The sequence below is a fragment of the Shigella sp. FC1661 genome (assembly GCF_001712525.1).
Taxonomy (GTDB): Bacteria; Pseudomonadota; Gammaproteobacteria; order Enterobacterales; family Enterobacteriaceae; genus Escherichia; species Escherichia coli.
In genome coordinates, this window is the sequence record NZ_MDGW01000442.1 from 1 (window position 1) to 52,223 (window position 52,223).

Sequence of the window (52,223 nt, forward strand, 5' to 3'; positions counted from 1 at the left end):
ATCCCCTGGGCGAAATGCGCCTGGTAAGCAGAGTTTTTGAAATGTAAGGCCTTTGAATAAGACAAAAGGCTGCCTCATCGCTAACTTTGCAACAGTGCCCCATTATTTACCTTCCTTACTTCTGATACCGTGCTGCACCACGGTATGGCGACCGCAATTCACATTCAGGTGATCCCGAACTGCGGCCATGACCGCTGAATGCAATCTGTAATCCACACTCTGCCCAAGTGTTTCTGTCGCTTGTTCTTTTGCCATCCACGAAATATCAAAGCTATCAGGTATCGACATCAACTCCTGAACCAGATCGACCGATGGCTTGTAAATGCGGCCACCGTCTTGGATGTACACTGCATCCTTTACCCCACGATCCTGAGACTTGAGGATGGTCGGGCAACTGGTGCTTTCTCTCGTCAAGAACGCAGGCATCCTGCGAGAAGTTGACTCTCTGGCCTGAATTGACTTCAACGCTGTGACGTCTGCACAATCCCCGAGGTGCTTCTCGATCACCGGCCACAATCGTCCACCAGCTCTCTGCTCAGGTTTCGGTGGAACGAACCCAGGGAAGACCGACGCCACCATGTAATAGCGTTCTCGCCCCTGGTACGCGCCGAAATCCAGACCGTTCAAGACCATCTCAGTGAGGAAGTACCCCATCCGCCGCAGTGTCGTTCCCATCATCGCCCCGGCTCCGGATGCTTTGAAGTTCGGGACGTTTTCCACCAGCACGACGGCAGGGTTCACGACCTCGATCTGTTTTAGTGCCGGGTAAACCATGTCGAGCATGGTGGAGAGATCTTCAAGAGAACGCTCTTTGTCCCTTGGACTTTTGGCGTTTGAGTGGTCATCACACCCCAACGAGTAATGGGCCAAACCAATTGGTGGGCACTCCGCCAGCAAGGCTCCAAGGCGATCCAGCTCCAGGTGATGAATGTCTTCATTCAGCAGGATACGCGGGGAGCTGTTCACCAGCGTATTGAGCGCATGTACTTCACTCAGGTTCCGCCCGGATGCTCTGTCTCTGGCTTCAACTGGACGATGTTCCAAAACAATCTCAGCCTTCCAGCCAAGCGATTCCATAACATGAATGTCTACCCCGCCAGTCAATGCCACAAAGGCACGGAAAGGGCTGGTTTTTCTGAACCGATCAGCAATGGCAAAGGCTCTGTTTGCGACGGGAGTGAAGACTACTCGACCTTTTCGCATTTCGACGTGGAAACGCTCTGTATAGCGAGGGAAGCACTTATCTATGAGCCCTTGTCCAGAAAACTCAATAACGGTTTCCAGCGGGTTGTTGGAGCGACTCTTTGGTTGATACCGGCGCTGATAAACCTGGTGTGTCTGTAGTTCATCGGTCGCTGGGATCACCGAAAAACCGCCCATCCCCTCCCCTGGCTCAACGGCGATGCCCATACCTGGCTTGAACCCCATAACATCCAAAAAGTTGGACGAAACCCTAACCTTGCGTTTATCGCCTACTCGATTGAACGCAAGTTGTTTGGTTACTACGGAGGGGGAGACGATCGGTAACATTGGTCAACCTCTTTTCTTCTTGTTTTGCTCGCGCTTCACCATTGCTCCAGCAGCTTTCAGAAGTCTCTGGTTCTCCGCCAGCTCCTCTTGGAGTTCCTGAGTATCCTCTTCTGTCTGAGCCTTTTTCAGCTCGGCCTCGCAATATTGGACCTCTTCCTGCAAGCTGACTTTCGCAAACTTGAGAGCGGCCAGTCGCGTCGTATAAACGCCAAAAGGCAATTCGCCACCTTCCCGGAACTGCTTCAAGCACCAGCTCGGTATAGATGGCAACCAACCAAAGTCCCCATTCTTCCGTGACCTTTTCCCCCACGTAATCCCATCTAACTTTTGGGCAAGATTGACATAGCGTTGATCGCTGGTTGAGTTGCGTCGTTTCTGAATAGAGCGAACTATCCACTCTGTAACCTCGACCTTTGCTTTATCATCATCAGAGATGTAATAAAGGGCTGCGTACAACACAGCGCCTTTACGAATGACTGATGGTGGGTATGCCTGGGCTTTCATCTATCCCCCTATCGCTTTTTCTGTCCGACAAGACGGAGATGATCGGCGGCCAAGTCATACTGCTCGTTTTTGTCGCGGCGGCGGAATCTGTCAAAAAACTTCCCTCGTGGCAGGGTTTCTTCCATAGCGATCAGGCGGTTCAGCCACACTTCTTGAGGTAGCATCCCTGCTGGAGTCGGCCCGAGCTTACGTCCTTCCTTGACGTGCTCCATTGTTTGCGTGGCAGTAAAAATCGCACCACCAAACTTTCTCCACTTGAATTGCAGGGGCATATCTGGAGACTCATCCAGCATCAATTTCTTATTGGTTTGTTCTGTCACGACAATTACTCCACCATCCATTCTTCACTAAGCAGGAACGCCCAGCGCTCTTCTGCTTTTTCTGGGTTGTCTTTGGCCTGTTTGATCATGATCTCGGCGGCGTTAAAGCCTACCTCTCCACTGAACCGGCCCCATGAATGGCTATGCCACTCGCGCATCACACTTCGGCCAAGCGATGCAAGTTCTGGACTTACACCCTCATGGAGGGCATAGAGCTCCCAAGCATCCCACCCGTATCGTAATAGGTTGTGCCCTGGGGCGTTAAAGGCCTGAGCAGCCTTGAACCGCTCTCCAGGCTCCTTCCCTCTAACATCCACACCCTGGAGCACCAACCCCATTACCACTTCAATGACAGGCTCGCGTTGCTTCTTTGCCAGCTCGATGGCAGCCACCAGCATTGCTTTGGCGTCAACAAATTTCCCATGCCCTTGGCACATACCGCAGGTTTCTTTGGAAGGGGAAAAGTCATAAACACCGGAACCAGCACAAAGGCGGCATGTCAGGTCAATCATGGGCTCTTCTCTCCTCATACTCTTCGATGCGCTCTTTCAGACGCTGAACCACTGGTGCGAGCTCAGGGATAGCTTCCGCTTCCTCAAGCGTGTATCGCTTGTCTTCCTGGTAATCGACTATTTGAGGAGGCCTTGGCTGTTTAGGGAACTCAGCAAAGTCATTCAGCGACATCGAGGTAGGAAGTCCTCCTTCAATCTCACCTTTTTCGTTGAGTGACTGAGTGACGATAAGCTGTGTTCCGCCCACCTCGGTATCAAAGCGGTCATCAAAGCGCTCACCGATAGTCCAGCCGCCACGGCCAAGAACACAGGTCGTACTCATACGTAGGCGATTGAATGCTTTAGCGTCATCCCAGTTCAAAGGATTTTCATCCATGAGGAAAAAAGGCGCTTCGTCCCGAACGAACACCTTGGACTTGGCGTTATCGAAGATCGGCCCAAACACCCCCTGCTGGAGGTATGGTTCGACTTTCTCTGCAAGATCCTGGTGCCCTTGAGAACGCAGCGCCTCATAGAGCTGGGTGATTGTTTGTTTGCCGGTGTCCGGAAGGCAGGACAATACTGTCTGCTTTTCCTCGTCACTCAGGCTTACCATTCTGGACAAAAAGCTGACTACCAGCTCGTTGTGCCCATCGACCGTTTCAATGTTGAGCTTGTTCTCGTCCATCTTCTTCCTCAGTAATCGGTTCGATAAATTCAATGGAGTCCATGCTTACATGACTGATAATGGCTTTCAGGCCGCAGCAGTCGCATGGTTCAAAGGTCAGTTCTGATCCCTTGGGAGACTGATGCGTGACCGTTGCCACAGCCCCTAGAGGGATCAACCCCCAGCCGTTTTTTAGTACCCGAGTAGTTCTGACCAGCCGACCTTTGTACTCTCGTTTCAGTTTCGGATGCGGCACTACCGCATATCGCTTACTCATTTCGGTCCCCTTGTACCAAAGGCTCGACAACCAGCTCTTGAGCTTCGTCCCAGTCGGACACCTTTGCATCACCAAACGCAAAGGCAATTCGCATAGCCACTGTCGGCCTGCCTATTTTCATCAAGTAAGCCGCAGCACCGGCACACATCGACTCTTGTCCCGAAGGTGCATAGTTACCCTCTTCATCCCATTCACCACCTGACTTTGAGTGCACGGTCTTGTGGCAATGAAACGTCGTCATGTCGTTTTCAACGATGTCGTTGATGATGCCTTCTAATCGCCCAGGGGCCAGCTCGATAGCGCCCTCCTTCCGGAATGGACAGTTGGCGCAAGGTTTCTTCAAACGGAGATGATTTGCTTGCTTTGGCATACATATCACTTTTACAGCATCATTTTATGATTCTATGATATAGCCATATTCCGTGTAGTCAATATCTCACTAACAATTACTTTCTATCGGACGCTTACGCGCCCATTTTGGGCAGATAGACAAGTTATTTGGGCGTTTGGGCGTTTGGAGTGTGCGAGGTGGACAGCGGGGAGACTTTCACATGTGAAAGTTTTGTTTCTTGGTATCGTTTTATTGTCTCTTGATATTATTTTATGATGCTGTAATAATCATAAATAAGGGCCGCATCGCTCTTCGACCTTCGTTGCAGCCCTTACAACACAATCAAGCAATTAAGGAGCTTTGTTATGCTGCAAGGCAATACTAACACGAATAAGCGCATCCCGCTCGCGGCGTTCATGAAATGGCCGCTGGCGAAACGTCAGGACTTCATCGACCGGGAAATGTCCGGTTGCCCCGACTTTATCAAGACGTCTTTGCTTCGGCATTAAGGCGATCAGGCAGGAAAGCAAAGAACCTCGCTTCGGCGGGGTTCTTCGTTTCTACCTCTTGAATGTTTCGTCAGAACAAACTGGAGCGCTTATGTCACCAGAAACACAGCAACTTACATCCAAGGCTTTATCTCTCATCGAGCAGTCCCGATACAGAATGGGCACATCTCGGTTTGTTGAGGCCTTTATTGACCAGTGGGCATACTTGCAGACTGGCCTATACCCAGCCAAGGAGGAGATCCCGGAAGAACTTCAGCCGGTCGCCTTCGAGCTCTCTCACGTCCTGTCTGCCGCCATTAAGCGCGACCCCACCAGCGATGTTTTGGGTTACGTCCTAAGCATGTCTGGCTTCCACAAGAAGGGCACCAATTACTTCCCCACTCCTCCAGAGATTGGCCGCTTGATGTCACTCATTGTTGGCTCACAGTCTTCGGCAGACTTTTATGAGCCCTGCTGTGGTTCTGGCATCAACGCCATTCACTGGATGGAAAACCTGATCGAGAACCACGGTCCCGAAGCATTGAGAGAAGCCTCAATCTACCTGGAAGACATCGATCCGTTGATGGTGAAGTGCTGCATGATCCAGCTATTCCATTATTTCGAGTCCCGCAATACCACTCCCAAAACGCTGAGTATCGTCGGCATAGACACCCTTAGCAGACGAACCAAGAACATCGCCTACTACGCCGAAAAACCTCCAGCAACCGCCGCTACCGTGGCAGCATAAAAAAACCCGCCGATTGGCGGGTTTTGCATTCAATGCGCTGCTCTATGGCACCTTACAGTTTTCCGTACCGGTTCAAGAACGAAGACCTGTCTAAGATCCCCCAGTCTGTCAGCATGTAGTAGCCGGTGGCACCTCGTTCGCCGGTAGACTCCCTGACGAACAAGATATTCATTCCGAACTCATCACGCAGGGCAGACAACTGTCTCTTGATCGTTGATTCAGGAATATTTGTTGCCTTGTGAAGGTCTTGGAGACTTGGCTTCTCCGTTTTAGACAGGGCATTCACCAAAGCAAATTTTCTTTTCATGTCCTGTGAGATCTTCATATTCACCTGTTCTTGACAGGCCCAACCTCTTTGGCTGGGCCTCCTTTATTAGCCTTCGACACTCAGGAGTTCAATGTCTGACACAGGCACATGAACATGCTTTTCCTTGCCTTCGCCATCGAGCGTTTTAACCCAGACAGTAGACGGAACCAGAGCAACACGGTCGGTCATGATGACTCCACGTTTGGTCTCGCCATCCAGGTTAACGTTGACAGCAAAAATCAAACTGTCAGCCCGGACGTTCTTCCATTCCTTGTCCTTCGGCAGAGGAGGAAGAGCATCACCGCCTTCTTCATCTTTGTCCTTGCCGCTGTTATCTGGCTGCTTGACAGGATCTTTGTGCTCACCCTCTTCATCACGCAAAGGGTCTTCGTCATCATCGTCCTGACCATTGGAATTTTTACCCCCTTCCAGTTCCTCCTGGGCAAGGTTCAGGTCGTCATTCCCGGTTTGTTCCGACGTACCATCCCCACCCGAGTTGAGGGATTGCTCGTCGGTGTTGCCAGCGCCAAGCTCATCATTCTGGTGGGAGCCAGTCAGTGGGCCTTTTTCCATTTCGTCTTTGATACGTTTGGCATCATTCAGCAGCTCACGGCTTTGTTTACGAGTAATCCCGTCAGACATAGCCACCGCGCAGACGGCGCGACATCTTTCTTCATTCAGATCGAACAAGAGACGAAGGTTATTCAAGGTCTCTGTATCAGAACATACTTCATTATCGTATAACTCACGCACACAGTCAGGTAGCTTGAGCAACGACAGATGCGTAGATACGAAAGTGATATTCTTACCGAGCCGATCAGCAATATCCTTTTGCTTCCAACCTTCTTCAATAAACAGGTTTAACGCCTCGGCAATCTCTACCGGAGTCAAGTCATCCCGCTGGATGTTTTCGATCAGCTCACCAGCAGTCTCGTCCAAATTGTTCTGGACCTTATCATTCACCACCAGGTCAATGGTCTCGATACCAGCGTGTTTACACGCTCTCCAACGCCGCTCCCCTTTTTGGATGACGAACTTGCCTTCTTCATTCTTCGGGAACACGATGATCGGAGATTGCTGCCCTTCGGTCAGCAAGGTTGCCGCCAGCTCTTCAATGTTACGGAAGCGCTTACGAACCTGGACCTTGGATACAACGTCGTCAACAGGTACGGTAAGAACCTCTTTGCCTTTCTTGCCTTTGGCGGCTTTAGCAAGTTCGGACAGGCCTTTTAAATTGTTCAATGCCATCGCTTAGCCCACCTTCTCTAATAGTTCTTCCAACACCGCCTCAACCTCTTTGGCCGCGACATGTCCATAGCGAAGCTCCCAGACAGGGATGCCATCAGTCGTCGCCGTATCGAGCGGAGGCCGGTGCATAATTTTGTTCTCAAACAGCAGATCCGGAACTGTGTTCTCCAGCGACTTGAGGGCTTTGTCGTGATTGACAGAGCGGTCCATGTCGTTGATCACGATGCCCAGGATCTCCAAATTTTGGTTGTATGCCTCGCGCACACCAATAATCGTGTTCAGGAGACCTTCTACGCCGTCCACAGCGAAGCCAGAGAGCTTTACCGGACATGCCACATGGGTAGACATCACCAACGCTGCCACCAGCTTTCTGCCGAGGCTAGGCGGACAATCAATCAGCACGTAGTCGTAGTTCTCAAACAGCTCAGCCAAATGGCGAGCCGGATTCATGGCTTGGTCAAGAGGCACAGCCTCCATCTCAAACAGATCCGGGTCATTCTTCGGCGTATGAATGAGGTCTGCACCGCAAGGGCAGTGCATGACCTCAATGCCGTCCAGCTCGTAAGCGAACAGCTCTGCGGTTTTGGTTCCAGTGAGGATGGGCTCGTAGTCACCATCCTCAAGCTCTCGTCTGGGGGCCAGTCGAGAGGACGTGTTCCCCTGACCATCCATATCCAAGACCAGCACTTTCTTTTTCTTCTGTAACGCCAGATAAAAGGCCTGCTGGATACAGAGGGTACTCTTACCCACTCCGCCTTTCTGGTTGGCGAAGCTGATTACTTTTGCCATACCCACCTCTATTTTGGTTTCTCGCAGGTGATCAAGACCACCCCCAAACTTTCACATGTGAAAGATTGTAGCGATCATAAAATGATACTGCAATATCTAATTATGGTTCTGTTAAAACAAACTTTAAACAAAAAAACGGCCATGAAGGCCGCTTATTGACAAGGTTTGTGCTGTCAGCGCAATTGATTTGCTGCTCCAAGCCCATTCGCCAATAACTGCATCGCATCGTTGAACAGCGCGGAGCCCCGTTCCGGTGTGAGCAATTCCGGCATATCTTCTCGCGGCCAAGTACCGGCTACTTGAATGAGCAAACTGGCAGCCCAGTGAATCTGCTTTTCTTCACTTTCATCGGCCAGAGTGCATACGACGGGGAAACCGTACTTACGCCCCCAGCGACTCACCTCTTTGAACGATACCAGCTCAGGCTTTTGCAAATCCCGGCTGTAGGCCTCAGCTATCATGTGGTTCAGTTCTTGAGTGTCCATTTATCCCCCTTAACAGTTTTTTCAAATTCTTCCTCAAACATCGTTTTTAATGTGTTTCGTATCTCTTCATCCTGGATGTCATTGACATCAAAGCTGGTAGCGACAGCCTCACTTCCAATGCCACAGAGAACATAACCCCGGCCATCAGGACCAGTTTTAAGAGGCACAACGGGAAGTGGTGTATTGGGACACACTCCAGCAATGCCCGGAGAAATAATTGGCCCCCCGCGAGGAATAACCCAATTACCGATAAACCCCCAATCAATTTGCGTCGAGATGGCATCAGGCTGGTATTGCTCACCCCAAAAGTTGATTGCTGCCTGCTGATGTTGTTTACCGGCATAGTAGATATATCCGGCCACAAGAAGCACGGAGAGGACAAAAATAATTGCCAATTGGCGCAAGACTCTTGCGATAATACTTAAATTCATGGGCATTGTTCTCTTAATTCAACGCTCCCCCGCCCACTGCTGCTATGGCCGGGTTCATCCAAAATCCATCAAAGCCGGTGAACATTTCCGCCTGGGTGCGAATGTACTCAAGAATGATGTCACAGGCGATCCAGCGCCGGTTATTCCTTTCTGCGGCCAACCCGCTCTTATTCGACCCACTGAACGGATCAACAACAAGGTCGCCCTCTTCCGTCAGAAAGCGGATAGCCATTTCAGGTATGTCTGTTGGGAACATTGCCGGGTGCGGTGGCAACCCCAGTTCTCTAGCGATTCTCCGAAGCTCCAGAGTATCCGCACAACGGTGGCCGCGCTGGATAACGTTTTTCGGTATCCGTCCTTCCGTGACGTTAGAGAATGCGTTCCCTCTCAGTCGATATGCCCCGTCACCATAACTGACCACTCTGTTATCACCGCCTTGGGCCATCAGCTTCTGATGTTTCTCTGTATGAGGGATCAGGACCCTTCTGTTGTCAGAACGCACCCTGTCAGGGTCGTTGGTGAACCAATAAACAGGCTCCCACCCGGCACACAACTGGTAACGGTTCACACAAGCCCAGTGGGTCGGACTTGGTGGTTTTGACAGGTTGATCCACGGCCATCTATCCATGAGAGAGAGCCCAAGCCGATCATGGAGCGCCAGCACCATTCGCTCAACGTAGAGAGATCTGGAGGGGCTCTTGGCCTCGAATATGTCATTGCTGACATTCAGGACAACGCTTCCTCCTGGCACCAGGTTCTTGACTATCGGTTCGAGTGCCTGAGTAATGAAATCCACCCATTTGGCTTCATCAACGTTTCCATAGCCACGCTGTATACGGAGCGGGAACGGCGGAGATGTCACACACAGATGCACCGGCTCATCGAGGTCAGAGAAAAAGCTCTTGTTGTTTGACCACACCGCCAGCCCAAGATTTGTTGAATAAGCGACCAGTCGAACGCCACCTAGCGCTTCATGCAGGCCCTTCTTGGTTTTGCTTGAGAGCTCCCAGACACCCCGCTCGCCGTCCACCTTCTGGAGAAGGTTCATCGACTTGAGGGTTTGCTGATACCAGCGTATCTGTCTTTTCAGCTTGCTCCGCTTGACCTTTGCCTTGCCAATTTCACTTTGTTCATTCAGAGCGCTTTTCGGGATTCCAGCGAGCTCTGCCACCGAATCGTAGAGCTCCTCATTCGATAACGGCTTATCGGCCTTGGCATACGCCTCTTGGACATGAAAGAGTTCTAGCTGGCTACTCATCATGCCCCTCCGTACCCTGGAATATGTCATTGAGCACAGAGGTCGCCTCGGCGCTCTTTACATCATGCTCGGTGTAGAAAGGCCACCAGGTTAATCCGCCACCTTCAAACCATGAGCAGCGGAACTGGATTGTCTGATCAGGAAGGACTTTGAACTCGACATGCTGGGGTTTGTCATAACGGCACATTGCACCAAGGTCTAGGCCAAACTTTTCTTTAACCAATGTGGATGACATCGACCCCTGGCTCAAACCTTGGCTGTTAACCCAATAGACCCGGTTGACAGCACCAGCAATACCGAAGAATAGGAAAGCCAGTATTGCCCCGGCCTTCAACCATACAAAAACACTTCTCACAATTATCCTTCCTGCTTTACAAATGGGTCTCTGCCATCGAGAGGCTTTGAAAAAATAGCCCCCGGCTCAGACATCGCCGCCTCGACCTCGTACTTGTTAAAAGTCTCCGTCCACCAGCTATTCATCTGGTAAATCGTGATATTCAGAATTGAAGCAGCCTTGCTCTTACTTGTGGCCGCAACGACAGTTCTGAACTGCCCCTCGGCCCCATAAGTGATCCCGCCATAAACCTTCAACTTCGCCACTATCGTTTTCTCCACCCAAATATGTCTCTCACGTCCCGCACACAGAAGAACCAACTTACCCTTGGCAGGAACGCATCGACTAACACACCTAAGGCGATAACAAACAATGGCGCCATCAGGATGAAGCCCAAACGTGCAACGGTCCCATATATACCTGCACAGATGAGCAAGGCTGCGATGACAGAGCAAACTAGCTGATGCTGACGCCTCAGTCTGGCTAGTTCAGACGATTTCTTGTCACTGTTCATCATCGAGCTCCGCGAGCTGAACACTGACACTGGCTGCCGCTGGAGGGGAAAACTGTACTGTCAGTCCGGATTCAAGCCTGATAGAGGAAACCACCAGCGTATCTGGTCCGGATGACGCCGGTACGACCGCAACAATGGTTCCCCCTTCCAGCAACTGGATGGCATCCTCAACAGTACAGCGCCCCATTACTGATTACCCGCCAAATCCAGCTCTTGCTGGTCTTCATTGGACTCGTCAGTTTTGGGCTCCAGCTCCGCCAGCTTGGCTTTCAGCTCCTGAAACGCATCAACATCTTCCCGGCTCAGGGTAAGGGTGAACGTTTCACCGTCATCGTTCGGCTTGATGTTGTCCAGACGACTGGTAATAGAGCTCACGCCTCGGTGCATGGCTTCAACCACCTTTTTGCCCAGGCGGGGACCTTTCTCGACAGACTTTTTGGTCAGTTTTTTCGGGGCCTTCTTGCCGTCATTGCCACTGGCCTGTTCTTCCTGCGCCTTTTTCAGGATCTCAACAGCGTTGGTGCCGTGCTCGTTGTAGAGCTCCTGAGCGTAGGTGGCAGCCACAGAGCCTTCCTGAATCATCCGTTTCAGTTCCAGAGGCATCTCCAAAAGGGCACGGGCGATACGAACGTGCTCAGCCGAGCGGCCAACACGTTGGGCAATCATCTGGTCGCTCCACCCCCAGTTTGCAAGCCGAGCGTAGATCACGGCTCGCTCAAGTGGAGAAAGAGGGAGCCCATCGTTGCTGGTGGCGATCAGAAGGCTCTGTTCGGCTTCATCGCCCTTGTGCTCTACGACCTGCACGAACTGGATGTCGGCACCTTCCTCTATAGCAAGCAGGATGGCGCGGCGACGGCGATGACCTTCACGGACATACACCTTTCCGTCGATAACTTTGACGATGATCGGCGGAACATAGTCGCCACGCTTGTAAGCATCGGCCAGCACTCGAATACCAGCTTTGATGTCCGGGCGCTCGTAGTAGTCCTCGCAGAAAGCGCCACGGGTGTTAAACCCTTCTTCCTCCAGCAGAAGCTGAGGAGAGATAGTGAATCCATCCCCTTTTTTCAGTTCTTCGGGGGCGGTTACGCCTTTGAGAGCGCGGAGTGAGTTGATAACAGCCATTCGTTGGTTCTCCTTGTGACTTGCTCACTTTATAGCATCACTTTTTGATACTGTAAACAGGGCGGCATAAAAAACCCGGCGCTTTACAGTACCGGGTTCTCTCTTCCTTCTCACCACTAACTTGCTTTGACTTTGAGCAACCTCAGCGCCAGCATGGCCCATTGCAGATATGCTTCCAGTCGTTGCTGGTACTCTTTCCCTGGTGGGCGTTGACCTTCCTTGTGGGCTATCGTCCTCTCGATACCGGCGAGGCTCTTTCTCAGCTCCAGGTTCCTGCGTATTCCCACCATTCTCTGTCTTGCTGATTCAGGAGACAGACTCCCAAGTCCAAAGAGGGGCAGTTGTCTGTAGTCCTGTGTTCCCAAGTTAATTTGGTTCCACGCCATTGCTGCTTGCCACGGTCGTTTCTGGATTTGTTGGATCGCCTTCCCACAACCCAGGCAGACCATATTCCAGCGCACAGGAGGACCTATAACCTTCTGCATTTGCGCCCGGCCATGACAACTATCGCAGGCTGCCACAGGAACGCTGAGCGGGTCGTGGTGCCCATAGGCTACTGTTTCAGTCTGGCTGTAGTGTTCATCTGATTTGAGCTCCGCCAAGAGCTTCTCACGCTTCTCTTTTGCGTATTCGAGGGTTAAGCCTTTTCTGATTTGTTCCATGTTCAGTCCAGAATGATTTTTCTCTTGTCTCGCTTGGGAGTGCCTTGTTCTTTCTGGTCCGATGTAGAGCTGATGACTTCTGGCTCTTTGGCCTCGCCCCTTTGTAGTTCGTCAATACTCCCCAGCTCTGTTCCACCGTGTCTTATCTCACCTTGATCTCTATGCTCTCTGGTTGAACGACGGATCTCTTCCGAAACTCCACGCAAAAACCCAATCACATTGGCCCGGAATGTACGTCTCTTCTCCTCTATCTCAAGCAAGTAACTCAAGTAGAAGTAAAACGGTATCGAGACGAACAATGACAAAGGGAACCAGCCTTTTTCGCTGGCAGAAACAAAGAGTCTCGGCTCAAACATTTTCATGGCGAGGGTCGCCATTAGCACAGAGATAACTACTGGAGTCACCGCCATCAAAAATCGGGAATGAAGGTACGCCATCCAGACCCCAGCGACTAAAGCTGTTAGCGAGAGGAACATAGCAACAACCAACGGGCTCGCATCAATGGCGATTAGCCCTATCTGGACGATAATGACGAAGCAAAGAAGCAATATTCTGTATAAAAATGACCGCATTCCAACCCACCTCAATCCAAGATAATCTTGCGCTTATCTTTCTGAATTTCGATAGGCTGCTCCGGTTCACTCAGAACACCCTCTGACGCTTTCAGAACTTGAATACTTGGAAAGCCCTTCCCTGCTCCTGCTTTTCTTGGTCTCTGCTCTGTTACCTCAATCGCTATTTCATCCCCCTCCCGGAACTGCGGGTAACAACCAGCGCGGTTGGCATAGCGATTCAACGACATTTTGAGCAGCCGGTATTTCTTTGGGCAGGTTATTTGTACTGACGCATCAGAGCTGCAAGCTGCGTCAAGCCGCCGGAAAAATTCCTCCGGTATCCCCTTTACAAGGAGCTCGCTCAACTCATCCATAGGCCTTGAGCCGGTTGGCATCGGATATGGCAACCTCCGGTATTCTCTGTAGATGTACCGCTTGATGACGATATGAAAGACGAATGCGGCAAAGCCCCACAAAGGGCCATTAAGGAGCCCCGCAACGATAAGTAGCACCGACGGGAAGGGAACCCCTACGAAACTCGGCAGGATTTTAATCTTTACCATCGGCGTTGACCGACGCACACTCTCACTCATTTGCTGACCCTTTACGTGCAACCTTGTACTGCACTTTCAGATCGTAACCATCCACTTCCTGATGAAGGACTTTCACGGGGACACCTTCAACGGTCCCCAGGTACACGCTCAGCTCAACTTCCGGAACATCGTCCCTGAGACCCAGTACATTGCGCCACCCAGTCGATGTCTTCTGGCAGTGAGCGCCCACCCTGTCATGCCGGTAGTAAATGTCTTTGTTATCTCCTTGGCAGATGAAGAATCCACTAACCTGCCCCGTCCTTAACACCCACTTGCGGTTGTGGAAGGTAGCTTCTTTCTCCACCTCAGTGGACTTGTCTATAGCCACCTGGCTTACCACCAGCTCTTGTGCGGACAAATCAGACACAAGGCCTATTACCAACGCGGATAACAGCGCGGCCATAGCCGCCCGTGTCATCATACTGCCGCCTCGTGAGTGGCATCGGCAAAGAATTTGCCTTGTTTGTAGATCTCGTCCTTCTCGAACGAGATAGCATCCGCACGACTGCTGAATGGTCCATAGCTTTTACCGTCGATCAGCACCTTCCACTGGCAACGCCAAACACGAGTCCATGCCGCAATCTTTGACTCGTCTGAACAAAGTCCGCGAATAACATAGAACGCAATCATTAGAATGCCGCTCGTCGGCACGATGCGCGAAACCCTTGTTTTACTGTATTCCTGCACTTCAAGGCCTTTGAAGGAAACCTCATCGGCAAACCCGCAGACCTCACCATTTTTGATTACGATGCGCTTTTTGCTCATAACCTACCCCACTAATCCAAAATAATTTTGCGCTTGCCTGGCTGTACTTCGATTGGCTCTTCCTTTTGCACCTTTGGTGCCGGAGCTGATGAGCTGACAACCACCGGTTCTCTTTCTGGGTTTTGTTGCTGGCGCTCACGGAGTTCATCCACTGAGGGAGGCTCATTGCTTGGTCGTTCAGCCCTTTCAGCACGTCGGGCTTCTCTTAACAACTCATCAATTTCGGAGTCGCTCCGGTTGTTCATAAAAGCTCTATAGGCAAAGAAAATCAGCACCGGCACTATTGCCACCAAGAAGAAAGGAAATGAGCTTCCGCTATCTTCCACTGGCTTGGTACTGGCCGCGCCTGTATCGAACATGGTACGAATAACCGTTGGCGCGGTCATGATCATAATTGCAGGCATTATCCCCATCACAATTCCTGATGGGCTCTGCCTCATAATTCCACTAGCAACCCCAAACACCAGCATCAACCCCGCTATGACTTTGACGAAAGAGCTATCCATTAGACCGATCATGGAGTCACTTACCTCCTCGAACGGACTTTGAAACGCACTGGTATTGCGGTCGGTGTCTTGTGCAGCACCAATCTGCTTGGGAGGTTCACTCTTTGGTGCAGTCTCTATGGATAGCGCTGGTGGTTGGCTGGCAACCTTCTGCATTTCACCATCTTGCTTAACCACCCCCAGGTCCTGAGTTTTGACGTGCGTTTGTGCTGGTGGTGCTAACTGGTATTTGACTGCCAGGTTGTTCCCGTGGACTTCAATGGTTTGCAGGGAGATGGGTTTACCTTCCAACTTGGTCAGAGCTTCTTGGAGCGGTAGCTCCTGAGCATCAGTCATACCGCCCATAAAGCCATTGAGCCCGTCATCATGGACGCGACAACGCAGCCTTCCCGAATAGCTACGGTATTCACCTGGGCAAACAAAATAGCCGCCCTGAGGGCCATCCAGTTTGCGCCATTTATTGCTTTTGAAGGCCTCCACTTTGGTCACAACTGGCTGACCGTCATGGTAATCAATGACCGTTTTGCTCTCCGGGCCAGTGTCCTCTACCTTCTTGCTGCCTGAGTCATCTGAGAGCATTTGCCCCACCATTACGCCAGTCACAAAGTCACTGGCAAAGGCCGCAGGAGCTGCGACCATGAGACCAACCAGCAAAAGAAGGGGGACGCGCCCTGTCCTTCTCATCACCATTCGTTCTGTTCCGTTTCGTGCTGGGTTTGACCAGCATTGAAGTGGTACTCGGGTTTCAGCTCTTTTTCTTCGACTTCGAGCTCTTCCGGGCGAATACGCTGCTCCAGCGCTTCACAGGTCTTACCCTGAAACCCCGTGAAATCGGCAGCAATCTTGCCGCCCTTGATCTTGATGTTTACCTTTTTCACTTTGTCACCTCGTCGTTAAGTTCAACTAATCTGATTGCCTTGGCGCTATTACCAAACAGCTTCCTCAGCTTCCAGTTCCAAAGTGCCATCGTGATGCTGCTTCACCGTCACGCTGAAACCTTCCTCTTTCAACTGCTGCTCGTAGTGGAAGGCAATGTAGCGATCCTGCACCTTGCTGCTTGCCTGCTGCGTCCAGCGGCCATAAGAGCCGTAGTTTTCCTGGTACTGCTCCCAAACACCGTTTTTTTCCTTGTAGCCAATCCGGTGCTCCTTGTTGTTCTGGTCGATCAGAACAATCGGGTATTTCTCGAAGGTGTAGCCAGCGCCCACGCGGTATAGCTTTTCGTTTTCAACAACGACGCCAACTCCCTCCAGAGCCTTCAACAGCAGCTCTTTGTCTTTGTAGGCGACCTGCACCTTGCCTTTTACGATATGGCTCATCTCATCACTCCTGAGTTGTTTCGGGGGTCATGCCGTGTTCCGGCATGACAAAGTTAATCGCTTAGTCCTCGATGGCGAGTTTTCGTCCAGAGCCATTCTGCTCTTGAACATCGAAGTTATTGGCCGGATAGAAGCCTTGATCCCGCAAACTGCGAATCTGGTTGATGTCTTCTCGGCGAGTTTCACTGGTCGGGGTAATGCGAGTGACCGCATCCACCAGCGCTTCATTGTTGAGCTCTTTGTCCTGAGCGTTCGCCAGATACATCGCGTCAATGACGGCCTGTTCAATCTCTGCCCCGGTGTATCCCTCGGTGGTACGCAGTAGCGTAGGCATATCGAACGCGGCGATGTTGGCCTTCTGCTTGGCGAGGTGGATCTCGAAAATCTTCTGGCGCTCAGCCACACTTGGCAGATCAATGAAGAATGCTCGGTCCCAGCGGCCAGCTCGCATCAATTCAGGAGGCAGCGACTGAACCCGGTTGGCCGTCGCCACAATGAAGATCTTCTTCTTGCGCTCTTGAAGCCAGTAGAGGAAAGAGCCCAGCAGGCGCTTGGATACTTCGTGTTCGCCATCGGCATTACCAAAAAACTTCTCCATCTCGTCAATCAACACAACAACGGGTGCGATCTGCTCAATGGTCTGCAATGCACGATTGAACTGGCGCTCGGTTTCACCGAGATACTTACTATAGAAACGGCCCATATCCAGGCGAACCAAGGTAGTGCCAAGTACACCGGCAGCGGCTTTTGCCGTCAGCGATTTACCACCACCAGGTACACCGGCCAGAAGGACACCTTTTACCGGAAGGTCTTTGTCCCAACCGGCTTTACGTATCTGGAGAAACTCCTTGAGGTTTTCGAGCCCACCGACATTCCCAATATCAATGGCCTCAAGCACATCGAGGCCGACATCACGCAAGATGTGAGCTTTTTCTTTTCGGATCTCGCCCAGGTATTCTTCACCCTTGAATTTCAAGTAAGCGGAATAGGTGAAGACGTTCTTCATCTGGGTGTGTGACAAGCCCAGGGCGTGGTTTGCGATGACAGCACGTTCGTTGCTCTCGAAGACTCCACCATCTTTCACGTTATCTTCACAGGTCTGGAGCAGTTTCAGGATTTCCTGATTGCTCATAGCCGGGAGATCGATGTGATAAACGAACTCTTCATTGAAGACGTCTTTGCCAGCGATGATGTAGTTGATCCCCTCATTCTCCAGATAGGTCAGTGATGACTTGAGGGCTGGGAGTGTTTCCGGGTTTGCACGTTGTCGGTCGAAAAAGAAAGTGTCGAACACGACAACACCGTTTTTGGAGGACTTCTTGGACTCGTCCACCATTGCCTTCATCGTGCCTGGATCGGGCAGCTTCTTGAATGGCATCACAATAAAGTGCTTGCCGACTTTCTTTGCAATGTCAGAGAAAACGCTCTCTGCACGGCCCAGCTCAAAAGTGCTAACGTTGATGACTGGAAAGGACAACTTGATTGGAATCTCAAGTTTGTCCATTTGCTGTGTAATATCGCTCATCGCTTATCCTTTAAATAAATTTCGACTTGTTGATCACCTCACATCATAAGTTCATTTTATGATGCTGTAAATATCACCTTCCAACTCTGTAGCTGTTCACGGCGGACTCAACGCGCTTGACTGACACGTCTATACCATTTGTCACCAGCAACTCATGCACTTGGCAACAGGCCTGTTGTTTTAGGCCAAAGAACTCTTCGTTAACACGGGCATACTCTGCTGCCGAATTGGAGGCGGCTCGTCTTAGATCTGGCATCAGAGATTCAACGCGAGACTCTACTTTGTCCAGAGAGGAACTGGCAGACGACAAGCTGAACAGCGAGAAGACGCTCCCAAAGTCGAAACCATCATTCAAACCGGCAAAGTCCATACCCAGATCGATAAACTCAGTTGCCATTGAGTGGTGCAGTGAGCCCACAATGTCACGATGATCCCCCAGCGCATTTGCGAAGGCTTTCACAGCTCTCTTCGCATCGTCTATTTCACTGCTGGCCGAGGAGTTTGACATCGACGACATGACGGAAATGCCCTTGTTGTCAGTCACAAGGTCGAGAACCTCCATTGTTTGTGCTGATGAAATACTGGAAGAGGCCTCACTGATTTCACGTAAGGCTTTTTGCCCCATGTCCACCAGTCGCTTGTTGCTCTCGTGGAGTCGAGATGCGGCGTCAAGCCTATCTTGAGCTTGGGTGATTCGTTCCAGAATCTGGCTACCGTCAATCGCTTGCTTCACGGCCCGAGAAACCAATCCCTCTTTGAGCTGGTCTCTCCCACGGCGCAAATACCGCAAATCGCTGTTATGGCCTTTTAGTGCTGAACGTATAACGGCGATGTCTCGACGAAACTGCCAGAACGTTATAATTTTTTGCCAGATCCCCAACTGAGCACGCTGTTGGCAAAGAGCTTCGTACTCTGCACCTTTCTCTTCAACCTGGCTGAGAGCTGCGGTAATCCTGTCTTGATATTGCCGGTCGTCAGCCAAGTAACTTTGAATTGCTTGTTCCATCCCGTACCCCAAAAACTTTCACATGTGAAAGTTCATTCTTTCTTTGTTCTGCCAGTACAAAGTATTTTGCCTTAGAACGACCTCACACCCCGCCCCTGCTCACGCCCATTTTGGGCAATTACAGATTCAGCATTTACAGGCTTATAATGTGATGCCGTAATAGACAAATAAAAAACGGCATAGCCGTTTTTACCTTACTTTGCTTTGCTCCGGCCCCCGCATAGTGCATTACCAATGCGTGATGAAAAATCCTTCCATTCTGGACTGTTCCGGTAGTCATCCTGTCCAGTTGCTTGTTCCTGGCTGGTCGATGCGAATTGATTGAGAGCATCCGGGCACGAAGAGCAGACCCCGATACCTTCCACTCTATTCACGCGAAGCCAGTGACACGGTTGACCGTTTTCAACACAAGCGTGATCATCGGTGCATCCGCACCCTATACATTTAGCAGTGAGCATAAGCGCCTCCCCAAGTAAATTAACAACATCATAGTATCATTATGTGATACTGTAAATATTAAAAAGAAAGCGGCCATAGCCGCCCTTCCGAAGTAATTTTCCTTTAGTGGTTGTCTTGGCCCTGTTTCCAAGCGACGAATGCCTGCACTAGCGGTACGCCATCATCACTCAAGGCATTCCCTTCTATCCATCCGCCTCGTATGACGACAGACTGCCCTGATTCCAAGCCAAAAGGTTCCCACTCAGAAGCCACCGGGGAACCGTCCACCAGCAGGTCGAGATCTTCAATCCATTTATCCCGGCCATCCAGAGTTTTCCAAACTGAGTCATCGACCCAAAAGGCCTTGATTTGTTCTGGTGTGGCATTGGTCCAATCGTTGTCTTTCCCGTCAGCAAGTGAAAGTACAGAGTCAACCGTTTGCTGCCAGTTCGGCCAATCTTCTTCGACAACAACGCAAGTAAGCGAGCTCTTGCCATTTGCTCTGCGGCCATCATCAACCTTCCGGATCAGCCTTTCCAGTGTCGCCAGCTCCTCATCGCAGAGCACGGCCTGTGCATCGCTTATCTTTGCCACGAAGTAACGTGCTTCAAGCATCGACATAATTATTTTCCTCCCCAGGGCACAAGTTTTGTCGAATATCCAAGCATTAGTGGGTGCTTCGGGTCCCCCGAACCAGTCACGCCAAATGCCAATACCGGCTTCCCAGATGCAACGAGCTGCTCTAAAAGCCTGTCCAAATGAACATGCAAAGACTTAGGCAGCTTAGTTCGGCTCCCCCAGCAGGGCACCAAGACATCAGCATCCCGAATAATCCTTTCCAAGTGGATTTCATTTTCAGGCCCGACAGGATCAACCGCCGTAGCCAGCTCTCGAACGTCGGTCGCCCGAAAAGCAAAAGCATTACCGACTATGAATCGCCTCCCTCCGTTGACCTTGGTAAACCCTATCCACTTTCTGACCGTGTGATCGTCCTCGGTGGCCGTGGCCGTAGAGCCGTTTACACCAAAATAACCGAACACAAGGCCTTCGGGTTGCACATCCCTTTCCAGACGGTATCTGTACATGCCGCACTTGCTGATAATTGCACTCAAAGTGTCACCTCTTTTTGAATGAAAAACGCCCTTTCACAGTTGCATTTTTTAATGCTGTGATAGGATAAAAGTGTAAGTTGAAAAGGAGAGATGACCATGAAACATGTACTGAATATCGCGCTGATGGCTGTTGTTGTTCTTGGCCTGGCTATGCTTGAGGCAACCAACTGGGGTTACGCAGTGCTGGCTATCCCGGCAGTGATTTGGGCCAAGCCGGTGCTCAACCTTCTGCACAAACTGCCGGTTCTGGCTGCTGCTTTTTGGATTCTGGTTGCTGTTTTCGCGTGGCAAGCGGCACTTGTTGGTATCCTGTTCTATGGCGTACTTGCGACCCCTAAAGCGCCAGCAAACACCAATGGCAAAAAAAGCCGAAAAGCCAATCTGATGGGCACTTACAGCTACGACTTTAAAACCGGCGAATGCTTTAGCTAAGACTGGCTCCACGGTTATTTCTCCTCAGCCTTCCTGATGGGCGCTCTCAGCGCTCTCAGGACAGCTTCTTCAAGAGCTGCGGCCCCTGCCCTATCACGTCGCTTTGTTAATGCCCCATATTGCTTCCTGATGGGTAGCATCAGCTCTTCGAGTTCATTGCGCTTCCTATCGTCGGCTTCAAGTTTCTCGCTTCGCGCCAAGGCTTCGGCTTGCTCGCTTTTTGCTTGCCACTCTATCTTGTCGCCTTGCACTTCCCATGCTTTAACGTAATGAGCATCATCCAGACCTTTTGCTCCGTTGTCCGAAAACGAGGCCCCTGAGTAAATGCCACCGACAACCCAGCGCCTTTTGCTTTTTCCCTTTGAGAAATACATCTCACGGCCTAAAACACCATCGCGCAAAGTGGCTACCGAGATAAAGAGCCCAGCGTCCCCTTTCCTAAAGCCGCAGAACACAAACTCAAGCGGTTCGTATAAATCACTCATGCTGATCACTCCGAAGAACAGACAAGACCTTCTCAGCTCGCTCCTGGAGGTCTATGAGTTCGGCAGCATCATTACCGCTCAATGACATGCCCCCGCCATAGAGGCGATACTCAACGCTGTCCATCGCCTGGCGAAGCAATCCTAGAAGAGCATTCACGTTTGCCGGTGTTGATAGGGCGACGGCTTCACCTTTCAGCTCACGTCCATTAAATTCCGACCACTCGGCTATGCCTGTCAGTTCGCAACAATTTGAGCAGGACATACTGGCAACATTCTGGGGATCGTCTGGACAGTGTCCATTGATGACAAAGTTCATCTCGTCACTGCCGCACTTTCCACAAATGATGTGTACTTTTTTGCCCATGCTGCTGCCCTTAGTGGAGAGTCTGCTCTTCCACAACAATCATCCCGTCAACCAAGCTGATTGTGGCGGGACCGCAGTTACCCAGCACCTCAGCTTTGACTCCGTTGTTCAACGCGACATAAAGCCGTCTCGCCCCGTTGGTGACGCGGATGCCTTTCTGGTCGAGTTGTTCAAGCATTTCTTCGTAGGTAATTTTTTCGTCCATCAGTTCTCCTCAGCAAGGATCTCGTCGATGAGGTTCTTTGCTATCAATCTGGCATCCAAAGGGACAGCCAGGCTGTCAATTCTGCCTCTTTCATGGGCAACAATGAGTTGCGCCTTCCAAGCTATCCCGGAAAGAGAAGCATCAGGTTCTTTACCTGAGCTTCTCATACATCTTGCGTTTCGGTACGCCGCCAGCCACTCAGGTCTGGTTGAGTTATAACGCCCAAGGCCAGCTTTTCGTTGGAAGCACATTCATCGCGCACCTTTACAGATTCATTTTATGATACTGTAAACAATAAAAAGACACCTTGCAAGACTTTCACATGTGAAAGTTTTCTGGTTTACATCTGCTCGCTTGGATCAAACCCCAGAGCCTTGCACACGTCATCCAGGTCATCGAGCGTGAAGAATCCCAGCGTCAGCTCCCCGGAGCGCTTCGCGGGGTTATAGCGAATTTTGATGGGCCTACCCGTCGCATCGCTCATCAGGGTTTCCAGACGCTTAATGTCAGCATCCCTATCCACTTCTTTGCCCTTCGCTATCGCCTCATATGTATGAACCGGTGTCCTGGTATGCAGGAGATCCCTCAGGAGCTTTTCTCTCTTGCTGATAGGTAACTTAGCCACGGCTCTCACATGTCCCAGGGTGATCTTGCGTGGATTTCTGAGCCAGAGTGTGAGCTCTTCCTCCGACAGCGTACCGGCGCGTTTCAGGTGTGTAACCGTGTATACCTTCTCAATCCCCAGTTCCTCTCTGATCTGACTGTTTGAGCGCCCCTCTCCGCTTAGGAACGCGACCACATAGGCCTTTTCTGCATCAGTCATGTCTGGATGCTGGTGGTAGTAGTCAATGGCTTCTCTTGCGTCGAGCAGTAGGGGCAGGTTGTTCATTCAGTACACCTTTTAGTCACATGACTATATTGAGGCCTATTCTACCCCCTATTTTAGTCACATGACTACTTACCGGCATTTCGTCCCCCATAGCCGCCGATTTTTCTTGATTATAGGTTTGAATCTATATAGGATTGCACCTATATTAAGTAAGGAGAAACCATGTGGGTCATCGAGACAACTGACACCTTTGATGAGTGGTTCGATGCACTGGATGATACCGATAGAGCCAACGTGCTGGCTTCGATGATGGTGCTGCGAGATAGAGGTCCCATGCTGTCGAGACCATACGCGGATACTGTTAACGGTTCATCCTACAGCAACATGAAAGAGCTGCGGGTCCAAAGCAAAGGAGATCCTATCAGGGCATTCTTTGCGTTCGATCCAAAGCGTAAGGGGATTCTTCTCTGCGCCGGTAACAAGACCGGGGACGAGAAAAGGTTTTATGAAGTAATGATCCCAATTGCAGACCGCGAGTTTGCGGCGCACTTGGATAAATTGAAGAAGGAGTGACGTTATGGCAAGAACTCTTGACCAAATGCTGGCAACAGAAAAGCCTGAGGTTGTTGCCAAAGCACAGAAAGCGGCCACTGAGATGTTACTGAACATCCACTTGGCAGAGCTTCGTGATCGCATGAACCTTACCCAGGGGGAAATTGCTGCATCTCTGGGTGTGAGACAGCCGACAGTCTCCGAGATGGAAAAACCTGGACGAGATCTCAAGCTGTCGTCCATTAAGCGGTACGTTGAGGCCTCCGGTGGCAAGCTACGCCTCGATGTTGAACTTCCGGACGGCACCCACTACGGCTTTGCCGTTTAACTCGATACGCCCCGTTATGGGGCGTATTACTTATCTTGCACTTCCTCCAGCCGTTTGCGGTATATCTCTCCTGCACGTTCCCTGCCATCGTCGGTCAGCCTAAAGGCCAGCTTTAGAGAAGCATTCCGGTACTTGTTCAACAGGCCATTCTCCACCAGCGTGTGGCATGACGTTCGGAAGTTCGTTCCATGAATACCGCTCTGGCGAGCTGAGTTGATCATCTCCAGTATTTTTACACCTGGTACAGGCTCGGCTTTTCCACCGGCCTCAATTGCGTATAGAATGAACAAAACGTCCTTTTGAGTTGACGACAACCTCATTCCGCCCCCTTATTCATGTCTGATATGAATAAGCTCCCACGAAAGGAGCCTTATGTAAACCTTATTCATGTGTCACATGATTAAGATCTAGTTCACGGAGTCTTTCAACCCCTTACCAGCTTTGAACCCAGGAATGTTGGCCGCCGCGATCTGGATGTTCTCTCCAGTCTGGGGATTCCGTCCGGTTCGCGCTGCGCGTTCCTTAACGTGGAAAGTACCAAACCCAGTAAGCGCTACTGTCCCACCCGCTTTAAGCACCTCTTTCACTGAGTTGATCAGCGCATTTACCGCAGCTTCGGCCTTTGCTTTGCTAATATCAGCGTCTTCGGCCACTTTCATAATCAGTTCGCTTTTGTTCATCGTTATTCCTGTTTGTTTTCTTGGTTACTGTTTACACCTGCATACTCTGGGGTGTGGTTAGTGCTTTCTTCGCCACTCCCAAGGGGGAGTTCTCTCCGATTCCGGTAATGCCCAGAGACCTCGCTTATCGGCTTTGGCCTCGGTCTCCAGCTTGAACAGCTCCGGTGTTTTGGCGTACTGCCGGTACACCCACGCACTCCCAGAACGGACCATTTCGGCATTGACCCATTTGCCATCGACATAGAGATTGGCAACCAGGCGGCCATAACGGTCTTTGTCGATTTGCTCCACTTTGATCATTCGACCAAACACCAGATCTGATAAGGCCTGCTTCGCCTTTGAGCCGTATGGCTGCTTTTTCTCTGGAGTATCGATCTCCGCGAGCCTTACTCGGTACTGGATCTTGCCACTCCGGCAGTCTTTTCCGGTATCGCAGCTTTGTTCCGTTAGCACTTTGACCGTATCACCATCAGACACCCCCACAACCTTTGCAGTGAAGGTCTCTGCCCACACATGAGGAGCCAGCACCAGCATTGCTGATAGGAACGCTGAAATCCCCGTCTTTTTTGCAAAACCGAACCTCATAATCACTCCATCTTTTTTGCAGCCGGTAGAGCCTTGGCCCAGCAGAGCATTGTTTTATCCGCCTTGCTGTCTACGATTCGACAGGCATCCCAGTTAAGAGATGACCAGTGAGCAATGGCAGAGGCCAACCAGTACCACGGTGCAGTAAACACCGGCAGGCCCCCTTCCTTCGTTTTAAATACCTGGTATCGCATGTTGATCCTCCTGTTTGGGTGAGGCTTAGGCCTCGTAATAGAAATTTTGTGTGTCCGGATAAGGTTTAAAGCAATGAGCTGTGGCTCGCCCAAGGGAAAGCACCGTAGCATCAGCTTCCGGCTCTTCCTCGGTATCTTTACGAGACTCCCCACCAAGTTGCGTTACCCATTCGGCAGCGAGCCGCACCCCCTCATCAAACGGCACTTTGTTCTTTTGGAGCACATCAAGATAGGAAAGTAGCAAGCAGTGAGGTGTGATGACGGCGGTGTTCCAATCGGTTGCGAGCCGAGTTTCGGCCATGTCAGAAAACCAAAAGTCTACTTGATGCTTTAATCCTATTTCAGCCATCATGCCATGCTTGCCAGCGGCCTTTCTGCCTTCCTCTACTACCTGAACCGGGGCGTCCCAGTAGAGGATTTCACCATCCGCTTCTTGGGTCGCGCACGTTGCACCTTGCGGCCAATGCCTCCGTTCCATAATGAGCTCGCAGAGTGTTTGGTTGCCTACAGGAGCCTTGTAGTCCTCATCGAGATTCACCACGATGGTTTCCGGCTCCCGTTCAACTGGTGGCAGGTATCTGGCGACCAGAGGCATTGTCAAAATCACAGCCCCATCCATGTGAAAGGATGTTGGTGCCTTCACTATTCGGTCCATTACCCAGCACCAAGCATGAAGCAACCGATCCTCTACATTGTCGTCAGCCTCAATCTCTTGAACGAACTGGTTGAAACGAACCTGACTATCCAGAAACAGGCCTGTGCTCTGACACTTATCGCTGATCGTATGAATGAGCTCCGCCTGCTCCAGAAGCATTTCTCGGGTGACTTCTTCTACATCACCAAATGCTTCAAACAACTTTGTCATGTAGTCACGAATTTGCATGTTCTTCCCCCTCGGCATCGAACTGCTTTGCAAGCTCAGGATCACCTGCCCAGCGAAGGGCGTCTCCCATATGCGTGAAAGCGCGTTTATTGTCATCTTGCTTATTCACTCTGACCGGCGTCTTTTGGTCACGAGGCTGTAGTAGCCAGTACCCGGCCTCTTCCTTGATTAGTTCTGCGGCCACCAGCAAGCCGCTCTTCGTTGCAATGATCATCATCAGCTCCCGTGGTTAAGCCAGTAGGCATAGACAGTGATGGCAAGGCCACCCGCGAGCACAATGACTGCGGCGGTACGCTGGACCCACTTCGATGCACCAAACCGCGCCAGGTGTCTCCCCAGGAACTGGAAAGGAGCCGTCTTTCCGATAGCGCGAATCACCCAGGTGATTGCCAACAGAAGGATGGCTGTGGCCGGGTATATACCAACCCCTAAGAGATTTACCTCTCCGACCGCGAGTTGATAGATGAATGCCAACAGCATGGCTACCGCAGTCAATACGGCCACAACCTTGGTCCCGTTCCGCCAGTCCCACGCTCGACGTGCGTCACTGGTAAAACTCACCATCGAGACAAGGAACGGCATAAATGGCAGGTTCATGCTGGTGGGTTTATCCATGAATGCGTCAAGACCCACAAACATGGCCGTCATCACCACATAGAACAACAGGGCGGGGACAAGCATGTCGCGTAAAGACCGAACCTGGTTGGCGTTCGCGTTTTGAGTATTCGTCGTCATTGTGTTTGTCCCTTCAACATTCCCCATAGCTGACGGTGAAGATCAGCGATTACCTTGTACGTCCCCTTCACTGCTGGTTGCTCAAGGGTCTTGAGCATCCACAAAGCAATAAACAGGCTGGAAAGCAGTGCCACCACCAACTGGATGTTGTGGCTGCTCAAATAGACGGCATAGCCGTTTAGGCAGGCACTCAATAGCAGCCAGACCCTGGCCGTCATCAGCCCCCAGCGGTGATAGGTCACGAGCAGGTAGGCTGTTACGACAGAACAGAGTGTCATTGCACCAGAAGTGGCTAGGTAAACGCCCCATGTACTGGCCTCGCCAGCGACGTAAGTGCCACCAATGGAGAAGGACAAGCCAAAGATCCAAATTGCTGCATTCCGGAGTAGGGCATCAACAATGATGTAACTAGCAGCGAGATTGATAATTCCGCGTTTTAGCATTACCCCCTCCCGTTATTCTGATACCTGCCCAGCTCAGCCCTGAGCCTATTAATTTCCTCCGTGGCTTCGGCCAACTGCTCCCGATACTTCTTGAACTGCTGATATGAATGCCAGGACTGTCCCTTCGATACTGACTTCGTGATGGCGGCGACCTCATCCGGCGTCAACCGGGTGAGCTGCTCTTCCGGGTAGATCAGGATGGTGTTGCTGTCCCAATCAAACCCAGCATGAATTGCTTTCACCCCTACGGTAGGGGTTCCACCAATCCCTCCAGGCTGGTGGATGACAAGCCTCAAAGGGGCTGAGGCCTTGTGGGGGTGAAGGCTATCGAGAGCATTTTTTGCTTCTTGTAACTCCATTGGTACACCTCATAGTGAAATCAGGCCCCTGAGGGACCTGACTTTCACATGTGAAAGTTAATTTGCATTCTGCTGTCTGACAGAAACCCTCAAGGCCAGCGCCTTTTGCATGTCGGGCTGCTGGAAACGCACCTTGGTCCGTTCAGGCCAAGTGTCCATCTCATTGCATCGCAGGGTGTCGATAGCCGCATCACGGTAAACCTGATAAAGGTCGGTTCCACCAATGGAGTTAATTGCCATCATGGCGGCAAACATCGAGTTACTGTTCATGACGCTGGTTAGAGTCTCCGGGGTTATGGGTTTGTCGCATGACTTGTTGAGGGCAACCAGCAGGTCATTACCAACCAGAGCACAGGCAGCACATACCTGTTTGGTATCATCCAGGGCTTTCGTGTATTCGTTGCTTGTCTGAGGGACGCTTGAGCAAGCCGACAGGACAAGCAGCCCCGCCAGAAGGCACCCCAATTTAGTTGTAATCTTGATCATCAGTTCTCACTCCACTTTCACATGTGAAAGTTTTTATTGGTTCGCTGAGTCGTCTTGTTGCGACTCAATCATCATTTTTCGCATCACCGCCATGATGGCTTGTGCCGGTTGAGCACCACCGAGTAGCTGACTCTTGCCTGTCTGGTTGTCTACAACAAAGGTTGCTGGAGTACCATTAACGCCGTAACTCTTGGCTTTCTGGATGTCAGCTTGAACTTTATCTTCGTGCTTGCCAGAGCTGAGACACTCACGGAAAGCATCCAGATCAGCACCAACACCCGTGACAACAGAGGCCAAGTCAGAAACACCGGCACCGTTGCCTTTGCTGTGATGGAAAATCTCATTCACGAAGACCCAGAAGCCACGGTTGCCCTTCTGTTCAGCAATACATTCAGCGGCCAACGCTTCCTTGTGAGCTGCCGGGTTATGGAAGTCGAGAGGCATGTGCTTCCACTGCCAATTCACATTGCCTTTACTGGCATCCACAATTTGCTTGGGCGTGTCGTGGAATTGCTTACAGAAGGGGCACTCCATATCAGAGAACTCCACCAGCGTGAATCGGGCACCAAGGTCCCCATAGATGTGTTTGCCGTCTTCGACCTTTTCAGGTGCCGCCTCGAACTGGGCATACTTCTGATCGATGTCGGCTTGTTGTTTCTGCGCGACAAACTTATTGATGCTTTCGGCCACAGCAGCCTCAAACTCTGCCTTGCTTTTGAAGGTGACGCCTTCGGCATCTTTCACCTGGTTGACCGTGGACTTCACGTTGGCGATCTCTTGCGCCAGATCCTTCTCTTTCACGAGCTGGTAGATTCCGAACCCGGTTCCTACGAGCCCCAAAATAATGGCGGCAAAAACCCCGAGACGTAGTGATTTGGTACTTTGTTCTGTCATGTCAAACTGCTCCTATCAGTAAACTTTCACAGCGCTGAGTTCTTGCACGAAGGAACTGGCTTCGAGCTTCGCTCGTTGGGTCAGTCGCCGGATGATGTCTTCGGTTGGTGTGTAGTCCACCAAGTTGCTCTGGTGGATGACGTCTCGCGCCACGGAGTTCAAACTCCCCAGGCCATCAATCAGCCCAATTTCTTTGGCCTGCTCCCCGTTCCAGAGCAATCCAGAAAACACCTCTGGGGCGTCTTTCAGTCGATCACCCCGCCCAGCCTTCACTCGTTCGATGAACTGCTGGTGGGTTTTCGATAGAACGCCCTCCCAGAATTTCTTCATATCAGAGGTAAGAGGGGAGAATGGGTCGAGAAGCGCTTTGTGCTCTCCGGAAGTGATTGCCCGGCGCTCGATGCCGAGCCTGTCCATCAAGCCGGTGAATCCAAACCCTGAGCTAATGACGCCGATAGAACCGACAAGACTGGCGCGGTCAGCATAGATTTCATCCGCAGCAGAGGCGATGTAATAACCGCCAGAGGCACCGATGTCATCAATGATGGCGTAGACCTTTTTCTCCGGATGAAGGGCTCGCTGCGCCTTCACTTCTTCATAAATCCGTCCTGCTTGAACCGGGCTACCGCCAGGGCTGTTTATGCGAAGCACGACAGCTTGTGAATTCGGGTTGTCGAATGCTGCTTGGATGGACGGGATAAGGTGATCAGCATCGGCCAGTGTGCCAGCAGCAATTTCACCACGGATGTTGATATACGCGGTGTGAGGGGCTCCAGCCTTGGCGCTTTGCCACGGCATCCCACCCGGATTAGATGCCAAAATGATGAAGCCGATCATGAGAAGCACGAAACCTGATGCGCGAAGCACACGCAACATGGTCCGCCAGCGCCGGTCTTTCACCTGCTCTTTATGCAGGGTGAACATGTACTTCTCAATGAGCTCTTTCTCCCAGGGGATCTCTTTGTTTTCTGCCATTAGTCTTTCCTTTTGCATGTTTCGATTATCTGTCCCCAGAACTCTTCATCAGCGCTATCAGCCCGGTCTTTGACTTTCTGGTAAACAAGGTTGGTGTTGAGCTGATGCTCACGACAGAACTGGGCAATGTTGCTGTAGGTCCTGTCCAGATAGGTGAAGGGTTTCCCTTTACCTTTTTTCTTGGCGAGGATGAGTTTCCACTCATCATTGGAGAGTTTGTCTGCGGCCTTCCTTGTGTCCGCAATGCGCCTACGCACCGTTACCGGATCAAGTCCATGCGCTCTGGCTATACTGGCAACGCAATTGAACTTCCGACCGTCAATCATGACTGTAGGCAAATCACCAGCGGCAGCCTCCTTGAATCGGAAACCTCTGTACCCTGGCCTGAAGATCCCAGGAGCAAGTTGCTCACGGAACTCGATTGCTTGTTCTGACCTGACAAACTTGCTGTCGATTTTGCCGAGCATGTACTTAGCCCGAGCGATTACCTGGTAAAGCATCTTTTCCAGGAGCATGGCGTCAGCAGCTCGACTCGGAAGACCAATATCGTCTTCTTGCTCGATACCCAACATTTCTGCATGGCTGGAGCCTTCGGCATGTCGGAAACAGCCGTCGTACTCAAAAAGAAAGGAGGCCAAACCTCCTCTCAGCTTTGCTTTGAACCGGGTGTTGGCCGCGTTCTCTGGCGCTGGTGCCAGCTCAGAAACTTCAAGCCCTAAATTTGCGGCCAACTTCCGTAGGTCTTCCTCTCCAATTCGGCATCCAGGCTGCATAACCTGCGCCAGAGCAGATTCATCAGCACATCCGCGTTCTTTCAGCTCAGCCAAGAGGTAGGGAACTCGTACTACCCCCATAAGCTCAAGCTCCCTGAATCGCGTGGACCACCAGCTCACAGAGTTTCCCGTACACAGGAGCAAGGCAGAGTGAAGCCATCACCATGCCAAAGGCTTTCGATGGAGCCTCTTTGGCGAACTTGGTCAACCACGGCATCATGCCGCACAGAGCAGCAACCATAGCGCCAGCCACCCCTAGGGAAGGGAATGCCATCACTTGGGCCAGAATGAAGAAACACTGGGCGTATGCCGCATGGGTCATCGCCTTCTTATCTGCTGCCGTGAACTCCATGGCATCTACGCTTTTGACTTTTTCCATCACATTGTCCTCATGCAACATCAGGTTTCCGAAAATTTTCTATACACTTCGAGGTCGAAGGCCAGCATGGTCTTTGCCGCCTTTTCACTAAGCTGGTGGAGGCTAAGCATCTGAACCTTGTCAGTGCCGGTCACTTGCAGATCCACTGCGAACCACGTCCCACCTTTGGTTACGGCCAGAACTTGCACCGCCCAGGGCTTATCCAGTCGTTCGGGCGGAGTGATCATGTTCGACACTTTGGCGACCGTCGCGGTTGAACCTACCCAGTGCTTGTCGAACGCAATAACGTTCAACGCTTCAAACGCATCCTTCGCAGCTTTAAACCGGCTACGGACAGCATCTTGTTGCTTCCAAGCCATGAACTGGATAAGGGTCATTCCACCAGCCATAAGGGTGAGAAAACTCAAGCCATTCGCAGCAGCTACGACCGTCGCTACCAAGGACCCCAACATGACGAAGCGGTTATGTTTAAGCTGGGCCACTATTCACCTCCTATACCAACCAGCGTACAGGACTTTTCAAAAATGCAACCCCGCCTAGCTGCCCAATTCGGGCAACCCTAATTCAATCCAGAACTTTCACATGTGAAACTTTCCGCCACAGGAACAGGAGGTTTTTACCTGACCAGAACGGATGGATTGATAGCGGTGCCACAACTTGACCACTTCTTTTTCGCTGAGAAGGTTTGTCTTGATGTAACGGACTCTATCCCCGTCCGCTGTCTCAACAACGGTTCGGACATAGCCGTACTTGGCAACGGGTGCCTTGTACTTGTGTGACAGAATTACCCGGTAAACCGAGAGCTGGATAATGTCCGACTCATAGATGTGGTTTACCTGGCGCAGCTTGGTGTCCAAGGGAATGAGAACCCCATTCTTGGCTTTGTACACCTGATCAACCCTGCCGTGCATGGGCACCGGCTGTGTGGTTGATATGTCCTGTTCGGATAAAAACAGAGTGGCCGAGCGCAGCTCATAAGGCATGTTCTCTGATTTCCACCACGCCCAGGTGTCTCCAATGCCGCGTTTGCGCCACTGGTCCACTTTCGCAATGACGAAAGGTGCAATGATAAGGACGAATATCCAGAGAACTGCCTTCATGACTACCTCAGGCCCCTAAACCACTCTGGATGATTGGATACATCCATGTTCTTAACCTGTGATGAGAAGACCAGTAGCTCTTGGGTCGTCAGGACGGTCTCAGGAGCCCGAGCGATGAAAGGTCTCAGCAATCCAGAACCCGCGTAGATATTGATGACCATATGCAATCGCTCTGTTGTTCCAGACACTCTCCGCCAGCTCCGGTAGGTTTCTGTTGATTTGGCATAGCCAACCAAGGCAGGAGCCAGCGTATCGGACTCCTTCGTATTCAACTTCCCTTTTGCTGCCTTCGATACGAACTCAGCGATCACCGAAGCCAGCATGTCGGAGGTAAGGTGAAGCGGCAGCTTTATCGTGTCGAAGTCAGCCTTCTTGATGGTGAACAGGCGGATGTGATCGTTGCGGTAGTCACGCACATAGATGACATGGCTCTCAAATGGGTTGGAGTGATTAAAGGCATCCATACCCCAGCCTGCGGCCTCAAGATGTGCGTTTGATACTGACTTGTCGTAATCAAATTCCACGCTATTACTCTCCGTCTTGTCGTTCAGGAACTTTCACATGTGAAATTTTTCCGTCGGTCATGATGTCCAGGACGGCTTTGCCCAGTCTCATCCCTTTATGGTTTTGAACGGGGTCTCCCTTGTAGAAAAATCCTGGCTCGTTATCGGGATGGAATACCCCGTGAGGAATGTTGTCGTGATCGCCAAGCCACATGCGTAGCCTCAGATCCACCAACCACCCATCATCCAGGACAACCCAGAAATGCGGTGTCACGATGTCCTTGGTCTGTTCGTTTCGCACAAAACCATACATGCAGTCATGAGGTACACCCGCGTCATTGAGTAGGTGGCTTACTGCCCATGTCATGCCGTCACATTCCATCTGGCAGTCATCCAAGGTCATAAGGACGGCTTCCAGTTCCCGGTGCCACTCCGTCATTTGCTTGGCCGCAGGTTTTACCACCAGCTCGTTTTTGTTTTCTGCCAAGATGATGTCTTCCTCATCAATATTGCATTCGTCTATCGCTTCCGAACGGATGGATACCGCTTCATCCCAGTCATCGCTCGATCCGAAAATGCTCCAACCCTCAAGACCGTAATTCACCCATACGATGAACCGCTTTATCGTTTTCATGTGCGGCCCCCTTTAACCGTGCAACGTTCCCACATACTCACCCCCTCAAACCGTAACCACACCAAAAAACCACTTCTTGATGATTTTCAATCAGCAAGACAGGTTGCCCCTGAACTAACCTCACCGAAAAACCACCTTTAGATTGCTTTCTGGTGCTTATCAAGTTCTCCTGAGTGACTGGTCGTTCTGAAAACTTTACTTTTCACAGCATCATTTTATAATACTGTAAATCATAAAAACAACCCAGTAAAGAAAAAAGAGCGACTTATGTTGAGACGAGAAAACCAAGGAGATTTGTTCGATGACCAGGTGGTGTTGCCATCACTGGAGTCGGTTCTTACCGGTATATCTTCCAGTCAGCGTTGTGACGATAGAACAACGTACTTCTCAGCGCCGGATGTGGACTTGAGTTTGTACGACCACATCATTGTTTGCCTGTCTGGAGGCAAGGACTCGATTGCTGCGTACTTGCGGCTGGTGGACATGGGTGTTGATAAGTCAAAGGTGGAGTTCTGGCACCATGATGTTGATGGTCAGGAAGGTAGTTCGTTGATGGATTGGGCCTTCATGCGTGATTACTGTCGTCAGCTCGGGGAAGAACTGGGTGTCCCAATGTACTTCTCGTGGCTTGAGGGCGGCTTTGAGGGCGAAATGCTCAAAGACAATGCCTATAGCCACCCCCATCGTGTAGAGACGCCTGAGGGGCTTCTGGTGCTGCCTAGAGACCATAAGCGCTCTAAGCCTGGTACACGCCTTCGTTTCCCTCAGCAATCGCCATCACTCCAAACAAGGTGGTGTTCATCAGCCTTGAAGATCGATGTTGGCCGCAGAGCTCTTAATAACCAGGAGCGCTTCAAGGGGAAGAAGATCCTTTTCATCACTGGTGAGCGCCGGGAGGAAAGTGCAAACAGATCCAAGTACAACCAGCTTGAGGCTCATGCCTGTGACAGAAGATATGGGAAGACTGCACGGTTAGTTGATGCCTGGAGGCCCGTTCTTCATTGGACTGAGGAAGAGGTATGGGAAGTAATCGAGCGTCACCGCATTCTGGCCCCAGTCCCTTATCGCCTTGGTTGGAGCCGGTCTTCGTGTATGACCTGCATCTACAACTCACAGCGTATCTGGTCCACTATCCGTCACTACTGGCCTGAACGAGCTGGGAAGATTGCTCAGTATGAACAAACCTTTGGTGTGACGGTATCAAGAAAAAAAATCGACGTAATAGATTTAGGTTCTGCTGTTGCGCCGATACAGATTAGTGATGTTGAGGCATTGGAGCAGGTATCCAGAGAGGATTACACGCTCCCGATTTTTGTGCCGGAGGGGCAGAAGTGGGTTCTCCCTGGTGGCGCATTTGGCCGAGAGGCCTGTGGTTCTGATTGATTTGTGCAGAGGTGGTAATGTTGGATTTTGTTTTTTTGGTGTTTTTGGGGCTGGGCATATCTATGGTGCTGGTGCGTCGGTCTTCCCGTAAGGGGATGGATCTTGAACTGACATGGCTCCAGTCGTTGAAGGTTGTGCTGGTTCGTGGAGCTGTTGCATTGGGTCTGGGGTTTGGCATTGGCAGGCTTGTATTGATGGGGATGCAGTATGGTTTCCTTAGTGAGTCTGTCCTGAGGGAACATGCACTTGTCTCCGTAGCGGTGGTGCTGATCTGTGGGCTTGGTTCGTTCGTTGCGTTTCACTGGATCATCGGGAGGATCTCTGGAAGATCGATCAGCGTCGTTTCTGTGATCAAAGCTGTGGTGTACGAGTCTGGTTACTTTGTGCTGTCGATGCTTATCTTGTTAGTGATACTCGTCCTGTTCGGCCTTGCATACGAGACTTTTCTCTAAAAAACAGTGTTGATTATTTTTTGCTCAGCGATCAAAAGGATAAATATAAAGATCTTTAGATCTTTGTATAAAGGATTAAAAGCGGTTAAAAACAGGTTAGGCGCTCTGAGTTGTCATTCAACGCATTGATATTGCTGGCATTTTCATATTTATTCCGTGCAACGAACCCATAGGTTGCCGTGCAGCGAACCCATAGGTTGCCGTGCAACGCCCCCACATACCCTTGGATCTTATCCACTGTTATCCACACGGAACCCCTTTTTTTTCCACAAAATCCTTACAAAACAGAGCTTTCGTGCAGCGTTCCCACATATCAGAACTGGTGTTCGTGCAGTGTTCCCACATGTCTAAGGTTATACGTGCAGTCAGCCCATATATTCTCTTCTTAACGTGCAACGTTCCCATATATCAATTTTGGTCGTTTTTTGCTCCGTGCAGCGTACCCACATGTGATCGTGCAGCGCTCCCACATACCAAAACCCCGTTTATGCACAGGAAATGTGGATAACTTTTGGCCTCTTTTTATGTGAGCACGATCACTTTATGGACTATTGGAGTCATTTTGACTGCCTTTTTAGGTTTGTCCTGATCTGTCAATCTTTGTTCTGCTTCGTCAATCGTGCAGAGTTCCCATATATCGAGAGGTTCAGAACCTGCTTTCGTGCAACGTACCCACATATCAAATCTCATAACGTGCAGGTCCCCCACATCCTCACCCTTTAACTATCAATACCTTACGGGAACCACTCTACGGGAACCACTGGAGCAGCATGGCACTTATCCTTCGTCGTGGCTTACGCTTGCACGATACTGAGACTCGGCTTGCAACTACCGTGCAACGTTCCCATATATCGAGCCTCAGCCCACGAAGCATCTGGGGTCACGTTCGCTCTATCCGTGCAGCTCCCCCATATGCGGAGGCATTCCGTTTCCGGTCTTTCCTTGTGGGCGTACCTTGTGCGCTTTCTTCTGGCATAAAAAAAGGCGCTGACGCGCCTATCTTTCTTTTCCCTGGGGTATTGGGAGCTTCTGGTGGCTACCTCCCCTTACGCTGGGGTTCATCAATGATGTCGTGGTCGATCATGCCTTGCTTGATGGCCCGTAGCTCTGTCTGCTGCTTACGCTTGTTGGACGCCATCACCTGCTTCACGAAGTTCTCATGAGGCCTTATGACGTACCGCACGTCGATGACTCTGCGGCCATCCTTGATCTGGTTCGCGTCGTAGTCGCTTATGACCTCTTGTTTGATGAGGGCCTCCAGAGCGAGCTTCATAGCTCTGACGTTCTCCGGCATCCGTGGGCTCAATTCACGAGGGCTCTGTGTCAGGAAGCTGATAAGCGATGGCGTGTACGGCGAATCTGGCGATGCTTGAGTCCAGTAGTGGCTCATTCGCTTGTAGATGTACCGTGCAAGAGGGGAGCGGATTTGCATTCCGATTTTGTAGTTGTACTGACGAAACGACAGATTCATGATCGATTTGTTTACCAGCGGGTTGAACTGCACATAGCACCTGGCGTTCCCGCCTTTCTTGCGAAACTCACCTCTGGTGGTAAGTCCCACCATCGGGAAGAAGCTGGAGCTGATGAAGGCTTCGCCGTCATCACTGATACATTCGAGTGTTGCGCCACGACAAACCTGGATTGCTTCCTTGATTTCGTTCAGGTTGTAACCGTGACCCATCTTCGAGAGCTCTTTCTGGAGTTCGTACAGAGTGAACATGACTCCAGCCTTGCCCTCGATGATATGGCCTTTCCCGTTCACTGCGAGCTTGCGTAGAGCATCCTCAAGGATTTCCTCTCGCTGTCCCGCGTAGATCAGCACGGTTCTTCCGTCATCCTTCTCGATGATGGCTGGCTTCACCTTCACCGTGAAATGCTGGCCTCTGATGGTGCATTGTCGTGTCACTACAGCGTTGGATAAATCTTCATGCTCACGCTTTTGGTCCCAAATGTACTTCGGCAGCGCATCGTAGATCTCGATGGTGTTGGAGTAGTCGTCTTTCTTGGCCGGAGATTCAATGATCTCAAACAGGCTCATTTGCGGTGAGTCTTTGATTACGTCGAGTTTCTCCAGGTCTTTGTCTTTGGTTCTCTTGCTCATGATTGTTCCGTCGATACTTTCTAGCTGGTGGTCCATGCCGCCAGCATTGTCAATGCTCCCGCTGCTACCGTCGCTGAAAACACTAGCTGGTAGATGCGACGCTTAGCCCCCGCAGTGCCGCTCATAAAACGCAGGGCTGCCGCTTCATATCGGAAATGAGCGAACTCACCCCGAAGGGTGCTATCTGTCCCCTGTGGCGATTGTGGGCGCTTTGACAGGGCAGGGCGAGGATGGCTGGCGACTTTCTTGATCATCGCTTCACATTTCCCCAGTTTCGCCAATTCAGTGGCCGCTACAGATGCTGTCATGTTGTCACACCTCGTCGCTATGTGTCTTGTTTAGCTGGCGCTCGTACTCGTTTAGCGCCCGGCGAATTTTTGCTAAGGCAGTGGCGCGTTGTCTTAACACGGCATACCTGGTTTCAACTTGCTGGATCAACTCTTGTGCCCAGACAGGCTCTTTCTTGAAGTGCGACATGCTGTAGGCATGACCGCGACCCTTCTTGATATGTGTCGATAGAACCCTTTTCTTTTGTCCGGGAACTTGTTCGACAAATCTGTTGCGATACCACTCTGCAACGAGTGATACGCCTAGAATGCGAACCCGTGTACCGACACGCCCTTGTTCGTCCTCTGACGCTTCTTCACGCGCTGATTTGTGCGCGTTCCAGTACATGTCCGCTTCCTGCTGCGCCTCGACAGCAAGAACCGCTAAGGCGTGATCCAGTTTGCTCCGTACCTCTGCAACAAACTCTCGTCCCTCTGCCTCTAGCAGATCCTCTGTTATCTCGGATCGTTCTTCTTCGAGCTTCGGATCTAGCAGATCTAGCCATCGCTCTGTTGGTAGACTCACCTCAATACCCTCCCAATTCCTATCCAATTCCTATCCACATAACTATCTATCTGGAATTTAAAGCTGATTATTCCAATACTGGAATCTAGTTCTGTCACTAGGCTAACCCATCTTTGGAATTTGTCAAATTTCCCTCTATCTATCTGGAATCTTGATGCTCTTATTCTTTCACAGCCTCTTTAAATATGAATCTATATGTAAAGATTCCAGATATATTGGATATGGCATCAAAGATTCCAAATGCCTCTTTACCACCGTCTCTCGATGCTGGAGGGCAAGCGGTTCTCGATGCGAGGGTAAGGTCTGTTTATCTGAGCCTATCCGTGCAGCGTTCCCATAGGTTCCCTTACTCAACGATCAAAAAGCCACCGAAAAGCAACCTATATGCCCCTTTTGGGCAATTACACAGGCCATCTGTCCCCGCTTTTAGCCTTATTCTCTATCCAACACGCGGCAAGCAATCGAAAAGCAATCTAAAAGCAATCTTTGGAGGATTTCATGAGTCAATTTGTTCTGGGTTTGGATATTGGTTACTCCAACCTGAAAATGGCAATGGGGTATAAAGGTGAGGAAGCTCGCACAGTCGTCATGCCGGTGGGGGCAGGTCCATTGGAACTGATGCCACAACAGTTAACTGGCGGTGCAGGGACCTGCATTCAGGTTGTGATTGATGGAGAGAAATGGGTTGCAGGCGTCGAGCCTGACCGATTGCAAGGATGGGAGCGTGAGCTTCACGGCGACTATCCTTCGACCAATCCATACAAGGCTCTTTTCTACGCTGCACTCCTGATGTCCGAGCAGAAGGAGATCGATGTGCTGGTGACTGGCCTGCCTGTTAGTCAGTACATGGACGTAGAGCGCAGAGAGGCGTTGAAAGCTCGGCTTGAGGGCGAACACCAGATCACGCCAAAACGATCGGTAGCGGTTAAGTCTGTCGTGGTTGTACCTCAACCTGCCGGTGCTTACATGGATGTTGTAAGTTCAACCAAAGATGAAGACCTCCTGGAGATTATCCAGGGAGGAAAAACCGTTGTAATTGACCCTGGGTTCTTTTCTGTAGACTGGGTAGCTCTTGAAGAGGGAGAGGTCCGCTATCACTCATCTGGCACCAGCCTCAAGGCGATGTCGGTGTTGCTACAGGAAACGGACCGGCTAATTCAGGAAGACCACGGCGGTGCCCCTGGCATCGAAAAGATCGAGAAAGCTATTCGTGCCGGTAAGGCCGAAATCTTCCTCTACGGTGAAAAGGTATCGATCAAAGACTACTTCAAGAAAGCCTCAACCAAAGTCGCTCAAAACGCCTTGATCCCTATGCGGAAGTCAATGCGTGAGGACGGGATGGATGCTGACGTAGTTCTGCTGGCTGGCGGCGGTGCCGAGGCTTACCAAGATGCGGCCAAGGAGCTTTTCCCTAAGAGCAGGATCGTACTGCCCAACGAATCCGTGGCATCCAATGCCAGGGGCTTCTGGTTCTGCGGCTGATAGATAGGAGGTCGTTGTGGCTGGTAGCAAATGGGATGGAAAAATATCTAATCTGAACATATCGGAGCAAGCCTTTCCGGAGCTCTATCGTGAACTGTCCCAGATGCAGCATAAGGCGCGTAGTGATCGGCTCCGCGCCCTTGCTCTATTGGGTCTTTATTCTCTTCGATTTTCTGGCAACATTGGGTCTTTTGAGCAACAGAGTTCAGAGAGTCAACCTGCACAGCATCAAAATTCGCCAGTGCAGACTGACGCAAAACTGAACTCTCAACGTGATTCACTTAAAGGAAAACTGATGGGCTCCGTATGACATGAAAGACCACGAGGAGTTCTCTACGCTATCAGCGGCTGAACGTAGAGAGTTAATAATCGCAGAGTTAAAGCGTAAAAGCCGCATTCGCACCCTGTTGCGAGGACTCCCGTTAGATGAAGTTCGGGAGATCATTGACAGAATGAAGGGCGTTCTCAATGAACTGGAGGAAGAGTACAAAAAGCGAGAAGAAGAAGAAAAAGAAAAGCGAGCTCAGGCTGAGCGAATAATGAGCGACATGGAATCCTGCGGTGTGGACATCGGCTTGCTCAACGAAATGTTCACGAGCAGATCAGAACCTGATAATGCTAAATATTCAAAAGACGGAGTTTCGTGGAGTGGGCAAGGACGTCGCCCGGATGCTTTCAAGGGGTTGGGAGCTGTCGAGCTGGAGCGCTACCGTATCCCACAGAAGAAGTAAAAAAATGAGCGCCGCAAAGTTTGGGCGCTCATCTTCTGGTCCGAAATGTCATAGTCTACTCAAGCACACTCTTTCTCCCCACCACCATGCCTTCCTTGTTCTTTGCAGAACGGACATTCAACGCAGGTTCTTTGATTAACAGAGGTGAAGTACGTACACTTGCAGTTGTCGCACACCTCCAGCATTGCGTCCCCACTTCTCAGCTCCGAAGCAAGACACCAGGCATCAGTAATATCAAACGGAGCCCACCGAGCACCTTTCATTCCGGGCACTTCTTTGCGGATTGCGTGATACATTCTAAATGCCTTGTTCAAGGCTTTGATGTTCACAGACCGCAACACGGCTTCTCCACCAATGTTGAAGTAGAGCTGCATTAGAAGAGAGGCCTGTATCTTGGATGTGTGACTATGAATCAGTGTCGCACCACCCCGGAAAGTTCTGGATTTTCGTTCCAGAGTATATCCGTCCCTCTCCAGATCCTGGTAAAGCTGTCTGACCTGTTTGTAGGTCAGGCCAGTCTCGATCATGATGATTTTTGTGATGTACCCAGCAAGGGCCATGTGTCGAGCTGTAACCCAGCGACCCAATGTACCAGAGTTGCCAATGTTCATCTCCACCTCCCACGTCCCTGTAGAGACTGTTGCAGTTTTTTCAATACCGGGTGTGTTAACTCTTCCCGGCTGTCATCGAGAATTTCTTCAATGATGCTCGGAGCAAAACGAAGCGTAAAATGCGTAACCGTTGTTCCAGACATGTGGCGCAACTGGCTGTCTGTTGCCTTAGCCACCAGCTCCGCAAGCTCTCTCGAAACCCCGAAAACTTCCTTTGCCATCTCCGGGTCTCTCGATGCGACGCGGTTAAATAGCAACCAGTAGGCAGCATCAAATTCATCAACACTATGGTTGATAAAAACTACAGGGTCGTAGTCGCCAGAGAGTCGCGTGATGATGTTCTGCTCTGCTGTTTCGAGTTTGAAAGAGATCAACACGCCAGAGGCCAGAGCTTCCAATTGGGAAGGTGTTGCCAGTGACAGCTTTTGAACGGTGTCCATGCCCAAAGAAAATTGTGAGGCCGCATCATCTGGACGTTCTTTTGCCAGAGTGGATAGCAGGTTCCACAATGTCAGATCGAACTCGTAGACGTTTCTATCAGCTTCTTCTTGATCGAGGTTGACGGCTCTTGCATCCCACGCACCAATAATATCCAGTTCCAACATTCCGCCCCCCTCACAAATCACGAAGGTTGCGATAGATAGCCAAGACTCGGCTACCATAGTTTCTGGCTCGGATTTCGTCTTCCCAGGCGTGATAGCGGCCAACGCCAAGCTCCAAGTCATTTGGAGATGACTGAATGGCTTCTGATAGCACCTCTGCCCCAACCATGACGTTGGTCTCTGGGTCGAGAAGATCTGCTGGAGAAGAAACTCTATGACCATTCCACCGGATGCTCACTTGCATAAACCCGACATCAATGGCACGACCGTACTGCTGCTGAAACTCAGCGAGCTTAGCCTTTGCCTGATCTTCCGACTTAGCATAGAAAGGAAGCCCAGGAACGCGAAGCGTCCAAGGCCAAGGACTTATAGAGCCATTACCTCTCCCTGATGCAGATTCGGCCAATGCGACCGAATACACTAGAAGAGGGTCGAGGTTATATGCTTTCGCTGCTTTGTCGAAGATGGTTCCGCTCAGGTCAATAGCATTCGCTGTTGATGAAAGGAGAGCCGCAGACAGAACTAGCGCCTTGGCTTTGTTCTTCATCAGCTTGCCTCCTTATGTCTGAGGGGTATTTCGTGTTCTTCGTCGTACCGCTCCGGCCAAATCTCAGACGGCTTCACACCCAAAGCTGTAGCTATCTCATGTTCCCAGCGTGGACTGGGCTTATAGAGTGCCGTAGACACCACCTGCCGAGATGTTTTGTGTTTTCTGCCCAATGCGGCCAGAGAAAGCCCCTGGATCTTGAGTTTGTACTTGATCCACTCACGTTTCTTCTCTGGGTCGCTTGGGATGTCTATCAATTGGCATTTATCCATTGTTTGCCACCCTTTAAACTGCGTTGTTAGCCATACAAAAAGTGCGTTATTCGATGAACGCTTTTAGAGTTCTTCTATTGTCACAAACTGACACATTTTGCGCCTTTATAAGCCCAAATAATGATGCTGTCAACAATAAAAAACCTTTAAAAACATACACTTAACTTTGTACCGACGGAACAAAGTTACAATACTTTTAGTAATCAATGGGATACGGATATTTTTGCGATAGCAATGGAAAGTGCGCCAAAAGAATGGCGGAAATAGCGCACGGGGAGTGCGGTATTTTGTGATATTAAATAGCGTTTAGGTATAAGTGATTTTAGGGATACAGCGAGGGCTGAAATTGCGAATACAGCAGGAGCTGAGGAGGGCAGGGAAGGCAAAGGCGCATCCCGACCACACAAGGATGATGGTGTTTACAGAAAGAGATATTTGAGAAAGAGAACTCTGCGGTGTTGCAGATGGGGACCAAAGCGTTAGCAATGGCCTATTCCATAGTGTATGCGATTTGTTTGACATGTTCAACTATGTAATGCTTTGTCAATAAACGCCTTGTTCCGTAAGGGCAAACTTTCACATGTGAAAGTTTGAGGGCAAATTCTAATCGAAGAAGTTGCCAATGGAATGGTTGTTTAGCAAAAAATAGTCAAATTTTCACAGTTGCATTTTTTGATGCCGTGGTAAACTGGAGGTAAAGAGTAAGGGGGTTGATATGAAACATGTGGTCAATATTCTTCTGCTGGGAATGGTGCTTCTGGGAATAGCCATGATGGCTGACACACCTTGGGGACTTGGTGTGGCGCTGGCTCCCTTCGGCGTTTGGGGTGCTCGTTTCCTATTTCTGGTTCACAAAAGCCTTTGGGCTGCTGTTATCTTTTGGGGAGGGATCGCTTACTTCCAGTGGCAAGTTGCTTTGGTTGTCGGGGCTCTGTTTGGACTAACGTGCTTTATCCGCGTTGCGCGGTCAGCATATAAAGAGGCACCACCTACCCGGCGCAGAAAAAAACAAACTGGTGGGTTTCAAGATTCCTATGATTTTGACCAGCGCTTCCATATTGGAGCTGGAGACGAATAAGGGGGCCTGCTGGCCCCCTTATTATTTGGTTGGTCTTTTAGAACCTTTGATTTGCTATGTTGTACCCCCTGACGGCAGTCAAATAGCTACCTGAACGGTCTCCAGCTTCCGTCGAGTTCTGCAATACGTTTACCAGCTTGTCCGTAAACTCTTCGTTTTGCTGAGAAAGAACAGGCTGACCTCCTTGCATCATCGGTGAGCCATCCGGGTTACGTTCTGCATACTCCATTTTCAGATTCTGAACAGCCTGGTTCATGCGACCTTCGTTTGTGTCAAACGATTCGGCATAAACAGCGGCTTGGGATTCAGTCAGCCCATAACGGCTTTGAGCGATAGACTGCATCGTTTCTTTGAACTCATCACCGTACTGGTTCATAAACTGCTGCGCGGCTCCACCACCAGCTTCTGCGGCAGAGGATAGCGCTGCTGCATAGAACGCGCCGCGTTCCTCAATGCTCATCCCTTTAGCGGCTTCCGATAGATCAGATTTACCAGTTAACCACTCCTTCGCTGCATCATAGCCGCTTGCAGCAGCTCCCATGACGTTGCGGCCAAGTTTAGCCATACCGACCATCGCATCACCGGCCCAGCCAAACTCCTCTTGCACGGCCTGGTCGCCGCGTTGAGTGGCCGCGATGAATTGGTCGCGTTGTTCAGGTGTCATCGTTCTCATTTGATCCATCGCTCTTGAGAACGCATCAGCGCCAGCTTGACCACCAGCAATGAGAGCTCCACCTGCTTGTTCAGCTCTGCGGCCCATCCAATCACTGGAGTTGTCCCACGCTCCCCACGCCGAAGCGCTCCAAGACATTTCCGGAAGCGAGTTCATAAGGTTATCTTGGGCTTTTTTCAGTTCAGGAGCAGATACATTTCGCTCTGTTTGCTGTGCTTGGTTATGAAGAGCTGACGTACCGGCTGCATGTTCATTTTGAACAAGGGGGCTATTCGTTGGTAACTGCCCAGCTTCTGATGCCGGATTAGTTCCAGCCATCCCAGCCACATTCTCCCGGAATCCGGTTGGGATGTTAGGTCCACTGCCTACAGCCCCTTGAACCTGACCTGGTAGGCCTTGAACATTCGGGCCTTCAATGCCGTTATTTCCGTAAGCATCACCACTAAATGCTCCGTTGCGACCGGACGCGGTATTGATCGCCTGTAGTGCGGCTTGATACCCGCCAAGCTCCTTACCCTGTTCGTAATTTTTGGAGTTGGTCATTGCTGTCATTCGCGCTGCTGCCTGGGCCACTTGAGGAGACATTCCGTAGGCTTGGTATCTTTGCTGTAGTGAAGCCGCCTCGTCTTTAACCGATTGCGGCGCGGCATTTCGGAAATAGTCATTCAGTTGGTTCATGGCCGCAGGGGTTTGTGCTACTGCACCACCGAGAGTTTTAAAGTCGGTATTAGTCATGGAGCCCATTTGGTTTTGGAGCTGACTCATTGTTGTGAAGGTGTCCGATGCAGACACCAGTTCCGAAGCGGACTTGGATAGGTTCTGGGATAAGCTATCGCCCCAGGTTTGCTTGAATGACTCGCTTCCAGAACGGCTGAAACCCTGCGCTAATTGATTTGTCAACGCCTGGCTATCGGTTTGCGAATAGCTCACACCCTTCATGAACTGGGACACATCACTCGCTGACCAGCTTGAAGAGTCTTGAGTTGATGACTCTGTTGCTCCCTTCGCTTGCGCTTTGATGTCCAGGACATCACTGCCGCCGCCTGATTCGCCATTACCACCAGCAGGAACTAGGGCTGTACTGTTTGATTTCACACCAGCAGCGGCCTTCATTGCTGCCCTGGCCTTGCCAACCATAGGCATAAGCATGGACGCAGCTTCGTCAACATCGAGTGTGCCCATAGCCTGCATGGCAAAAGCACCTTTGACAGCATCAGAGTGGCTATCATCCACCTGGAACTTATCCATGAAGTTCTTGGCTTGCTGGTTGATCAATTGGCTTTGAGCTGTGTTTTGCGACGAAACGTTGCGCCCGACATTGGAGAGTCTTGAATAGGCTTGATCCTGACTTACTCCATCAGAAAAACCTCGACCAAGAGTGCTTTGGAAAGCCTCCGATTTCTGACTTTGTAATGCCTGTGCGGAGCTCACGCCTGATGCTAAGGTGGAGCCAAGCGAGAAGGTACTGATCATGCTTTCTGCGCCGTTTGCAATCGCACCACTGAACTGGTTGTGATTGTACGCTGGCTGACTTTGCATAACCGGACCTTGCTTGAGTAGATCTGGCGTTTGCATCTTTTCGTCAACGTGGTCAGAACCACTTATTCTCGATGCCAAGCTGGTGAAGGCGTAGGTGCTACCTGTGACGATAAACAGGGAAATCACCGGAGTGGCCGCAGCCAACATGCCGCCGGTTGCAATCCAGTGTTGCAGAACATCTCCAGTTGAGGAAAGAGCGTACATGGAGTTGAGACCACCAGCACTGAGGCTAGACATCTCATTTGACGCGGCGGTATGAACAAACAGGTTTATAATTGAGAGGACTGGCATCCATAGCTGAATCCAGAGGATGGTTTGTACATATTTCCCGGCTAACTGGAGGCCGAAGCTGCCCATCACGATAATAAAAGCAATGATCGGGGTTATAGCATAAATAAAGCCTTCAAAGAACGTCAGCATTGGTCGGACGACGGTCATGAACATCGACTGCTCTGCGGCCCACTGTGTGTTCCGTTGCTGAATAGCCTGGTTGACCATCAATGCAGAGCCATAATCCTGGAGGTCCTGATAACGTCCTGCTGCGGCTTCATAATAGAGGGGCTCCAGAACGGCGGCTTTCAGATAGTCGATTGATGACGTAGTTGTGGCACCCATCGCTTGAAGCGAATCGGTCAGCTTCGTTAGAGCGTTGTCTCCAGTTGACGTGTCAATACCCAGTAGGCTGTTAAGAGCATCAACAACAACCGGGCTGCTTAGGTTGGCGGTTGCAGTGCTAATAGCCACCCATCCGTCAGTACATGTGTAGTCAGCGCCGTCAGGGTTTGCTGTAGACAAATACAACCTAGTTCCGTAGAGCTGTGAGTTGAATCGCAAAGCTGAGTCAGTTGAACGGTTCATCAACTCATCAAGGGACATTAGGTTGAGATCGACTTTGGTTAACGTGCATTCCCGAATGTAATTGTTCCAGGAACGCCTCACGTCAACATAGCCGCCTCCATTTGCTGAGTTAAGCGCAGTAAAAACTCCTGTGTCATAGGCTCGCCGTCTGACGTCATTCAACAGTTTCAGTGTTTCGGAAAAGTGGCTTTCCGTGACATTGGGTACGATTACCCCATATCCAGTTTCAAACAAATTGGTGATGGTGTATCCCACGTTGGATATGACACCTCCAGCAAAGCCTACCCCAATAGGGACATTGGCGACGACTCGAACCTGCCCTGTATAAGCGTCCTCGATAGTCACAGTTGTGGTTGGGCCGAAGAAACAGGCATATAGAATCCAACCTACCAGCACTTGCTGGAGGTTGATTTGCTTTGCGCCCTGAAAGACGGACTGAATACAGATCATCAAGACCCCAAGAAGCAGGCCAATACTGACCATCTTCTCGAAATCCCCGGTGCCGGTGATCATTGATACTGCAATCAGGATTTGCTCCAGAAAAGCAGAGTCACCGATAGAGTGGATTGAAAAAGATCCCATTCCAATAGCTCCTTAGTTCGTGCTAGGAGGATTGGACAAAGTTGCCAGCATGTATTTTTGCTTGCGGATGTTGTCCAGTAGGTTGTTGTATTTCTCAATTTGGCTTGCCAGATCGCCGTATTGAGAGGACAGGATTGTGTATTCAGCACGGATTTGCTGTTGCGATTGCGCGAGAAGCTCTAGTGCCTCTTTCTTGTAGGGTGATTTGCTGTTAGCCATCGCAATGCGAGCTGCGCGGAAGAACTCTTCCGAGAAGCTATACATCATGGTCAGGGCTATCGCTCCTGATGACTCTGTTGCGAACAGGTTAGCGCCGTCCTGTGAAAGGACAGACAAGTTACGAACAATGGTGCCAATCCCTCCGGGGAGGTTAGAAACAAAGGCCTTTTCTGGGTCGGTTAAGGTTCCAGAGTTCGTTGCGTATTTGTAGATCACACCAGGTGTAGAGCTTGTTCCTAACAGCATATCGGTGATCTGGTTCTTGATACCTTTGAGCACGACAGTTTTATTGCTGGAGCCAGCACTCAGGCAGTTGGTCGTATCAGAATCACAGGAATAGATCTCAACAGAACCGCCTGAAATCAGGTCTGACAAGGTGATCTTGTTACCTGGTAGGGTCGTCAGAGGGGTTGTTTTCGCACCAGTGCCGGTTGAGTTCGGGTCGTTTACCAGATCACCAATGATGACTGTGCCGGTTAAAGACATGATCGCTTCAAGAAGGGTGTTATCCCCGTACTGGAACCAGGTGTTGGCGTTGTTGCTCTTGAGTTGCTTCCAGACGATGTTGCCAATCATCTTGTTGTATTCGTCAGGTTTGTTGGCTTTCAGTTCTTCCAGAGGACTCTTGCCGCTGGTTTCCTGCTTGGACCCGAAGAAGTCTTCATACAGGCCGGAAGTTGTCGCGGTTATAGAAGCATCAGTTTTGTGTTTAAGGTCCATGCCGCTGGTTAGGTCGTTCACGAAACCTTGAGCGAGCTGGCAGGAGTTGCCCAGATGTTGGTTGAGCGCTTGCACTTTCTTCTGGAAGTTCTCTATCCACTTCGCTCCGTCCGGGAAAACGTTATCGAGCGCAAGCTGGAAGGCATAGCCCTTGGCGTTGGCTGCTACAGCCCGAAGGAGTTGGACAATTTGATCCGCGTTAATGAAGGAAAGCGAACCGCCGAACAGATCTACACCACCGCAACCAGCTTTCCATGATGGAGGGGCAAAGCTCACCAGGTTCTCGTCGAAGATTCGTGTCTTTGCAGTGAACCGGCCACCAGCTAAAACGCCACGTCGTTGGCTTTCATAAACCCCAGGTGGTGTTGTGTTGCTCATTTCATTGAAGAGTTTGTCCATCTGTGATTGGAGGCCGTTAGCGGCTATCGCCCCTGTCGGTGCCATGACGAGACTGGCCGCCACACTCAGGGCAAGCAGGCTCCTTTTTAATGTCTTGTGCGTGACCATCTTAGTTCTCCTGTAATTTGTCCCGGATGTACTTCATGAGTTGTTCCGGTGGCACAAAGTTGTCTTTATCGCCGCTCGCTTGAGATAGTTGTTTGAGGTCAGAGCCCAGCTCTGGTGAGGCCAAGCGTTCGGCTATGTTGTTTTCTAGGTTGAGTACCGGACGTGTACGGTTAAACTCTTCGTCTGTGACCCAACCATTGCGTTTTGCTGCGACCAAAATCCTGTGATTCAGCTCAGGAAGAGACATTGGCCCTTGTCCTATAGGAGCGAACTGACCGTCTGGAGATGCGAGGTAAACAGCAGGGAAAGTTACGATACCAAGTTGTTTGGCATGGCCTTCATCGGTTTTGTAATGGGGGAAAAGCCCACTGGGGAGTGGTTTGCCGTCCATAGATACAGGAATGATCGAGAATCCTTCTCCTTGTTCCAACATCTTGATGAGCGGTGCTTGCAAGTCACTGTAGTCATCGTCGGACTTGTAGAAGAAGAATATCCCTACGCGTTCGGCTACGCTTTTGAGTAGCATGTTTTTGGCGTTACCAGCGTCACGATCAACTTGTTGTGAGGCAAACGTGGCAGCAGGACGTCGAGTAATTTCATCCAAGAAAGGATCACCTACGACCGCCAGCTCTGTAGCATCGGAAAATTGTTCAGAGCGATCTATCGCAAATCGTTGCAAGTAGAGAAACGTCCTGACGTTTTCAACGGTAGGATTGTTCCAAGCAAGGTCTTTGTACTTGGGTAAGTTTTCCCGGAACCATTCCGCTGAGAACATTTCTGGGCCGCTCGGAAGCGGAGCAGCAGGCTTAGGCTGTGTAGGCTTCGCTTCTGCCACAGGCTTTGGTTTGGGCTTTTCGGGTTTTTTCTCTGGTTCTTTGGGCTCTTCCTTGTACCAGAACCAACCCTCTTCCTTTCGCTCATAAAAACCAGGTCTTGTGCCATCTTGAGCCCAAGCCTGGTGTGATGCCCCCAGCGTGAGCGCTGCAAGGAGCAGTAAATTCAAAGGTGATTTTTTCATAGTCTCACGCACGTATTTTCCCATGCTCGATATGGTAGAGGTGGGAGGCGTGAAATTAGGCAGGTGTAAGCGCCCATTTAGGGCGCTTAGAGCGTTTTATTTGTCAACTTTCACATGTGAAAGAATTGACCAAACTATTTGGTCGTGTCCTCTTCAACTTCTGTCGCTTCTGCGGCCATCTTCATCTGCTTCTCGACCATGCGTTTTTGGGTGATGTAGCGGATAACCATCTCGACAGCGCTGTTCAACGCAAGGATTCGCATCGCTCTGGTGGATGCAACGTAGAGCAGGTTTATTTCATCGTCACGGGCCATTGGGTCGAGCTCTGGGTCCAGGACATCCGGAAAGTCGTCATAGAGCTGAACAAAGTCCCACTCCAACCCTTTGCACCGATGAGCTGTTGAGACCGTAATGTCAGCCCCAAACTCTTCTTTGACTGTATTGCGTCGTAGAGTGGTGAGTCGTTCAGGGATTTCATCGTAGCTGTTGATGATCTTGACAGCCCTCATCATCTCAGGGTCTTTGGTCGCCTTCGCTACTTCTTGATACTCGAAGTAGTCTTCATACTCATCAAGCAGTTTCTTATTCTTTACCCGGTCTGGCTCTGCCATCGAAAACCAGTACAAATCCTGGAGCTCATTGATCTGGTAAGCGTCGATTCCACCGACCCAGAATACCTGCGCTCCGGATTCGGTCGCAGAGAGCGCCGTCTCTATAACCCCCATGACGGTTCGGTGAAGTATTGCGCGGTGGCCCACGTCACCTGGTAAAAACATGAGTACCTGATCTGCTGGTCCCCGGCCAACAACAGGTCGTGTTTCACCTTTGAGTTCAAGAAGGGCGTTTGCCACCAGCGAAACGTTGGGGCCAAAGCGGAAGCTATGAGTGAGATAGAGTTGGTCGGCGTTCATGAGCTCTTTGCTATCAAGGGCGTTGTTTGCGCCTCTGAACCTATAGATCTGCTGGTGGCGATCTCCAACCAGGATTACCTTGCAGTTCTGCTGTAGGACGATGCTACTTGTTACGGGGTTAGCGTCTTGTGCCTCATCAAAAAGAATGGTGGTGTACCGGCGAGACAGATTCGGCATCCCGAGCTGATACTGTTTGAGGTAGCAATCGTGTACGGTCGGGAACGGATCTTGAACGTTTGTCATCCGTTTCCATATGAGCTCAGCACCTTCGACCACCTGGATTTGGTATCTCTCCTGTTTGGACGTAAGCACTTTACCCGTATCGGCGCGAGCAAAATGCGTATAAAGAATCCGCATGTCTGCACTACACATAAAGGCGTTGAGCGTATCGAGAATATCTTTGGCAAACGTCCAGTTCTTGGTATTCACCGCTTGGGCAATATCGGTGAGCCTTAGGTTGCCGGAGAGTTTGTGCTGGTAGCCCCTTCCTATAGTGGCGTAGGCAAGCTGGTGGGACGTTTTGCAGTCTACGTTTGCAGGAAACTTTTCTCTTGCCTCGTCGCGGATAGCCCTGTTGTATGCCAAGTAGAGGATACGTGAATCGAGGTTGTTGTGGGCGTACTTCACCAGTGTCGTGGTTTTACCCGTTCCAGCGTAGACCTTAACGACAAGGCGAGGCCCTTTGTACTGAGTGATCAGTGATTGTTCTGGTGTGTCAGGAGGAAGTTGTTTCATGAGGCCCCCTACGACAAACACATCTGGAGAGTGATGCGCTTCTTTTGTGTCGAGAGGAACGTACTGATCCGCTTTTCTTCTCGGGGGAGGGATACTTCACAATCCAGATCTGTCCACCAGTCTGGGGCTTTACCTTGAGCCACCTCCGTAACCCAACTATGGAGACGGTGTAACCAGCGATAGTCGCCAATAGATGAGGTGGCTAGTGTCATAGCCTCCTCAATCTTGGTTTGAAGAGCCGCAGCTCTGTGTCGCCACTCTTCTGAATATTTAGCCTTTCGCGCCATCAGTTTTCCTCTTTCTTTTTCCCTCCCTTACCAGCTTTAGCGAGCTCTTGCTCCAACCCAGAAATTTTGGTCAGTGCATCATTGAGTCTTTGTTCGAGGCTCTTGGCCTGCTGGTCTTTTTCCTGCAACTGACCAGCCATCATGCCTTTGTCTTGAACAAGAGCGCGAGCTTCTGCTTCGGCGCTGGATAATTTGGCGTCCAGCTTTTCTACCTCTCCAGATAGGCGCTGGCACTCTCGTTCAGCGGATTCGCCATGAGCTTTGGCTGTGGCAAGGGAGTCCTGTGATTGGGCCAGTTTGGCCTGTACATTTTCGAGCTGCTCTTTCAACGATGTTTTTTGTTCCTGAGCGGCCCGGAGCTTTTCTGTCTGCTCTATACTCTTGCCTTTTTGCTCCTCCAACTCACCCTCTGTAGTTGCCAATTTTTGGCTCAAAGAGCGATTTTCGCTTTTAGCTTGCTCCAGGTGATCCTGTGCTCGGGTCAGATCTGCGGCTTTCGCCTCCAGCTTGCCCTCCAACTCAACGATCCGCTTTTCCAGCTTATCAATGTCAGCCAGTGAGCGTTCTAGCTCCGCAGACTTGAGGGATAGCGAGTTTTCTGCCTTACCAAGGGCCGCATCGAGCTCTGATTTTTTGTTGGTGAGAGCTTCAAGTTGTTCTTCCAGTAGCTCAGCCCGTTCGGTGGCATCATTTGCCATGTCCACGGCTTGCTGCATATCTTCCTGGTACTCAATTTCTTTCTGTCGTAGCAGTTCACGCTCGCGCTCAAGCTGTTCATCGGCGCTTGCTTTGGCTACCGTATAGATCTTCTGTAGGAAGAGCTCAGCATCGCTCATAACCGATTCTGGAAGGACTACCTCTACCAGCTCTTCATCGAGGGAGTGTTCCTCTGACCACTGTTTGAGATACGTTGAAATG

General features: G+C 50.7%; 74 protein-coding genes (1 of these 74 running past the window's edge). 11 read left to right on the top strand and 63 right to left on the bottom strand.

Translation table 11 applies throughout. The features are described from left to right. Positions 1-102 precede the first annotated feature (102 nt). From BFF42_RS19835 to BFF42_RS19865, 7 genes are read right to left on the bottom strand one after another with little or no spacing between them, the layout of a single operon-like run. Entirely contained in the window at positions 103-1,530 is a 1,428-nt protein-coding gene (locus tag BFF42_RS19835) for a DNA cytosine methyltransferase (RefSeq protein ID WP_000936897.1), read from the bottom strand. 3 nt (positions 1,531-1,533) lie between these two features. Then, positions 1,534-2,034: a hypothetical protein gene (locus tag BFF42_RS19840; protein ID WP_000647188.1), complete on the bottom strand. Its 501-nt coding sequence runs from the start codon at positions 2,032-2,034 to the stop codon at positions 1,534-1,536. Between the two features lie 8 nt (positions 2,035-2,042). Continuing rightward, positions 2,043-2,354: a hypothetical protein gene (locus tag BFF42_RS19845; protein ID WP_002210541.1), complete on the bottom strand. Its 312-nt coding sequence runs from the start codon at positions 2,352-2,354 to the stop codon at positions 2,043-2,045. A 5-nt stretch (positions 2,355-2,359) separates the two neighbouring features. Then, positions 2,360-2,866 (bottom strand): hypothetical protein, encoded by a 507-nt coding sequence (locus BFF42_RS19850; RefSeq protein WP_000566443.1) that lies wholly within the window; start codon positions 2,864-2,866, stop codon positions 2,360-2,362. Further along, positions 2,859-3,533 carry a hypothetical protein gene (locus BFF42_RS19855; RefSeq protein ID WP_000344149.1) on the bottom strand — a complete coding sequence of 225 codons (675 nt, stop codon included), beginning with the start codon at positions 3,531-3,533 and terminating at the stop codon, positions 2,859-2,861. The genes BFF42_RS19850 and BFF42_RS19855 overlap by 8 nt, the downstream gene beginning before the upstream one ends. Further along, positions 3,508-3,789, bottom strand: a complete 282-nt coding sequence (locus BFF42_RS27355) for a hypothetical protein (protein ID WP_000044823.1) — start codon at positions 3,787-3,789, stop codon at positions 3,508-3,510. The genes BFF42_RS19855 and BFF42_RS27355 overlap by 26 nt, the downstream gene beginning before the upstream one ends. After that, positions 3,782-4,159, bottom strand: a complete 378-nt coding sequence (locus BFF42_RS19865) for a hypothetical protein (protein ID WP_001125904.1) — start codon at positions 4,157-4,159, stop codon at positions 3,782-3,784. The genes BFF42_RS27355 and BFF42_RS19865 overlap by 8 nt, the downstream gene beginning before the upstream one ends. Before the next feature lie 326 nt (positions 4,160-4,485). Between BFF42_RS19865 and BFF42_RS26835 the strand changes: the two genes are divergently transcribed. Both BFF42_RS26835 and BFF42_RS19870 read left to right on the top strand, forming a co-directional pair. Next, entirely contained in the window at positions 4,486-4,629 is a 144-nt protein-coding gene (locus BFF42_RS26835; protein WP_000939033.1) for a hypothetical protein, read from the top strand. Positions 4,630-4,720: 91 nt separating this feature from the next. Next, complete coding sequence (locus BFF42_RS19870) at positions 4,721-5,356, top strand: N-6 DNA methylase (protein WP_000074431.1); 636 nt, start codon at positions 4,721-4,723, stop codon at positions 5,354-5,356. A gap of 52 nt (positions 5,357-5,408) precedes the next feature. Here BFF42_RS19870 and BFF42_RS19875 read toward each other — a convergent pair whose 3' ends face one another. From BFF42_RS19875 to BFF42_RS19990, 22 genes are all read right to left on the bottom strand, one after another. Continuing rightward, a complete protein-coding gene (locus BFF42_RS19875; protein WP_000703827.1) occupies positions 5,409-5,681 on the bottom strand; it encodes a helix-turn-helix domain-containing protein in 273 nt (90 codons plus the stop codon). Between the two features lie 48 nt (positions 5,682-5,729). After that, positions 5,730-6,911, bottom strand: coding sequence for a ParB/RepB/Spo0J family partition protein (locus BFF42_RS19880; RefSeq protein ID WP_001207227.1), 1,182 nt, complete (start codon positions 6,909-6,911; stop codon positions 5,730-5,732). Positions 6,912-6,914: 3 nt separating this feature from the next. Continuing rightward, positions 6,915-7,700 (bottom strand): ParA family protein, encoded by a 786-nt coding sequence (locus tag BFF42_RS19885; RefSeq protein WP_001151305.1) that lies wholly within the window; start codon positions 7,698-7,700, stop codon positions 6,915-6,917. A gap of 173 nt (positions 7,701-7,873) precedes the next feature. Next, on the bottom strand, positions 7,874-8,185 hold the full coding sequence (locus tag BFF42_RS19890; RefSeq protein WP_000380893.1) for a hypothetical protein: 312 nt from the start codon (positions 8,183-8,185) through the stop codon (positions 7,874-7,876). Then, positions 8,167-8,616 carry a hypothetical protein gene (locus tag BFF42_RS19895; protein WP_001053910.1) on the bottom strand — a complete coding sequence of 150 codons (450 nt, stop codon included), beginning with the start codon at positions 8,614-8,616 and terminating at the stop codon, positions 8,167-8,169. Before BFF42_RS19895 ends, BFF42_RS19890 begins: the two co-directional genes overlap by 19 nt. Before the next feature lie 13 nt (positions 8,617-8,629). Then, on the bottom strand, positions 8,630-9,874 hold the full coding sequence (locus BFF42_RS19900) for a DNA-methyltransferase (protein WP_000098294.1): 1,245 nt from the start codon (positions 9,872-9,874) through the stop codon (positions 8,630-8,632). Beyond that, positions 9,867-10,229 (bottom strand): hypothetical protein, encoded by a 363-nt coding sequence (locus BFF42_RS19905; protein ID WP_001258026.1) that lies wholly within the window; start codon positions 10,227-10,229, stop codon positions 9,867-9,869. The genes BFF42_RS19900 and BFF42_RS19905 overlap by 8 nt, the downstream gene beginning before the upstream one ends. A 2-nt stretch (positions 10,230-10,231) precedes the next feature. Continuing rightward, positions 10,232-10,474 carry a hypothetical protein gene (locus tag BFF42_RS19910; RefSeq protein WP_001096360.1) on the bottom strand — a complete coding sequence of 81 codons (243 nt, stop codon included), beginning with the start codon at positions 10,472-10,474 and terminating at the stop codon, positions 10,232-10,234. Between the two features lie 237 nt (positions 10,475-10,711). Next, positions 10,712-10,909, bottom strand: coding sequence for a hypothetical protein (locus tag BFF42_RS19920; protein ID WP_000532167.1), 198 nt, complete (start codon positions 10,907-10,909; stop codon positions 10,712-10,714). Beyond that, the gene (locus BFF42_RS19925; protein ID WP_000268394.1) at positions 10,909-11,847 is read right to left on the bottom strand and encodes a ParB/RepB/Spo0J family partition protein; all 939 of its coding nucleotides are present in this window, start codon (positions 11,845-11,847) and stop codon (positions 10,909-10,911) included. The genes BFF42_RS19920 and BFF42_RS19925 overlap by 1 nt, the downstream gene beginning before the upstream one ends. Before the next feature lie 116 nt (positions 11,848-11,963). After that, complete coding sequence (locus BFF42_RS19930; protein ID WP_000435225.1) at positions 11,964-12,509, bottom strand: hypothetical protein; 546 nt, start codon at positions 12,507-12,509, stop codon at positions 11,964-11,966. Positions 12,510-12,511: 2 nt separating this feature from the next. Next, positions 12,512-13,081 carry a hypothetical protein gene (locus BFF42_RS19935; RefSeq protein WP_001256126.1) on the bottom strand — a complete coding sequence of 190 codons (570 nt, stop codon included), beginning with the start codon at positions 13,079-13,081 and terminating at the stop codon, positions 12,512-12,514. An 11-nt stretch (positions 13,082-13,092) separates the two neighbouring features. Beyond that, positions 13,093-13,656 carry a hypothetical protein gene (locus BFF42_RS19940; protein WP_000004671.1) on the bottom strand — a complete coding sequence of 188 codons (564 nt, stop codon included), beginning with the start codon at positions 13,654-13,656 and terminating at the stop codon, positions 13,093-13,095. Then, a complete protein-coding gene (locus tag BFF42_RS19945; RefSeq protein WP_000988988.1) occupies positions 13,649-14,077 on the bottom strand; it encodes a hypothetical protein in 429 nt (142 codons plus the stop codon). The genes BFF42_RS19940 and BFF42_RS19945 overlap by 8 nt, the downstream gene beginning before the upstream one ends. Continuing rightward, the gene (locus BFF42_RS19950; protein WP_000039129.1) at positions 14,074-14,421 is read right to left on the bottom strand and encodes a hypothetical protein; all 348 of its coding nucleotides are present in this window, start codon (positions 14,419-14,421) and stop codon (positions 14,074-14,076) included. Before BFF42_RS19950 ends, BFF42_RS19945 begins: the two co-directional genes overlap by 4 nt. Positions 14,422-14,432: 11 nt before the next feature. Beyond that, the gene (locus BFF42_RS27360; RefSeq protein ID WP_223369384.1) at positions 14,433-15,566 is read right to left on the bottom strand and encodes a hypothetical protein; all 1,134 of its coding nucleotides are present in this window, start codon (positions 15,564-15,566) and stop codon (positions 14,433-14,435) included. 44 nt (positions 15,567-15,610) lie between these two features. Further along, on the bottom strand, positions 15,611-15,805 hold the full coding sequence (locus BFF42_RS27365; RefSeq protein ID WP_000757530.1) for a DUF2997 domain-containing protein: 195 nt from the start codon (positions 15,803-15,805) through the stop codon (positions 15,611-15,613). Between the two features lie 48 nt (positions 15,806-15,853). After that, the gene (locus BFF42_RS27370; RefSeq protein ID WP_000018404.1) at positions 15,854-16,246 is read right to left on the bottom strand and encodes a hypothetical protein; all 393 of its coding nucleotides are present in this window, start codon (positions 16,244-16,246) and stop codon (positions 15,854-15,856) included. A 61-nt stretch (positions 16,247-16,307) separates the two neighbouring features. Then, positions 16,308-17,771, bottom strand: coding sequence for an AAA family ATPase (locus tag BFF42_RS19970; RefSeq protein ID WP_001280522.1), 1,464 nt, complete (start codon positions 17,769-17,771; stop codon positions 16,308-16,310). A gap of 73 nt (positions 17,772-17,844) precedes the next feature. Continuing rightward, entirely contained in the window at positions 17,845-18,777 is a 933-nt protein-coding gene (locus BFF42_RS19975) for a hypothetical protein (RefSeq protein ID WP_000434070.1), read from the bottom strand. A 561-nt stretch (positions 18,778-19,338) separates the two neighbouring features. Further along, positions 19,339-19,836: a hypothetical protein gene (locus BFF42_RS19985; protein ID WP_000062185.1), complete on the bottom strand. Its 498-nt coding sequence runs from the start codon at positions 19,834-19,836 to the stop codon at positions 19,339-19,341. A gap of 2 nt (positions 19,837-19,838) precedes the next feature. Then, the gene (locus tag BFF42_RS19990) at positions 19,839-20,327 is read right to left on the bottom strand and encodes a DUF1643 domain-containing protein (protein WP_001273096.1); all 489 of its coding nucleotides are present in this window, start codon (positions 20,325-20,327) and stop codon (positions 19,839-19,841) included. Positions 20,328-20,423: 96 nt separating this feature from the next. Here BFF42_RS19990 and BFF42_RS19995 point away from each other — a divergent pair, with 96 nt between their 5' ends. Then, on the top strand, positions 20,424-20,759 hold the full coding sequence (locus tag BFF42_RS19995) for a hypothetical protein (RefSeq protein WP_000683477.1): 336 nt from the start codon (positions 20,424-20,426) through the stop codon (positions 20,757-20,759). Between the two features lie 14 nt (positions 20,760-20,773). Here BFF42_RS19995 and BFF42_RS20000 read toward each other — a convergent pair whose 3' ends face one another. From BFF42_RS20000 to BFF42_RS20020, 4 genes are all read right to left on the bottom strand, one after another. Beyond that, positions 20,774-21,244 (bottom strand): hypothetical protein, encoded by a 471-nt coding sequence (locus BFF42_RS20000; protein WP_001281821.1) that lies wholly within the window; start codon positions 21,242-21,244, stop codon positions 20,774-20,776. Continuing rightward, entirely contained in the window at positions 21,237-21,608 is a 372-nt protein-coding gene (locus BFF42_RS20005) for a hypothetical protein (RefSeq protein ID WP_000516918.1), read from the bottom strand. Before BFF42_RS20005 ends, BFF42_RS20000 begins: the two co-directional genes overlap by 8 nt. Before the next feature lie 10 nt (positions 21,609-21,618). After that, complete coding sequence (locus BFF42_RS20010) at positions 21,619-21,813, bottom strand: hypothetical protein (RefSeq protein ID WP_000343597.1); 195 nt, start codon at positions 21,811-21,813, stop codon at positions 21,619-21,621. A gap of 340 nt (positions 21,814-22,153) precedes the next feature. Next, positions 22,154-22,702: a hypothetical protein gene (locus BFF42_RS20020; RefSeq protein WP_001061573.1), complete on the bottom strand. Its 549-nt coding sequence runs from the start codon at positions 22,700-22,702 to the stop codon at positions 22,154-22,156. A 162-nt stretch (positions 22,703-22,864) separates the two neighbouring features. Between BFF42_RS20020 and BFF42_RS20025 the strand changes: the two genes are divergently transcribed. Beyond that, complete coding sequence (locus BFF42_RS20025; RefSeq protein WP_000270043.1) at positions 22,865-23,215, top strand: type II toxin-antitoxin system RelE/ParE family toxin; 351 nt, start codon at positions 22,865-22,867, stop codon at positions 23,213-23,215. 4 nt (positions 23,216-23,219) lie between these two features. After that, positions 23,220-23,522 carry an XRE family transcriptional regulator gene (locus BFF42_RS20030; RefSeq protein ID WP_000124640.1) on the top strand — a complete coding sequence of 101 codons (303 nt, stop codon included), beginning with the start codon at positions 23,220-23,222 and terminating at the stop codon, positions 23,520-23,522. Between the two features lie 26 nt (positions 23,523-23,548). Here BFF42_RS20030 and BFF42_RS20035 read toward each other — a convergent pair whose 3' ends face one another. The 18 genes from BFF42_RS20035 to BFF42_RS20120 form a co-directional block, all read right to left on the bottom strand. Further along, positions 23,549-23,842: a hypothetical protein gene (locus BFF42_RS20035; protein WP_001239998.1), complete on the bottom strand. Its 294-nt coding sequence runs from the start codon at positions 23,840-23,842 to the stop codon at positions 23,549-23,551. 87 nt (positions 23,843-23,929) lie between these two features. Next, positions 23,930-24,202: an HU family DNA-binding protein gene (locus BFF42_RS20040; protein WP_001043046.1), complete on the bottom strand. Its 273-nt coding sequence runs from the start codon at positions 24,200-24,202 to the stop codon at positions 23,930-23,932. Between the two features lie 57 nt (positions 24,203-24,259). Then, positions 24,260-24,787, bottom strand: a complete 528-nt coding sequence (locus BFF42_RS20045; protein WP_001210659.1) for a thermonuclease family protein — start codon at positions 24,785-24,787, stop codon at positions 24,260-24,262. A gap of 2 nt (positions 24,788-24,789) precedes the next feature. Continuing rightward, positions 24,790-24,981: a hypothetical protein gene (locus BFF42_RS27960; RefSeq protein ID WP_001270409.1), complete on the bottom strand. Its 192-nt coding sequence runs from the start codon at positions 24,979-24,981 to the stop codon at positions 24,790-24,792. A gap of 25 nt (positions 24,982-25,006) precedes the next feature. Then, positions 25,007-25,864 (bottom strand): hypothetical protein, encoded by an 858-nt coding sequence (locus BFF42_RS20055; protein ID WP_001167036.1) that lies wholly within the window; start codon positions 25,862-25,864, stop codon positions 25,007-25,009. Continuing rightward, positions 25,851-26,081, bottom strand: a complete 231-nt coding sequence (locus BFF42_RS20060; protein ID WP_000972665.1) for a hypothetical protein — start codon at positions 26,079-26,081, stop codon at positions 25,851-25,853. Before BFF42_RS20060 ends, BFF42_RS20055 begins: the two co-directional genes overlap by 14 nt. Continuing rightward, the gene (locus BFF42_RS20065; RefSeq protein ID WP_000210757.1) at positions 26,081-26,599 is read right to left on the bottom strand and encodes a nitrite reductase; all 519 of its coding nucleotides are present in this window, start codon (positions 26,597-26,599) and stop codon (positions 26,081-26,083) included. Before BFF42_RS20065 ends, BFF42_RS20060 begins: the two co-directional genes overlap by 1 nt. After that, positions 26,596-27,042 (bottom strand): hypothetical protein, encoded by a 447-nt coding sequence (locus BFF42_RS20070; RefSeq protein WP_000919343.1) that lies wholly within the window; start codon positions 27,040-27,042, stop codon positions 26,596-26,598. The genes BFF42_RS20065 and BFF42_RS20070 overlap by 4 nt, the downstream gene beginning before the upstream one ends. After that, the gene (locus BFF42_RS20075) at positions 27,042-27,401 is read right to left on the bottom strand and encodes a hypothetical protein (protein WP_000422769.1); all 360 of its coding nucleotides are present in this window, start codon (positions 27,399-27,401) and stop codon (positions 27,042-27,044) included. The genes BFF42_RS20070 and BFF42_RS20075 overlap by 1 nt, the downstream gene beginning before the upstream one ends. A 57-nt stretch (positions 27,402-27,458) precedes the next feature. After that, a complete protein-coding gene (locus BFF42_RS20080; protein ID WP_000591076.1) occupies positions 27,459-27,887 on the bottom strand; it encodes a hypothetical protein in 429 nt (142 codons plus the stop codon). Positions 27,888-27,920: 33 nt separating this feature from the next. Beyond that, positions 27,921-28,781 (bottom strand): DsbA family protein, encoded by an 861-nt coding sequence (locus BFF42_RS20085; protein WP_000139696.1) that lies wholly within the window; start codon positions 28,779-28,781, stop codon positions 27,921-27,923. A 15-nt stretch (positions 28,782-28,796) separates the two neighbouring features. After that, on the bottom strand, positions 28,797-29,756 hold the full coding sequence (locus BFF42_RS20090; RefSeq protein ID WP_000829617.1) for a S49 family peptidase: 960 nt from the start codon (positions 29,754-29,756) through the stop codon (positions 28,797-28,799). Further along, the gene (locus BFF42_RS20095) at positions 29,756-30,610 is read right to left on the bottom strand and encodes a hypothetical protein (RefSeq protein ID WP_000539391.1); all 855 of its coding nucleotides are present in this window, start codon (positions 30,608-30,610) and stop codon (positions 29,756-29,758) included. Before BFF42_RS20095 ends, BFF42_RS20090 begins: the two co-directional genes overlap by 1 nt. Positions 30,611-30,614: 4 nt before the next feature. Continuing rightward, positions 30,615-30,908 (bottom strand): hypothetical protein, encoded by a 294-nt coding sequence (locus BFF42_RS20100; RefSeq protein ID WP_167697717.1) that lies wholly within the window; start codon positions 30,906-30,908, stop codon positions 30,615-30,617. 20 nt (positions 30,909-30,928) lie between these two features. Further along, positions 30,929-31,390, bottom strand: coding sequence for a hypothetical protein (locus tag BFF42_RS20105; protein WP_371462440.1), 462 nt, complete (start codon positions 31,388-31,390; stop codon positions 30,929-30,931). A 96-nt stretch (positions 31,391-31,486) separates the two neighbouring features. Next, complete coding sequence (locus BFF42_RS20110) at positions 31,487-32,008, bottom strand: hypothetical protein (protein WP_000648873.1); 522 nt, start codon at positions 32,006-32,008, stop codon at positions 31,487-31,489. Between the two features lie 2 nt (positions 32,009-32,010). Then, a complete protein-coding gene (locus BFF42_RS20115; RefSeq protein ID WP_000393783.1) occupies positions 32,011-32,532 on the bottom strand; it encodes a hypothetical protein in 522 nt (173 codons plus the stop codon). Positions 32,533-32,536: 4 nt separating this feature from the next. Next, positions 32,537-33,145, bottom strand: coding sequence for a hypothetical protein (locus BFF42_RS20120; RefSeq protein ID WP_000849069.1), 609 nt, complete (start codon positions 33,143-33,145; stop codon positions 32,537-32,539). A gap of 267 nt (positions 33,146-33,412) precedes the next feature. Here BFF42_RS20120 and BFF42_RS20125 point away from each other — a divergent pair, with 267 nt between their 5' ends. Together BFF42_RS20125 and BFF42_RS20130 are read left to right on the top strand one after the other, a co-directional pair. Further along, entirely contained in the window at positions 33,413-34,528 is a 1,116-nt protein-coding gene (locus BFF42_RS20125; RefSeq protein WP_000946104.1) for a phosphoadenosine phosphosulfate reductase domain-containing protein, read from the top strand. A gap of 17 nt (positions 34,529-34,545) precedes the next feature. Next, on the top strand, positions 34,546-34,980 hold the full coding sequence (locus tag BFF42_RS20130; RefSeq protein WP_004201092.1) for a hypothetical protein: 435 nt from the start codon (positions 34,546-34,548) through the stop codon (positions 34,978-34,980). Between the two features lie 1,036 nt (positions 34,981-36,016). Here BFF42_RS20130 and BFF42_RS20145 read toward each other — a convergent pair. The 3 genes from BFF42_RS20145 to mobI are packed head-to-tail and all read right to left on the bottom strand — an operon-like array spanning position 36,017 to position 37,933. Next, entirely contained in the window at positions 36,017-37,081 is a 1,065-nt protein-coding gene (locus tag BFF42_RS20145) for a plasmid replication protein (RefSeq protein ID WP_371462443.1), read from the bottom strand. Between the two features lie 20 nt (positions 37,082-37,101). Continuing rightward, the gene (locus BFF42_RS20150; protein WP_000127321.1) at positions 37,102-37,389 is read right to left on the bottom strand and encodes a hypothetical protein; all 288 of its coding nucleotides are present in this window, start codon (positions 37,387-37,389) and stop codon (positions 37,102-37,104) included. Between the two features lie 4 nt (positions 37,390-37,393). Beyond that, entirely contained in the window at positions 37,394-37,933 is a 540-nt protein-coding gene (gene mobI, locus BFF42_RS20155; protein WP_001447712.1) for a conjugative transfer protein MobI(A/C), read from the bottom strand. Between the two features lie 498 nt (positions 37,934-38,431). Here mobI and BFF42_RS20160 point away from each other — a divergent pair, with 498 nt between their 5' ends. The 3 genes from BFF42_RS20160 to BFF42_RS20170 are packed head-to-tail and all read left to right on the top strand — an operon-like array spanning position 38,432 to position 40,146. Beyond that, entirely contained in the window at positions 38,432-39,415 is a 984-nt protein-coding gene (locus BFF42_RS20160; RefSeq protein WP_000077457.1) for a ParM/StbA family protein, read from the top strand. Positions 39,416-39,431: 16 nt separating this feature from the next. Further along, positions 39,432-39,725 (top strand): hypothetical protein, encoded by a 294-nt coding sequence (locus BFF42_RS20165; RefSeq protein WP_000919078.1) that lies wholly within the window; start codon positions 39,432-39,434, stop codon positions 39,723-39,725. A 1-nt stretch (position 39,726) separates the two neighbouring features. After that, complete coding sequence (locus BFF42_RS20170; RefSeq protein ID WP_000651490.1) at positions 39,727-40,146, top strand: H-NS family histone-like protein; 420 nt, start codon at positions 39,727-39,729, stop codon at positions 40,144-40,146. Between the two features lie 59 nt (positions 40,147-40,205). Here the strand turns inward: BFF42_RS20170 and BFF42_RS20175 are convergent, their stop codons facing one another. From BFF42_RS20175 to BFF42_RS20190, 4 genes are read right to left on the bottom strand one after another with little or no spacing between them, the layout of a single operon-like run. Then, on the bottom strand, positions 40,206-40,757 hold the full coding sequence (locus BFF42_RS20175; RefSeq protein WP_001348533.1) for a FlhC family transcriptional regulator: 552 nt from the start codon (positions 40,755-40,757) through the stop codon (positions 40,206-40,208). Next, a complete protein-coding gene (locus BFF42_RS20180) occupies positions 40,754-41,362 on the bottom strand; it encodes a hypothetical protein (protein ID WP_000891157.1) in 609 nt (202 codons plus the stop codon). Before BFF42_RS20180 ends, BFF42_RS20175 begins: the two co-directional genes overlap by 4 nt. A 10-nt stretch (positions 41,363-41,372) precedes the next feature. After that, a complete protein-coding gene (locus BFF42_RS20185; RefSeq protein ID WP_000790610.1) occupies positions 41,373-41,906 on the bottom strand; it encodes a transglycosylase SLT domain-containing protein in 534 nt (177 codons plus the stop codon). Beyond that, positions 41,906-42,178: a helix-turn-helix domain-containing protein gene (locus BFF42_RS20190; protein WP_000356489.1), complete on the bottom strand. Its 273-nt coding sequence runs from the start codon at positions 42,176-42,178 to the stop codon at positions 41,906-41,908. Before BFF42_RS20190 ends, BFF42_RS20185 begins: the two co-directional genes overlap by 1 nt. A gap of 715 nt (positions 42,179-42,893) precedes the next feature. Between BFF42_RS20190 and BFF42_RS20195 the strand changes: the two genes are divergently transcribed. Then, positions 42,894-43,256, top strand: a complete 363-nt coding sequence (locus BFF42_RS20195) for a hypothetical protein (RefSeq protein ID WP_000683483.1) — start codon at positions 42,894-42,896, stop codon at positions 43,254-43,256. 37 nt (positions 43,257-43,293) lie between these two features. On the opposite strand, the gene BFF42_RS20200 is transcribed toward BFF42_RS20195, so the two are convergent. From BFF42_RS20200 to BFF42_RS20225, 5 genes are all read right to left on the bottom strand, one after another. Then, on the bottom strand, positions 43,294-46,908 hold the full coding sequence (locus tag BFF42_RS20200) for a conjugal transfer protein TraG N-terminal domain-containing protein (RefSeq protein WP_000534551.1): 3,615 nt from the start codon (positions 46,906-46,908) through the stop codon (positions 43,294-43,296). A 12-nt stretch (positions 46,909-46,920) separates the two neighbouring features. Then, positions 46,921-48,354, bottom strand: a complete 1,434-nt coding sequence (locus BFF42_RS20205) for a conjugal transfer protein TraH (protein WP_000256129.1) — start codon at positions 48,352-48,354, stop codon at positions 46,921-46,923. A 1-nt stretch (position 48,355) separates the two neighbouring features. Then, entirely contained in the window at positions 48,356-49,372 is a 1,017-nt protein-coding gene (gene traF / locus BFF42_RS20210; protein ID WP_000749520.1) for a conjugal transfer protein TraF, read from the bottom strand. A 134-nt stretch (positions 49,373-49,506) separates the two neighbouring features. Continuing rightward, the gene (locus BFF42_RS20215; RefSeq protein WP_000811658.1) at positions 49,507-51,018 is read right to left on the bottom strand and encodes a UvrD-helicase domain-containing protein; all 1,512 of its coding nucleotides are present in this window, start codon (positions 51,016-51,018) and stop codon (positions 49,507-49,509) included. A 286-nt stretch (positions 51,019-51,304) separates the two neighbouring features. Next, positions 51,305-52,223, bottom strand: the 3' portion of a protein-coding gene (locus BFF42_RS20225) for a DNA-binding protein (protein ID WP_000101568.1). Its footprint extends 122 nt past the window's final position; only the last 919 of its 1,041 coding nucleotides appear in the window; its start codon lies off the right edge, out of view; it ends in the stop codon at positions 51,305-51,307.

What these genes read in the sequence shown, in the direction of transcription:
- BFF42_RS20025 (WP_000270043.1), top strand. Translation starts at nt 22,865, where the DNA reads ATGTGGGTCATCGAGACAACTGACACCTTTGATGAGTGGTTCGATGCA.
- BFF42_RS27370 (WP_000018404.1), bottom strand. Translation starts at nt 16,246, where the DNA reads ATGAGCCATATCGTAAAAGGCAAGGTGCAGGTCGCCTACAAAGACAAA.
- BFF42_RS19865 (WP_001125904.1), bottom strand. Translation starts at nt 4,159, where the DNA reads ATGCCAAAGCAAGCAAATCATCTCCGTTTGAAGAAACCTTGCGCCAAC.
- BFF42_RS19900 (WP_000098294.1), bottom strand. Translation starts at nt 9,874, where the DNA reads ATGAGTAGCCAGCTAGAACTCTTTCATGTCCAAGAGGCGTATGCCAAG.
- BFF42_RS20070 (WP_000919343.1), bottom strand. Translation starts at nt 27,042, where the DNA reads ATGCTAAAACGCGGAATTATCAATCTCGCTGCTAGTTACATCATTGTT.
- BFF42_RS20080 (WP_000591076.1), bottom strand. Translation starts at nt 27,887, where the DNA reads ATGATCAAGATTACAACTAAATTGGGGTGCCTTCTGGCGGGGCTGCTT.
- BFF42_RS20060 (WP_000972665.1), bottom strand. Translation starts at nt 26,081, where the DNA reads ATGATGATCATTGCAACGAAGAGCGGCTTGCTGGTGGCCGCAGAACTA.
- BFF42_RS19940 (WP_000004671.1), bottom strand. Translation starts at nt 13,656, where the DNA reads ATGAGTGAGAGTGTGCGTCGGTCAACGCCGATGGTAAAGATTAAAATC.
- BFF42_RS19985 (WP_000062185.1), bottom strand. Translation starts at nt 19,836, where the DNA reads ATGTCGATGCTTGAAGCACGTTACTTCGTGGCAAAGATAAGCGATGCA.
- BFF42_RS20185 (WP_000790610.1), bottom strand. Translation starts at nt 41,906, where the DNA reads ATGAAGAACAAAGCCAAGGCGCTAGTTCTGTCTGCGGCTCTCCTTTCA.
- BFF42_RS20130 (WP_004201092.1), top strand. Translation starts at nt 34,546, where the DNA reads ATGTTGGATTTTGTTTTTTTGGTGTTTTTGGGGCTGGGCATATCTATG.
- BFF42_RS19850 (WP_000566443.1), bottom strand. Translation starts at nt 2,866, where the DNA reads ATGATTGACCTGACATGCCGCCTTTGTGCTGGTTCCGGTGTTTATGAC.
- BFF42_RS20010 (WP_000343597.1), bottom strand. Translation starts at nt 21,813, where the DNA reads ATGGACGAAAAAATTACCTACGAAGAAATGCTTGAACAACTCGACCAG.
- BFF42_RS20110 (WP_000648873.1), bottom strand. Translation starts at nt 32,008, where the DNA reads ATGAAGGCAGTTCTCTGGATATTCGTCCTTATCATTGCACCTTTCGTC.
- BFF42_RS19880 (WP_001207227.1), bottom strand. Translation starts at nt 6,911, where the DNA reads ATGGCATTGAACAATTTAAAAGGCCTGTCCGAACTTGCTAAAGCCGCC.
- BFF42_RS20150 (WP_000127321.1), bottom strand. Translation starts at nt 37,389, where the DNA reads ATGACAGCATCTGTAGCGGCCACTGAATTGGCGAAACTGGGGAAATGT.
- BFF42_RS20065 (WP_000210757.1), bottom strand. Translation starts at nt 26,599, where the DNA reads ATGACGACGAATACTCAAAACGCGAACGCCAACCAGGTTCGGTCTTTA.
- BFF42_RS20090 (WP_000829617.1), bottom strand. Translation starts at nt 29,756, where the DNA reads ATGGCAGAAAACAAAGAGATCCCCTGGGAGAAAGAGCTCATTGAGAAG.
- BFF42_RS20075 (WP_000422769.1), bottom strand. Translation starts at nt 27,401, where the DNA reads ATGGAGTTACAAGAAGCAAAAAATGCTCTCGATAGCCTTCACCCCCAC.
- BFF42_RS20045 (WP_001210659.1), bottom strand. Translation starts at nt 24,787, where the DNA reads ATGAGGTTCGGTTTTGCAAAAAAGACGGGGATTTCAGCGTTCCTATCA.
- BFF42_RS20180 (WP_000891157.1), bottom strand. Translation starts at nt 41,362, where the DNA reads ATGTTGGAACTGGATATTATTGGTGCGTGGGATGCAAGAGCCGTCAAC.
- BFF42_RS20205 (WP_000256129.1), bottom strand. Translation starts at nt 48,354, where the DNA reads ATGGTCACGCACAAGACATTAAAAAGGAGCCTGCTTGCCCTGAGTGTG.
- BFF42_RS19895 (WP_001053910.1), bottom strand. Translation starts at nt 8,616, where the DNA reads ATGAATTTAAGTATTATCGCAAGAGTCTTGCGCCAATTGGCAATTATT.
- BFF42_RS20215 (WP_000811658.1), bottom strand. Translation starts at nt 51,018, where the DNA reads ATGAAACAACTTCCTCCTGACACACCAGAACAATCACTGATCACTCAG.
- BFF42_RS19875 (WP_000703827.1), bottom strand. Translation starts at nt 5,681, where the DNA reads ATGAAGATCTCACAGGACATGAAAAGAAAATTTGCTTTGGTGAATGCC.
- BFF42_RS19945 (WP_000988988.1), bottom strand. Translation starts at nt 14,077, where the DNA reads ATGATGACACGGGCGGCTATGGCCGCGCTGTTATCCGCGTTGGTAATA.
- BFF42_RS20175 (WP_001348533.1), bottom strand. Translation starts at nt 40,757, where the DNA reads ATGAACATTGGCAACTCTGGTACATTGGGTCGCTGGGTTACAGCTCGA.
- BFF42_RS20145 (WP_371462443.1), bottom strand. Translation starts at nt 37,081, where the DNA reads ATGAGCAAGAGAACCAAAGACAAAGACCTGGAGAAACTCGACGTAATC.
- BFF42_RS19995 (WP_000683477.1), top strand. Translation starts at nt 20,424, where the DNA reads ATGAAACATGTACTGAATATCGCGCTGATGGCTGTTGTTGTTCTTGGC.
- BFF42_RS19920 (WP_000532167.1), bottom strand. Translation starts at nt 10,909, where the DNA reads ATGGGGCGCTGTACTGTTGAGGATGCCATCCAGTTGCTGGAAGGGGGA.
- BFF42_RS19935 (WP_001256126.1), bottom strand. Translation starts at nt 13,081, where the DNA reads ATGCGGTCATTTTTATACAGAATATTGCTTCTTTGCTTCGTCATTATC.
- BFF42_RS19835 (WP_000936897.1), bottom strand. Translation starts at nt 1,530, where the DNA reads ATGTTACCGATCGTCTCCCCCTCCGTAGTAACCAAACAACTTGCGTTC.
- BFF42_RS20020 (WP_001061573.1), bottom strand. Translation starts at nt 22,702, where the DNA reads ATGAACAACCTGCCCCTACTGCTCGACGCAAGAGAAGCCATTGACTAC.
- BFF42_RS19950 (WP_000039129.1), bottom strand. Translation starts at nt 14,421, where the DNA reads ATGAGCAAAAAGCGCATCGTAATCAAAAATGGTGAGGTCTGCGGGTTT.
- BFF42_RS20030 (WP_000124640.1), top strand. Translation starts at nt 23,220, where the DNA reads ATGGCAAGAACTCTTGACCAAATGCTGGCAACAGAAAAGCCTGAGGTT.
- BFF42_RS27360 (WP_223369384.1), bottom strand. Translation starts at nt 15,566, where the DNA reads ATGGTCGCAGCTCCTGCGGCCTTTGCCAGTGACTTTGTGACTGGCGTA.
- BFF42_RS19925 (WP_000268394.1), bottom strand. Translation starts at nt 11,847, where the DNA reads ATGGCTGTTATCAACTCACTCCGCGCTCTCAAAGGCGTAACCGCCCCC.
- BFF42_RS20000 (WP_001281821.1), bottom strand. Translation starts at nt 21,244, where the DNA reads ATGAGTGATTTATACGAACCGCTTGAGTTTGTGTTCTGCGGCTTTAGG.
- BFF42_RS19855 (WP_000344149.1), bottom strand. Translation starts at nt 3,533, where the DNA reads ATGGACGAGAACAAGCTCAACATTGAAACGGTCGATGGGCACAACGAG.
- BFF42_RS20190 (WP_000356489.1), bottom strand. Translation starts at nt 42,178, where the DNA reads ATGGATAAATGCCAATTGATAGACATCCCAAGCGACCCAGAGAAGAAA.
- traF (WP_000749520.1), bottom strand. Translation starts at nt 49,372, where the DNA reads ATGAAAAAATCACCTTTGAATTTACTGCTCCTTGCAGCGCTCACGCTG.
- BFF42_RS20035 (WP_001239998.1), bottom strand. Translation starts at nt 23,842, where the DNA reads ATGAGGTTGTCGTCAACTCAAAAGGACGTTTTGTTCATTCTATACGCA.
- BFF42_RS20200 (WP_000534551.1), bottom strand. Translation starts at nt 46,908, where the DNA reads ATGGGATCTTTTTCAATCCACTCTATCGGTGACTCTGCTTTTCTGGAG.
- BFF42_RS19840 (WP_000647188.1), bottom strand. Translation starts at nt 2,034, where the DNA reads ATGAAAGCCCAGGCATACCCACCATCAGTCATTCGTAAAGGCGCTGTG.
- BFF42_RS20120 (WP_000849069.1), bottom strand. Translation starts at nt 33,145, where the DNA reads ATGAAAACGATAAAGCGGTTCATCGTATGGGTGAATTACGGTCTTGAG.
- BFF42_RS19870 (WP_000074431.1), top strand. Translation starts at nt 4,721, where the DNA reads ATGTCACCAGAAACACAGCAACTTACATCCAAGGCTTTATCTCTCATC.
- BFF42_RS26835 (WP_000939033.1), top strand. Translation starts at nt 4,486, where the DNA reads ATGCTGCAAGGCAATACTAACACGAATAAGCGCATCCCGCTCGCGGCG.
- BFF42_RS19885 (WP_001151305.1), bottom strand. Translation starts at nt 7,700, where the DNA reads ATGGCAAAAGTAATCAGCTTCGCCAACCAGAAAGGCGGAGTGGGTAAG.
- BFF42_RS19930 (WP_000435225.1), bottom strand. Translation starts at nt 12,509, where the DNA reads ATGGAACAAATCAGAAAAGGCTTAACCCTCGAATACGCAAAAGAGAAG.
- BFF42_RS20040 (WP_001043046.1), bottom strand. Translation starts at nt 24,202, where the DNA reads ATGAACAAAAGCGAACTGATTATGAAAGTGGCCGAAGACGCTGATATT.
- BFF42_RS20125 (WP_000946104.1), top strand. Translation starts at nt 33,413, where the DNA reads ATGTTGAGACGAGAAAACCAAGGAGATTTGTTCGATGACCAGGTGGTG.
- BFF42_RS19890 (WP_000380893.1), bottom strand. Translation starts at nt 8,185, where the DNA reads ATGGACACTCAAGAACTGAACCACATGATAGCTGAGGCCTACAGCCGG.
- BFF42_RS20100 (WP_167697717.1), bottom strand. Translation starts at nt 30,908, where the DNA reads ATGGAAAAAGTCAAAAGCGTAGATGCCATGGAGTTCACGGCAGCAGAT.
- BFF42_RS20170 (WP_000651490.1), top strand. Translation starts at nt 39,727, where the DNA reads ATGAAAGACCACGAGGAGTTCTCTACGCTATCAGCGGCTGAACGTAGA.
- BFF42_RS27960 (WP_001270409.1), bottom strand. Translation starts at nt 24,981, where the DNA reads ATGCGATACCAGGTATTTAAAACGAAGGAAGGGGGCCTGCCGGTGTTT.
- BFF42_RS27355 (WP_000044823.1), bottom strand. Translation starts at nt 3,789, where the DNA reads ATGAGTAAGCGATATGCGGTAGTGCCGCATCCGAAACTGAAACGAGAG.
- BFF42_RS19970 (WP_001280522.1), bottom strand. Translation starts at nt 17,771, where the DNA reads ATGAGCGATATTACACAGCAAATGGACAAACTTGAGATTCCAATCAAG.
- BFF42_RS20055 (WP_001167036.1), bottom strand. Translation starts at nt 25,864, where the DNA reads ATGCAAATTCGTGACTACATGACAAAGTTGTTTGAAGCATTTGGTGAT.
- BFF42_RS20085 (WP_000139696.1), bottom strand. Translation starts at nt 28,781, where the DNA reads ATGACAGAACAAAGTACCAAATCACTACGTCTCGGGGTTTTTGCCGCC.
- BFF42_RS19975 (WP_000434070.1), bottom strand. Translation starts at nt 18,777, where the DNA reads ATGGAACAAGCAATTCAAAGTTACTTGGCTGACGACCGGCAATATCAA.
- BFF42_RS20160 (WP_000077457.1), top strand. Translation starts at nt 38,432, where the DNA reads ATGAGTCAATTTGTTCTGGGTTTGGATATTGGTTACTCCAACCTGAAA.
- BFF42_RS20195 (WP_000683483.1), top strand. Translation starts at nt 42,894, where the DNA reads ATGAAACATGTGGTCAATATTCTTCTGCTGGGAATGGTGCTTCTGGGA.
- BFF42_RS20095 (WP_000539391.1), bottom strand. Translation starts at nt 30,610, where the DNA reads ATGGGGGTAGTACGAGTTCCCTACCTCTTGGCTGAGCTGAAAGAACGC.
- BFF42_RS20005 (WP_000516918.1), bottom strand. Translation starts at nt 21,608, where the DNA reads ATGGGCAAAAAAGTACACATCATTTGTGGAAAGTGCGGCAGTGACGAG.